Below are 57671 nucleotides of genomic sequence, written 5' to 3'. Positions count from 1 at the left end.
ATGTTTTTTTTTAAGATTATAAATTACGTAAGAATTTTAATGTTTAAAAAAGGGGTGAGGCATAACAGGAGTGCTAACAATGAAGCGAAGCCGCATCTGACAGTCAGAATACGGCTTCGTAAGCGCAGTTACTTACCAATACAGAAGCTGGAGAAAATCCGCCCAAGCAGGTCGTCTGAAGTAAATTCCCCGGTGATTTCGCTTAAGTTCTGCTGCGCCAGGCGCAACTCTTCCGCCAGCAGTTCGCCCGCCCATGCTCCCAACAGTTGCGCTTTGCCCTGTTGTAGATGTTCCGCCGCTTGTTCCAGCGCCTGTAAGTGGCGACGGCGCGCCAGGAAGCCGCCTTCCATATTGGTGTCAAAGCCCATGCTCTGTTTGAGATGGTTACGCAGCACGTCCACGCCTTCGCCAGTCCTTGCCGAGAGACGAATCAACGCATGGCCGTTCACTTCACTCATTCCCAGCGTTTCGCCGGTTATATCGGCTTTATTGCGTACCACGGTGATCGGCAGTTTGGCGGGCAGACGGGCGATAAATTCCGGCCAGATCTCTGCCGGATCAACGGCGTCTGTCGTGGTGCCATCGACCATAAACAGCACGCGGTCGGCCTGTTCAATTTCCTGCCACGCGCGCTCGATACCAATACGTTCCACTTCGTCACTGGCTTCACGTAGCCCGGCGGTATCGATGATATGCAGCGGCATTCCGTCAATGTGGATATGCTCACGCAGCACGTCACGCGTGGTTCCGGCGATATCGGTTACGATTGCCGCTTCACGGCCCGCCAGCGCGTTTAACAGGCTCGATTTACCGGCGTTAGGACGTCCGGCAATCACCACCTTCATCCCTTCGCGCAACAAACTACCCTGACGTGCTTCAGCACGCACTGCATCAAGATCGGCAATCACGTCATTGAGCTGGGCTTCAATTTTGCCGTCGGAGAGGAAATCGATCTCTTCATCAGGGAAATCAATTGCCGCTTCGACGTAAATGCGCAAGTGGGTGAGGGCTTCCACCAGATGGTTGACCCGTGCGGAGAATGCGCCTTGCAGCGAGTTAAGTGCCGAACGGGCCGCCTGTTCCGAACTGGCGTCGATAAGATCCGCAATCGCCTCGGCCTGGGCTAAGTCGAGTTTATCGTTAAGAAACGCGCGTTCGGAAAACTCACCAGGGCGGGCAATCCGCAGGTCGGGAATGGTCAGAATGCGTTTTAACAGCAGGTCGAGGATCACCGGACCGCCATGACCCTGCAGTTCAAGCACATCTTCGCCGGTGAACGAGTTCGGGCCAGGGAACCATAGCGCAATCCCCTGATCGAGCACGCTGCCGTCGGCGTCTTTAAACGGAAGATAATCGGCGTAGCGCGGCTTAGGCAGTTTACCCAGCACGGTTTCGGCAACTTCACGGGCTTTGAGGCCGGAGATGCGCAGGATGCCAACGCCGCCACGTCCCGGAGGCGTGGCCTGGGCTACGATAGTGTCATTATCGCTCATGATGTTCCTGTTGCTTTGTGTGGCGGATGCGCGGTGCTTATCCGCCCTACGAAAAGAAAAAAGGCGGTCAACTGACCGCCCTTATTTTAGCGAAAACTCACCGAATCAGGATTTTTTCTTCTCGCGGCTATGCAGGCCACGTTTTTCCAGACCACGGTAAATCAGCTGCTGCTGAATAATGGTTACCAGGTTGCTGACGATATAGTACAGCACCAGACCTGACGGGAACCACAGGAAGAACACGGTGAAGATGACCGGCATAAAGGTCATGATCTTCTGCTGCATCGGGTCGGTCACGGTGGTCGGCGACATCTTCTGAATGAAGAACATCGTTACGCCCATCAGGATCGGCAGGATGTAGTACGGGTCCTGTGCAGACAGGTCGTGGATCCACAGTGCAAACGGTGCCTGACGCAGTTCAACGGAACCCATCAGCATGTAGTACAACGCCAGGAAGATTGGCATCTGGATCAGCAGTGGGAAGCAGCCGCCCAGCGGGTTAACCTTCTCAGCTTTGTACAGCGCCATCATTTCCTGACTGATACGCTGTTTGTCATCGCCCAGACGCTCACGCATTGCCTGAATCTTCGGCTGCAGCATACGCATCTTCGCCATGGAGGTGTACTGCGCTTTGGTCAGCGGGTACATGATGCCACGAACGATAAAGGTGATGATGATAATGGAGAAGCCCCAGTTACCCACAAAGCTATGGATCCATTTCAGCAGTTTGAACAGCGGCTGAGAGATGAACCACAACCAACCGTAATCAACGGTCAGATCCAGGTGCGGAGCAACAGCTGCCATTTTGTCCTGGATTTCCGGGCCAACCCACAGGGTGCTGTTCATCGCGCCAGTCTGACCAGGCTGAACCAGTACCGGCTGAGACTTGTAGCCGATAGCGGCGATGCCGTTACCCAGATTAGCGGTATAGAAGTTATTGGTACCGTCGTTATGCGGGATCCACGCCGTCGCGAAATACTGTTGCAGCATTGCCACCCAACCACCTTTCGAAGAGATGTTCAGGTTTTCGTTATCGGCAATGGTATCGAACTTGTATTTCTCGTACTTCTCGTCAGGCGTGGAATACGCCGCGCCGCGGAAGGTGTGCAGTGCGAAGTTGCTGCTTCCGGTATCGAGATGCGGTGGCAGAGTGATGGATTGCTTCAACTGACCAAAGGTGGAGATCTCCAGCGGTTTCTCGCCAGCGTTCTGCACGTTGTAGTTGACGTTGACAGCGTAATCACCACGTTTCAGGACAAACGTTTTGGTAAACGTGTTGCCTGCCGCGTCGGTATACGTCATCGGCACCTGCAGTTCGTTTTGACCTTCAGCCAGCACATAAGCGTCCTTTTCAACGTTATACAGCGGACGCGGGCCGTTAGCCGGGTTATCCGGGCCATCACGACCGGTCAGACCGCTCTGTGCCTGATAAATAAACTGCGGTGAAGTTTCCAGCAGCTGGAACGGCTGGGTAGAGTTCAGCTCTTTCGGGTAAGCAGGCAGCAGAGCTTGCTCAACATCACCACCACGGGTGTTGATGGTCAGATCAAGCACGTCGGTCTTAACCGAGATCAGTTTCCCCTGGCCACTGGCCGGTACGCCCTGGTCGGCGGCGCTACCCGCTGCGGTGGTCGTTGTCTGCGTGGTCTGTTGGGCCTGAGGTTGCGGGTTTTTATCCTGCTCCCAGGCTTGCCAGATCATGAAAGACACGAACAGCAAAGCGATGACTAAAAGATTGCGTTGCGAATCCATCGTTAGTGTTCTCTGGTATCAAATGGTCCGGGCGGGACGGGATCGTCACCACCAGGGTGTAAAGGGTGGCATTTTAATACGCGTTTCACCGTCAACCAACTGCCTTTTATCACTCCAAACCTGCGCAATGCCTCAATTCCGTAGCTTGAACAGGTTGGAGTGAAACGACAATGCGGCCCGAGTAGCGGACTAATCAGGCGTTGATAGACCCGAATGAGGGCTATCAGGACCCGCGAGCCAGGCGACAGTGGCGGCGCCATAATTTTTCCAACGCTTCCGAGAGAGCACGGTTATCGAGGTCGGCAACCCCTTTTTTCGCCACCACCACGAAATCCATAGCCGGGAGTTCATGTTGGCGCAGACGGAAGCTTTCACGCGTCAGACGTTTAATCCGATTGCGTTCATGGGCGCGTCGAACGTTTTTCTTGGCGACTGTAAGACCGATACGGGGATGCCCCAGCGAATTCAGGCGGCCGAGAATGGTAATTTGCGGCGTGCCAGCCCGTTGTGGCTGCTGGAAGACGAATGTGAATTGACTGGGAGTTAACAAGCGTAACTCCCTGGGAAATGCGAGCTTAACCACTCAGGGGTTAGCTTTATTACTTAGAAACGGTCAGACGAGCGCGGCCTTTAGCACGACGACGTGCCAGAACCTGACGACCATTTTTAGTAGCCATACGAGCACGGAAGCCGTGAGAACGGTTGCGCTTCAGTACAGACGGTTGAAAAGTGCGTTTCATGGCGATTTCTACCTAAACTTGAATAAATTCAATGGCTTTATTGGATATCCGCCGAAAAATGAAACGATGGACACCGAAGCCATGGGTGATTAAAGAGGCCGGATTGTAATAATTGTACACTCCGGAGTCAATTCTCTTTCCTTATTTACCGCGCTTTTCCGCACCTTTTCGCAGGGAAAACGTACGGCCTCACACCAGTGAAAACCAGCATGGCGCGCCGGGTGGAGGATTATACGGGCTGACGGGTAAAGCGCAAGGATCGTCCTGGATCTTTATTAGATCGATTAAGCCAATTTTTGTCTATGGTCATTAAATTTTCCAATATGCGGCGTAAATCGTGCCCGCCCTGCGGCAGGATCGTTTACACTTAGCGAGTTCTGGAAAGTCCTGTGGATAAATCGGGAAAATCTGTGAGAAACAGAAGATCTCTTGCGCAGTTTAGGCTATGATCCGCGGTCCCGATCGTTTTGCAGGATCTTGATCGGGCATATAACCGCAGACAGCGGTTCGTGCGTCACCCTCATGCAGGGTCTTTTCGACGTACGTCAACAATCATGAATGTTTCAGCCTTAGTCATTATCGACTTTTGTTCGAGTGGAGTCCGCCGTGTCACTTTCGCTTTGGCAGCAGTGTCTTGCCCGATTGCAGGATGAGTTACCAGCCACAGAATTCAGTATGTGGATACGCCCATTGCAGGCGGAACTGAGCGATAACACGCTGGCCCTGTACGCGCCAAACCGTTTTGTCCTCGATTGGGTACGGGACAAGTACCTTAATAATATCAATGGACTGCTAACCAGTTTCTGCGGAGCGGATGCCCCACAGCTGCGTTTTGAAGTCGGCACCAAACCGGTGACGCAAACGCCACAAGCGGCAGTGACGAGCAACGTCGCGGCCCCTGCACAGGTGGCGCAAACGCAGCCGCAACGTGCTGCGCCTTCTACGCGCTCAGGTTGGGATAACGTCCCGGCCCCGGCAGAACCGACCTATCGTTCTAACGTAAACGTCAAACACACGTTTGATAACTTCGTTGAAGGTAAATCTAACCAACTGGCGCGCGCGGCGGCTCGCCAGGTGGCAGATAACCCTGGCGGTGCCTATAACCCGTTGTTCCTTTATGGCGGCACGGGTCTGGGTAAAACTCACCTGCTGCATGCGGTGGGTAACGGCATTATGGCGCGCAAGCCGAATGCCAAAGTGGTTTATATGCACTCCGAGCGCTTTGTTCAGGACATGGTTAAAGCCCTGCAAAACAACGCGATCGAAGAGTTTAAACGCTACTACCGTTCCGTAGATGCACTGCTGATCGACGATATTCAGTTTTTTGCTAATAAAGAACGATCTCAGGAAGAGTTTTTCCACACCTTCAACGCCCTGCTGGAAGGTAATCAACAGATCATTCTCACCTCGGATCGCTATCCGAAAGAGATCAACGGCGTTGAGGATCGTTTGAAATCCCGCTTCGGCTGGGGGCTGACTGTGGCGATCGAACCGCCAGAGCTGGAAACCCGCGTGGCGATCCTGATGAAAAAGGCCGACGAAAACGACATTCGTTTGCCGGGCGAAGTGGCGTTCTTTATCGCCAAGCGTCTACGATCTAACGTACGTGAGCTGGAAGGCGCGCTGAACCGCGTTATTGCTAACGCCAACTTTACCGGACGGGCGATCACCATCGACTTCGTGCGTGAGGCGCTGCGCGACTTGCTGGCATTGCAGGAAAAACTGGTCACCATCGACAATATTCAGAAGACGGTGGCGGAGTACTACAAGATCAAAGTCGCGGATCTCCTTTCCAAGCGTCGATCCCGCTCGGTGGCGCGTCCGCGCCAGATGGCGATGGCGCTGGCGAAAGAGCTGACTAACCACAGTCTGCCGGAGATTGGCGATGCGTTTGGTGGTCGTGACCACACGACGGTGCTTCATGCCTGCCGTAAGATCGAGCAGCTGCGTGAAGAGAGCCACGATATCAAAGAAGATTTTTCCAATTTAATCAGAACATTGTCATCGTAAACCTATGAAATTTACCGTAGAACGTGAGCATTTATTAAAACCGCTACAACAGGTGAGCGGTCCGTTAGGTGGTCGTCCTACGCTACCGATTCTCGGTAATCTGCTGTTACAGGTTGCTGACGGTACGTTGTCGCTGACCGGTACTGATCTCGAGATGGAAATGGTGGCACGCGTTGCGCTGGTTCAGCCGCACGAACCAGGGGCGACGACCGTTCCAGCGCGCAAATTCTTTGATATCTGCCGTGGTCTGCCTGAAGGCGCGGAAATTGCCGTGCAGCTGGAAGGTGAGCGGATGCTGGTGCGCTCCGGGCGTAGCCGTTTTTCGCTGTCTACCCTGCCAGCGGCGGATTTCCCGAATCTCGATGACTGGCAGAGCGAAGTCGAATTTACCCTGCCGCAGGCGACGATGAAGCGTCTGATTGAAGCGACCCAGTTTTCTATGGCGCATCAGGACGTTCGCTATTACTTAAACGGTATGCTGTTTGAAACCGAAGGTGAAGAACTGCGCACCGTGGCGACCGACGGCCACCGTCTGGCAGTCTGTTCAATGCCAATTGGTCAATCTTTGCCAAGCCATTCGGTGATCGTGCCGCGTAAAGGCGTGATTGAACTGATGCGTATGCTCGACGGCGGCGACAATCCGCTGCGCGTGCAGATTGGCAGCAACAACATTCGCGCCCACGTTGGCGACTTTATCTTCACCTCGAAACTGGTGGATGGTCGCTTCCCGGATTACCGTCGCGTTCTGCCGAAAAACCCGGACAAACATCTGGAAGCAGGTTGCGATCTCCTCAAGCAGGCGTTTGCTCGCGCGGCAATTCTCTCTAACGAGAAATTCCGCGGCGTACGTCTGTATGTCAGCGAAAACCAGCTGAAAATCACCGCCAACAACCCGGAACAGGAAGAAGCGGAAGAGATCCTCGACGTTACCTATAGCGGTGCGGAGATGGAAATCGGCTTCAACGTCAGCTATGTGCTGGATGTTCTGAACGCGCTGAAATGTGAAAACGTGCGCATGATGCTGACCGATTCGGTTTCCAGCGTGCAGATTGAAGATGCCGCATCACAGTCGGCTGCCTATGTTGTCATGCCAATGAGACTGTAATGTCCCTCACCCGCTTGTTGATCCGCGATTTCCGCAATATCGAAACCGCGGATCTCGCTTTATCTCCCGGCTTTAACTTTCTGGTAGGTGCCAACGGTAGTGGCAAAACCAGCGTGCTGGAAGCCATCTATACGCTCGGCCATGGTCGGGCGTTTCGCAGTTTGCAGATTGGTCGCGTCATTCGCCACGAGCAGGAGGCGTTTGTTCTCCACGGGCGATTACAGGGCGAAGAGCGCGAGACGGCGATTGGCTTAACCAAAGACAAACAGGGCGACAGCAAAGTCCGCATCGACGGTACTGACGGGCATAAAGTCGCGGAGCTGGCGCACCTGATGCCGATGCAACTGATAACGCCTGAAGGGTTTACTTTACTCAACGGCGGCCCCAAATACAGAAGAGCATTCCTCGACTGGGGATGCTTTCACAACGAACCCGGATTTTTCACCGCCTGGAGCAATCTCAAGCGATTGCTCAAGCAGCGCAATGCGGCGCTGCGCCAGGTGACACGTTACGAACAGCTACGCCCGTGGGATAAAGAACTGATCCCGCTGGCGGAGCAAATCAGTACCTGGCGCGCGGAGTATAGCGCCGGTATCGCGGCCGATATGGCTGATACCTGTAAGCAATTTCTCCCTGAGTTTTCTCTGACTTTCTCTTTCCAGCGCGGCTGGGAGAAAGAGACAGAATATGCTGAGGTGCTGGAACGTAATTTTGAACGCGATCGCCAGCTAACCTACACCGCGCATGGCCCGCATAAAGCGGACTTACGCATTCGCGCCGACGGTGCGCCGGTGGAAGATACCTTATCGCGTGGGCAGCTTAAGCTGTTGATGTGCGCCTTACGTCTGGCGCAAGGAGAGTTCCTCACCCGTGAAAGCGGGCGGCGGTGTCTCTACCTGATAGATGATTTTGCCTCTGAGCTTGATGATGAGCGTCGCGGGTTGCTTGCCAGCCGCTTAAAAGCGACGCAATCACAGGTCTTTGTCAGCGCGATCAGTGCTGAACACGTTATAGACATGTCGGACGAAAATTCGAAGATGTTTACCGTGGAAAAGGGTAAAATAACGGATTAACCCAAGTATAAATGAGCGAGAAACGTTGATGTCGAATTCTTATGACTCCTCCAGTATCAAAGTCCTGAAAGGGCTGGATGCGGTGCGTAAGCGCCCGGGTATGTATATCGGCGACACGGATGACGGCACCGGTCTGCACCACATGGTATTCGAGGTGGTAGATAACGCTATCGACGAAGCGCTCGCGGGTCACTGTAAAGAAATTATCGTCACCATTCACGCCGACAACTCTGTCTCTGTACAGGATGACGGGCGCGGCATTCCGACCGGTATTCACCCGGAAGAGGGCGTATCGGCGGCGGAAGTGATCATGACCGTTCTGCACGCAGGCGGTAAATTTGACGATAACTCCTATAAAGTGTCCGGCGGTCTGCACGGCGTTGGTGTTTCGGTAGTAAACGCCCTGTCGCAAAAACTGGAGCTGGTTATCCAGCGCGAGGGTAAAATTCACCGTCAGATCTACGAACACGGTGTACCGCAGGCTCCGCTGGCGGTTACCGGCGAGACTGAAAAAACCGGCACCATGGTGCGTTTCTGGCCAAGCCTCGAAACCTTCACCAATGTGACCGAGTTCGAATATGAAATTCTGGCGAAACGTCTGCGTGAGTTGTCGTTCCTCAACTCCGGCGTTTCCATTCGTCTGCGCGACAAGCGCGACGGTAAAGAAGACCACTTCCACTATGAAGGCGGCATCAAGGCGTTCGTTGAATATCTGAACAAGAACAAAACGCCGATCCACCCGAATATCTTCTACTTCTCCACCGAAAAAGATGGTATCGGCGTCGAAGTGGCGTTGCAGTGGAACGATGGCTTCCAGGAAAACATCTACTGCTTTACCAACAACATTCCACAGCGTGACGGCGGTACTCACCTGGCAGGCTTCCGTGCGGCAATGACCCGTACCCTGAACGCCTACATGGACAAAGAAGGCTACAGCAAAAAAGCCAAAGTCAGCGCCACCGGTGACGATGCGCGTGAAGGCCTGATTGCGGTCGTTTCCGTGAAAGTGCCGGACCCGAAATTCTCCTCCCAGACCAAAGACAAACTGGTTTCTTCTGAGGTGAAATCGGCGGTTGAACAGCAGATGAACGAACTGCTGGCGGAATACCTGCTGGAAAACCCAACTGACGCGAAAATCGTGGTTGGCAAAATTATCGATGCTGCCCGTGCCCGTGAAGCGGCGCGTCGCGCGCGTGAAATGACCCGCCGTAAAGGTGCGCTCGACTTAGCGGGCCTGCCGGGCAAATTGGCAGACTGCCAGGAACGCGATCCGGCGCTTTCCGAACTGTACCTTGTGGAAGGGGACTCCGCGGGCGGCTCTGCGAAGCAGGGGCGTAACCGCAAGAACCAGGCGATTCTGCCGCTGAAGGGTAAAATCCTCAACGTCGAGAAAGCGCGCTTCGATAAGATGCTCTCTTCCCAGGAAGTGGCGACGCTTATCACCGCGCTTGGCTGCGGTATCGGTCGTGACGAGTACAACCCGGACAAACTGCGTTATCACAGCATCATCATCATGACCGATGCGGACGTTGACGGCTCGCACATTCGTACGCTGCTGTTGACCTTCTTCTATCGTCAGATGCCGGAAATCGTTGAACGCGGTCACGTCTATATCGCTCAGCCGCCACTGTACAAAGTGAAGAAAGGCAAGCAGGAACAGTACATTAAAGACGACGAAGCGATGGATCAGTACCAGATCTCTATCGCGCTGGACGGCGCAACGCTGCACACCAACGCCAGCGCACCGGCATTGGCTGGCGAAGCGTTAGAGAAACTGGTGTCTGAGTACAACGCGACGCAGAAAATGATCAACCGCATGGAGCGTCGTTATCCGAAAGCTATGCTGAAAGAGCTTATCTATCAGCCGACGCTGACGGAAGCTGACCTCTCTGATGAACAGACCGTTACCCGCTGGGTGAACGCACTGGTCAGCGAACTGAACGACAAAGAACAGCACGGCAGCCAGTGGAAGTTTGATGTCCACACCAATGCCGAACAAAACCTGTTCGAACCGATTGTTCGCGTGCGTACCCACGGTGTGGATACTGACTATCCGCTGGATCACGAGTTTATCACCGGTGGCGAATATCGTCGTATCTGCACGCTGGGCGAGAAACTGCGCGGCTTGCTGGAAGACGATGCGTTTATCGAACGTGGCGAGCGTCGTCAGCCGGTAGCCAGCTTCGAGCAGGCGCTGGACTGGCTGGTGAAAGAGTCCCGTCGCGGCCTCTCCATCCAGCGTTATAAAGGTCTGGGCGAGATGAACCCGGAACAGCTGTGGGAAACCACTATGGACCCGGAAAGCCGCCGTATGTTGCGCGTTACCGTTAAAGATGCGATTGCTGCCGACCAGTTGTTCACCACGCTGATGGGCGACGCCGTTGAACCGCGCCGTGCGTTTATTGAAGAGAACGCTCTGAAAGCGGCGAATATCGATATTTAATGACGTTAACAATGCGAGCGTGCCTGATGCGCTACGCTTATCAGGCCTACGAGACTCCTGCAATATATTGAATTTGCATGATTTTGTAGGCCGGATCAGACGTTAACGCCGCATCCGGCAAGAAGCTATAAGAAAAGGGCGGAGATCATCTTCGCCCTTTTTATTTCTGCAATCCGCAATTATCATCCCGCAGATCTATACTTTTTGAGTCAACACGTAACGCTTTACAGGTGATTATCATGGGGCTTTTTGATGAAGTTGTCGGTGCCTTTCTGAAAGGCGATGCGGGGAAATATCAGGCTATTTTAAGTTGGGTTGAGGAGCAGGGCGGCATTCAGGTGCTGCTGGAAAAACTGCAAAGTGGCGGCTTAGGTGCCATTCTCTCAACCTGGTTGAGTAATCAACAGGGCAACCAACCAGTTAGCGGCGAGCAACTGGAATCAGCACTCGGCTCAAACGCGGTATCCGATCTTGGACAAAAACTTGGCGTGGATACCAGTACAGCTTCCAGTTTACTGGCAGAACAATTGCCGAAGATTATTGATGCACTCTCACCGCAAGGTGAAGTGTCACCACAAGCCAATAACGATCTGCTTTCCGCAGGTATGGAACTGCTGAAAGGGAAACTCTTCCGCTAAGCAAAAGGGGAGCACGCAACGCGCGTTGCATCCCCCTTTTCCTTCGGGTGTTGTACTGATTTTTGAGCGGAATCGCGTTAGCATGGGTCAGGAACCAATCTACCTGGGGAACTCATGGCTATCAAACTCATTGCTATCGATATGGATGGCACCCTTCTGCTGCCCGATCACACCATTTCACCCGCCGTTAAAAATGCGATTGCCGCAGCTCGCGCCCGTGGCGTGAATGTCGTGCTAACGACGGGTCGCCCTTATGCAGGCGTTCACAACTACCTGAAAGAGCTGCATATGGAACAGCCGGGCGACTACTGCATTACTTATAACGGCGCGCTGGTACAGAAGGCCGCCGATGGTAGCACTGTGGCGCAAACCGCTCTCAGCTATGACGACTACCGTTTCCTGGAAAAACTCTCCCGCGAAGTCGGTTCTCATTTCCACGCCCTGGACCGCACCACGCTGTACACCGCCAACCGAGATATCAGCTACTACACGGTGCATGAATCCTTCGTTGCCACCATTCCACTGGTGTTCTGCGAAGCGGAGAAAATGGACCCCAATACCCAGTTCCTGAAAGTGATGATGATTGATGAACCCGCCATCCTCGACCAGGCCATTGCGCGTATTCCGCAGGAAGTGAAAGAAAAATACACCGTGCTGAAAAGTGCGCCGTACTTCCTCGAAATCCTCGATAAACGCGTTAACAAAGGTACGGGTGTGAAATCACTGGCCGACGTGTTAGGTATTAAACCGGAAGAAATCATGGCGATTGGCGATCAGGAAAACGACATCGCAATGATTGAATATGCAGGCGTCGGTGTGGCGATGGATAACGCTATTCCTTCGGTGAAAGAAGTGGCGAACTTTGTCACCAAATCCAACCTTGAAGATGGCGTGGCATTTGCTATTGAGAAGTATGTGCTGAATTAATCAGTGAACGGGCAAACGGCATGAATGCGTTTGCCCGCAGCGATTAACAATTTCTGGTCGTGCATAAAATCAGGAACTGGAGTGGTGACGTTACTATATCCAGCGTAAGAGTGACTGGCAGCAGCGCATTAACGAGGCCGCGCGGGACGCCATCTGTTGCTTTGTATTCATAAAATCCCACCGTAAAGGGTTGATGGAAAACCATCACGTTTGAGTAATCCGCTTTTTTATTTTTCTGGTGGATTGAGCCTTTCAAACCGTCCAGCATCCATGTACAACGCCGGGTATCACAAATAAAACCATATTGTGTTGCCAGTGCCTTATCTTCTTCGTTGTTCCAGTCGTAATAGAGCGTAATAGCACCAGAGAATTTCTTATTACTGCTGCTTAAAATAAATTTCGCGTTATCAGAAACGGTGATTCTTTCACCATGAATTGCCGGATCGTTCAGCATTTTAACCACCTCACCGCCGCCGGTGGTCAACAGATAGTCCAACGATTCACCAACAAAAACATAGCCTTTCGTACCGTTACTGTCTTCAGCCAGCGATAAACCCTTAATCGTGTCTGACCGCCATTGCTCGGCATGTGGACGGCTTGCAGTATTGGAAACCAATCCCCAGGTGATACATCCGGTCAACGCAAATGCCAAAGAACACAAACCGGCAGCCTTAAAAAATCCCTTAAAATTCAACTTCATGATTAATCCTTTAAACGAGTAGCTAAGCCGTTGAAAGCATACTCTTCTTTCCCTCCTGTTTAGCGCCTGACATCCCTTTTCAGATTTCTGCCCGACGCATGTCATTTTTTTATGCATTGTTCTTTTTGTGATCTAAATTGTAGTACAACAATATAAGTTTGTACTACATTACACACACAGCAAACGCGAACGTCATCACGCTGGTACTACAAAGTTGCCGCGTTATGCATCGATCGGGGTAAAGTAGAGAAGAACATACAGAGCACAAGGACTCTCCATGACTCTCAATAAAACCGATCGCATCGTCATTACGCTGGGCAAACAGATCGTTCACGGCAAATACGTGCCAGGCTCGCCGCTTCCGGCTGAGGCGGAACTCTGTGAGGAGTTTGCAACCTCGCGCAACATCATCCGTGAGGTGTTCCGCTCGCTGATGGCGAAGCGGCTGATTGAAATGAAACGTTATCGCGGCGCGTTTGTGGCACCGCGTAACCAGTGGAATTACCTCGACACTGACGTACTGCAATGGGTGCTGGAAAACGACTACGACCCACGGCTTATCAGTGCCATGAGCGAAGTGCGAAATCTGGTGGAACCGGCGATTGCCCGTTGGGCGGCAGAACGCGCGACTTCCAGCGATCTGGCGCAGATTGAATCGGCGCTGAACGAGATGATTGCCAACAATCAGGACCGCGAAGCGTTTAACGAAGCGGATATTCGCTACCACGAGGCGGTGCTGCAGTCGGTGCATAACCCGGTGTTACAGCAACTTAGCATTGCGATCAGTTCGCTGCAGCGGGCGGTTTTTGAACGAACCTGGATGGGCGATGAGGCCAACATGCCGCAAACGCTCCAGGAACATAAGGCGCTGTTCGATGCAATACGGCATCAGGACGGCGATGCGGCAGAGCAGGCGGCGCTTACCATGATCGCCAGCTCGACACGAAGGTTAAAGGAAATCACATGACAGCTCGCTACATCGCAATTGACTGGGGATCGACCAATCTGCGCGCCTGGCTTTATCAGGGCGACCACTGCCTGGACAGCAGGCAATCAGAAGCAGGCGTCACGCGCCTGAACGGAAAATCTCCGGCTGCGGTGTTAGCAGAAGTGACGACCGACTGGCATGAAGAGAATACGCCAGTGGTGATGGCAGGAATGGTCGGCAGCAATGTCGGCTGGAAAGTTGCACCGTATTTATCCGTTCCTGCCCGTTTTTCGTCTATTGGCGAACAATTAACGTCTGTTGGCGACAATATCTGGATTATTCCCGGATTATGCGTCTCTCATGACGATAACCATAATGTGATGCGCGGCGAAGAAACACAATTGATCGGCGCGCGCACTTTGGCTCCTTCCTCTCTTTATGTTATGCCCGGAACCCATTGCAAATGGGTGCAGGCCGATAGCCAGCAAATCAACGATTTTCGCACCGTGATGACCGGTGAATTACATCATTTACTGTTAAATCACTCATTGATTGGCGCAGGTTTGCCGCCGCAGGAAAACTCTGCCGATGCCTTCGCGGCTGGCCTTGAGCGTGGCCTTAATGCTCCCGCCATATTGCCGCAGCTTTTTGAAGTTCGCGCCTCGCATGTGCTGGGAACACTTCCCCGCGAACAGGTCAGTGAATTTCTCTCTGGTTTGTTGATTGGCGCAGAGGTTGCCAGTATGCGCGACTATGTGACCCATCAACACGCCATCACCCTTGTCGCCGGAACATCGCTGACCGCGCGCTACCAGCAAGCCTTTCAGGCGATGGGTTGCGACGTGGCGACGGTGGCGGGCGACACGGCATTTCAGGCTGGTATAAGGAGCATCGCTCATGCAGTGGCAAACTAAACTCCCGCTGATCGCCATTTTGCGCGGCATTACGCCCGACGAGGCGCTGGCGCATGTTGGCGCGGTGATTGACGCCGGGTTCGACGCGGTTGAAATCCCGCTGAATTCCCCACAATGGGAGCAGAGCATTCCCGCCATCGTTGATGCGTATGGCGACAAGGCGTTGATTGGCGCAGGTACGGTACTGAAACCTGAACAGGTCGATGTGCTCGCCAGGATGGGCTGCCAGCTCATCGTTACGCCCAATATCCATAGTGAAGTGATCCGCCGTGCGGTGGGCTACGGCATGACCGTTTGCCCCGGCTGCGCGACGGCGACCGAAGCCTTTACCGCGCTCGACGCGGGCGCTCAGGCGCTGAAAATATTTCCGTCATCGGCTTTTGGTCCGCAATACATCAAAGCGTTAAAAGCGGTATTACCACCGGACATCGCAGTCTTTGCCGTTGGCGGCGTGACGCCAGAAAACCTGGCGCAGTGGATAGACGCAGGTTGTGCAGGGGCAGGCTTAGGCAGCGATCTCTATCGCGCCGGGCAGTCCATAGAACGCACCGCGCAGCAGGCAGCAGCATTTGTTAAGGCGTATCGAGAGGCAGTGCAATGAAAATCACCAAAATTACCACGTATCGTTTACCTCCCCGCTGGATGTTCCTGAAAATTGAAACCGATGAAGGCGTGGTCGGCTGGGGCGAGCCCGTGATTGAAGGCCGCGCCCGTACGGTGGAAGCGGCAGTTCACGAGCTGGGTGACTATTTGATTGGTCAGGATCCATCGCGCATCAATGACTTATGGCAAGTGATGTATCGCGCCGGATTTTATCGTGGCGGTCCAATCCTGATGAGCGCCATCGCCGGGATCGACCAGGCGTTATGGGATATCAAAGGCAAAGTGCTGAATGCGCCGGTGTGGCAACTGATGGGCGGCCTGGTTCGCGACAAAATTAAAGCCTACAGTTGGGTCGGCGGCGATCGTCCGGCGGATGTTATCGACGGCATAAAAACCCTGCGCGAAATCGGCTTCGATACCTTCAAACTGAACGGTTGTGAAGAGCTGGGGCTAATTGATAACTCCCGCGCGGTAGATGCGGCAGTCAACACCGTGGCACAAATTCGTGAAGCTTTTGGCAATCAGATTGAGTTTGGTCTTGATTTCCACGGTCGCGTCAGCGCGCCGATGGCGAAAGTGCTGATTAAAGAACTGGAGCCGTATCGCCCGCTGTTTATTGAAGAGCCGGTGCTGGCGGAACAAGCCGAATACTACCCGAAACTGGCGGCACAAACGCATATTCCACTGGCGGCGGGTGAGCGCATGTTCTCACGTTTCGATTTTAAACGTGTGCTGGAGGCGGGTGGTATTTCGATTCTGCAACCGGATCTCTCTCATGCAGGCGGTATTACCGAATGCTACAAAATTGCCGGAATGGCAGAAGCCTATGACGTGACACTTGCGCCGCACTGTCCGCTCGGACCGATTGCACTGGCGGCTTGTCTGCATATCGACTTTGTTTCCTATAACGCCGTACTTCAGGAACAAAGTATGGGCATTCATTACAACAAAGGCGCGGAGTTACTCGACTTTGTGAAAAACAAAGAAGACTTCAGCATGGTTGGCGGCTTCTTTAAACCGCTAACGAAACCGGGCTTAGGCGTGGAAATCGACGAAGCTAAAGTTATTGAGTTCAGTAAAAATGCCCCGGACTGGCGTAATCCGCTCTGGCGTCATGAAGATAACAGCGTAGCAGAGTGGTAATTCCTGCCACGTAAGCCCCTCATCGGGCACTAAAACAGTAATACAAAAATATAACCCTCTGTAAATTACAGGGCATGGTGAGCGGCTTCGCTATGCCCAAAATCTGGAGAAAGCTCGCTATGGATATTCCCGTTAATGCAGCAAAGCCGGGGCGTCGGCGTTATCTGACGCTGGTGATGATCTTTATTACGGTGGTCATTTGTTATGTTGACCGCGCTAACCTGGCCGTGGCTTCCGCTCATATTCAGGAAGAGTTCGGCATTACGAAAGCGGAAATGGGCTATGTATTTTCGGCCTTCGCATGGCTTTATACGTTATGCCAGATCCCCGGCGGTTGGTTCTTAGATCGCGTAGGTTCACGCGTGACTTATTTTATTGCGATATTTGGCTGGTCAGTGGCGACTTTATTCCAGGGCTTTGCCACGGGATTAATGTCATTAATTGGTCTGCGCGCGATAACCGGTATTTTCGAAGCGCCCGCTTTCCCGACCAATAACCGGATGGTGACCAGCTGGTTCCCGGAACATGAACGCGCTTCCGCCGTTGGTTTTTATACGTCTGGTCAGTTTGTCGGTCTGGCGTTTCTGACTCCGCTGCTGATCTGGATTCAGGAAATGTTGAGCTGGCACTGGGTGTTCATTGTCACCGGTGGTATCGGCATTATCTGGTCGCTGATTTGGTTTAAGGTTTATCAGCCGCCGCGCCTGACTAAAGGTATCAGCAAAGCTGAACTGGATTACATTCGTGATGGCGGCGGTCTGGTGGATGGTGATGCGCCGGTGAAAAAAGAGGCACGTCAGCCGTTAACAGCCAAAGACTGGAAGCTGGTGTTCCATCGTAAACTGATCGGCGTTTATCTTGGGCAATTTGCGGTGGCTTCTACACTGTGGTTTTTCTTAACCTGGTTCCCGAACTATTTAACCCAGGAAAAAGGAATCACGGCGCTGAAAGCAGGCTTTATGACCACTGTGCCATTCCTCGCGGCGTTTGTCGGCGTCCTGCTCTCTGGCTGGGTCGCGGATCTGCTGGTACGTAAGGGCTTTTCACTGGGCTTTGCGCGTAAAACGCCGATTATCTGCGGCTTGCTGATCTCCACCTGCATTATGGGCGCTAACTACACCAATGACCCGATGATGATTATGTGCCTGATGGCGCTGGCATTCTTCGGCAACGGTTTTGCTTCGATTACCTGGTCGCTGGTCTCTTCTCTGGCACCGATGCGCCTGATTGGTTTAACCGGCGGCGTGTTTAACTTTGCCGGTGGTCTGGGCGGCATCACCGTTCCGCTGGTGGTGGGGTACCTGGCGCAGGGTTACGGTTTCGCCCCGGCACTGGTTTATATCTCCGCCGTCGCGTTGATTGGCGCGCTCTCTTACATCCTGCTGGTGGGCGATGTGAAACGCGTTGGATAATCTTTCAACTGTGGAATATGCGCCACACCACTGCGCATAATCCACTTTCTTAAAGCCGGTGCGGTCAGGCATCGGCTTTTTACTATCTTACCGAAGAGTTTTAAACGCAGTTTGCGGGTGGCGCGCCAGTAGGCGGCGTTACTCTTCTCCGGCTGCTTCAGTAACACCGAACGCAGAATCTCTGCGCTATCCAGCGCATAGCTAATCCCCTCCAGCGAGCTGGCGCTGATAAATCCCGCCGCTTCACCAATCAGAAAGGCATTGTCCTTACCGCAGACAAAATCCTGCCAGCGTGAGGGAAACAACACGGTACATTTCTCACTTTTCACCGCTTCGCCAAACTGGAACTGAAAGGCGCTCATTTTCTCTTTCAGTGCTGTGAAACGCGTCTGACCGTCTTTCATGGGATAGGCACCGCCAAAGATAAAATAACCGTCTTTGCTGATACTCCATGAGTAACAGTCAGTTATCGCATTATCAAAGATGCAGGAGTAGAACGGCACCGGATGCTTCTCTGCGAACCACTGCTGGATAGCGACATATTTACGAATTTGATGGTTCGGGTAGAGATGTCGCCGCACCATCGAGTTGGCACCATCGGCACCGACCAGATAGCGGGCAGAAATATGCTGCTCCCAACCGTCTGCACGAAAAATGACATGCCATTTATCATCCTCACGCCAGATTTTTCGACACAGGCTGTCGTGATAAACCTCAACGCTGGCGGGGATCAGAGATTTCATCCACAAGTCGAAAGCATGGCGATTAATATTGATATAGCTTCGCTGGTAGTTACGCGTGAGCAATGCGGCGACGTCGACGGTTTTGACGCTGAAAATCTGCGGGTTGGCGATCACATCGACAGGAAGCGTCAGTCCATCGCGAATAAAAGATCGCTGCGCGTCCGGTGCCAGCAGACCGCCACAAGGTTTGCTGAAACCTTCAGTACCATGCTGGTGCTTTTTATCCAGCGCGATCACCTGCATTTTGCCGGCTAACTTTCGCGCCAATGCCGACCCTGCCGGGCCGAGGCCAATAATCGCCACGTCGAAATGTTCCATCTTTTCACTCACATTCATCACGATGGCGAAAGACTATTGTCTGAAAGTGAAGTCCTTGTGAAGTATGATGGCGGGACCCGTTTTGTATCAGGACCGCGCCATGAAACAGATAACCTTTGCTCCCCGTAATCACCTGCTCACCAATACCAATATCTGGACGCCCGACAGCCAGTGGCTGGTATTTGACGTGCGTCCTTCTGGCGCGTCGTTTACCGGCGAGACCATTGAGCGTGTGAATATCCATACCGGCGAGGTCGAGGTTATCTATCGCGCGTCACAGGGCGCACGCGTCGGCGTGGTGACCGTTCATCCGAAGTCAGAAAAATATGTCTTCATCCACGGACCTGAAAATCCTGATGAAACATGGCATTACGATTTCCATCATCGTCGCGGCGTGATTGCTGAAAGCGGCAAGGTGAGCAATCTCGATGCAATGGATATTACCGCACCGTACACTCCAGGAGCGCTGCGCGGCGGCAGTCATGTACATGTCTTTAGCCCGAACGGTGAAAGGGTGAGCTTTACCTATAACGACCATGTAATGCATGAACTCGATCCGGCGCTGGATTTGCGAAACGTCGGTATTGCTGCACCGTTTGGCCCGGTCAACATACAAAAGCAGCATCCGCGTGAATACAGCGGCAGCCACTGGTGCGTGCTGGTAAGTAAAACCACGCCCACGCCGCAGCCTGGCAGTAATGAAATCAATCGTGCTTATGAAGAAGGATGGGTAGGAAATCACGCGCTGGCGTTTATTGGCGATACACTTTCGCCAAAGGGCGAGAAAGTGCCGGAGCTGTTTATCGTTGAGTTACCGCAAGATGAAGCTGGCTGGAAAGTAGCAGGTGATGCGCCGTTAAGCGGAACGGAAACAACCCTGCCCGCGCCACCGCGTGGCGTTGTGCAGCGACGTTTAACCTTTACCCACCATCGGGCTTATCCGGGGTTAGTCAACGTCCCGCGCCACTGGGTGCGCTGTAATCCGCAGGGTACGCAAATCGCGTTTTTAATGCGTGATGATAACGGCATTGTGCAACTGTGGCTTATCTCGCCACAGGGCGGCGAGCCGCGCCAGTTAACCCATAACAAAACGGATATTCAGTCTGCATTTAACTGGCATCCGTCAGGAGAATGGTTGGGCTTTGTGCTGGATAATCGAATTGCTTGTGCCCATGCGCAAAGTGGCGAGGTTGAGTATTTAACCGAAAACCACGCCAATCCACCTTCTGCGGACGCCGTGGTCTTCTCGCCGGATGGTCAGTGGCTGGCGTGGATGGAAGGTGGCCAGCTGTGGATCACCGAAACTGAGCGCTAAATCAGTTATCAGGCATTCTGGCGGGTGGAATAACCGCATTGGTGGCTTGCGCGTTGGCTTCGCTTTTTTCAACGCGCGAGCGCACCGAGCTGTCTTTGCGGAACACATCCCACGGCAGTAAAAGCGTGTCCATCACAGCGGTAAACGGCATATCGAGAATCGCCAGCGACTTAGTGCCCCAGTTGGTTTCATCGTCGCCAATCATGGTGGCGCTGGCGCGGGTGCCGGGATACGTTCCTTCTTTCCCCCCGGTATGGGACATCACGCTGGAGCATCCTCCGAGTAATGTCATTCCGCTGCATATCATGAACGCTAACAACACATTTCTTATCATAATAAATTCATCTGTTGATCGTGGGTGTTGGCCTGATGAGTTATAGCGATCCCTTGCTGAAAATAACATCATCATAACGTCGCACTGTGGCGGCTATCGCACTTTAACGTTTCGTGCTGCCCCCTCAGTCTATGCAATAGACCATAAACTGCAAAAAAAAGTCCGCTGATAAGGCTTGAAAAGTTCATTTCCAGACCCATTTTTACATCGTAGCCGATGAGGACGCGCCTGATGGGTGTTCTGGCTACCTGACCTGTCCATTGTGGAAGGTCTTACATTCTCGCTGATTTCAGGAGCTATTGATTATGCGTAACTTTGATTTATCCCCGCTTTACCGTTCTGCTATTGGATTTGACCGTTTGTTTAACCACTTAGAAAACAACCAGAGCCAGAGTAATGGCGGCTACCCTCCGTATAACGTTGAACTGGTAGACGAAAACCATTACCGCATTGCTATCGCTGTGGCTGGTTTTGCTGAGAGCGAACTGGAAATTACCGCCCAGGATAATCTGCTGGTGGTGAAAGGTGCTCACGCCGACGAACAAAAAGAGCGCACCTATCTGTACCAGGGCATCGCTGAACGCAACTTTGAACGCAAATTCCAGTTAGCTGAGAACATTCATGTTCGTGGTGCTAACCTGGTGAATGGTCTGCTGTATATCGATCTCGAACGCGTGATTCCGGAAGCGAAAAAACCGCGCCGTATCGAAATCAACTAATTCCTTAAGGCCGCCTGGCGCGGCCTGACATCTCCATGCTCGCCGTCAGGGAGCATATGCGAATCTTCGGATTTGCAGGTACTTACTCGCTTCTTAGAAGGAGAAATGACTATGCGTAACTTCGATTTATCCCCACTGATGCGTCAATGGATCGGTTTTGACAAACTGGCCAACGCACTGCAAAACGCCGGTGAAAGCCAGAGCTTCCCGCCGTACAACATTGAGAAAAGCGACGATAACCACTACCGCATTACCCTTGCGCTGGCAGGTTTTCGTCAGGAAGATTTAGAGATTCAACTGGAAGGAACGCGCCTGAGCGTAAAAGGCACGCCGGAGCAGCCAAAAGAAGAGAAAAAATGGCTGCATCAAGGGCTTATGAATCAGCCATTTAGCCTGAGCTTTACGCTGGCTGAAAATATGGAAGTCTCTGGTGCAACCTTCGTAAACGGTTTACTGCATATTGATTTAATTCGTAATGAGCCTGAACCCATCGCAGCGCAGCGTATCGCTATCAGCGAACGTCCCGCGTTAAATAGCTAACTAGCTATTCTCTTTGCCCCGCCATTCTGGTGGGGCTTTTTTTGTCTTTCTTCTTCAACAATGCGTTAATTTTCGCCTGTTTAAGATATTTCGGCACGTTCTTTCCCGTGATAATGTGCGCTATAAGGCAAATCTGCTTCACCGATTCAGCCATAATCCGTAGCAATTAAAATGTTATCTCAAGAGAAATGGACGATGAGTGATATAGCATTAACGGTCAGTATTCTGGCTTTGGTGGCAGTCGTCGGTTTGTTTATCGGCAACGTCAAATTTCGCGGCATAGGATTAGGTATTGGCGGCGTGCTGTTTGGTGGGATCATCGTCGGCCATTTTGTTTCTCAGGCGGGGATGACATTAAGTAGCGATATGCTGCATGTTATTCAGGAATTTGGCCTGATCCTGTTCGTTTATACCATCGGGATTCAGGTGGGTCCGGGCTTCTTTGCCTCATTGCGCGTCTCCGGATTACGCCTCAACCTGTTTGCTGTTCTGATCGTCATCATCGGTGGTCTGGTTACCGCCATCCTGCATAAACTGTTTGATATTCCACTGCCGGTAGTGCTGGGGATTTTCTCCGGTGCGGTAACCAATACGCCAGCGCTGGGGGCAGGGCAGCAGATCTTGCGCGACCTGGGTACACCAATGGAAATGGTCGATCAGATGGGGATGAGTTACGCGATGGCGTATCCATTCGGCATTTGCGGGATTTTGTTCACCATGTGGATGTTGCGGGTTATTTTCCGCGTCAATGTCGAGACCGAAGCCCAGCAGCACGAGTCTTCACGCACCAATGGCGGCGCGCTGATCAGGACTATCAATATTCGCGTTGAGAACCCTAACCTGCATGATTTAGCCATTAAAGATGTACCGATTCTCAACGGCGACAAAATTATCTGCTCGCGTCTGAAACGCGAAGAAACCCTAAAAGTACCTTCGCCAGATACCATTATCCAACTGGGCGATTTGCTGCATCTGGTGGGGCAGCCAGCGGATTTACATAATGCGCAACTGGTGATTGGTCAGGAGGTCGATACCTCGCTGTCCACGAAAGGCACTGATTTACGCGTCGAGCGTGTGGTGGTCACCAATGAAAACGTGCTTGGTAAGCGTATTCGCGACCTGCACTTTAAAGAACGCTATGACGTTGTTATCTCGCGCCTGAACCGTGCCGGGGTCGAACTGGTTGCCAGTGGCGATATCAGCCTGCAGTTCGGCGATATTCTCAACCTGGTGGGGCGTCCGTCCGCAATTGATGCCGTTGCCAATGTGCTGGGGAATGCGCAGCAAAAACTGCAACAGGTTCAGATGTTGCCGGTGTTTATTGGTATCGGGCTTGGCGTATTGTTAGGCTCTATTCCCGTCTTTGTGCCGGGATTCCCGGCCGCGTTGAAACTGGGGCTGGCGGGCGGTCCGCTGATTATGGCGTTGATCCTCGGGCGTATCGGCAGTATCGGTAAGCTGTACTGGTTTATGCCGCCAAGCGCCAACCTCGCGCTGCGGGAGCTGGGGATCGTACTGTTCCTCTCGGTAGTGGGGCTGAAATCTGGTGGGGATTTTGTGAATACCCTGGTCAATGGCGAAGGGCTAAGCTGGATTGGTTATGGTGCGCTGATCACCGCCGTTCCGCTGATTACTGTTGGTATTCTGGCGCGGATGTTAGCCAAAATGAATTACCTGACCATGTGCGGGATGCTGGCTGGCTCCATGACCGATCCACCGGCGCTGGCGTTTGCTAATAATCTTCATCCAACGAGCGGTGCGGCGGCGCTCTCTTACGCCACTGTCTATCCGTTGGTGATGTTCCTGCGCATTATCACCCCCCAATTACTGGCGGTGCTCTTCTGGAGTATCGGTTAACTCTTCTCCGGGTGGAGTCGCCGTAAATGGTACTCCACCTGGTATTCGCTGGCATTTCTGAACATCACTGAATAATTCAAAAACTCCCCGCTCTCGCTATATGACAACGAGGTGATCCGCAGCAGTGGCGTGTGTTCCGCTACCTTCATTTGCCGCGCCAGCAGTCTATCGGCGAGCACCGGCGTCAGGCTTTCATAATTACCGCCAATCAGAATCCCGCACTCTTGTTCAATATATTCAAACTTCGACCCTTCCAGATGTTGCAGCGATAGGTTGCGGAACAGTTTTACCGGCATATAGCTGTCTTCCAGCATCAGCGGTTTCCCTTCCACAAAACGAACGCGACGGGAGAAGTAGATCTGCTCGTTGATTTGAATCCGTAACTGGCTGGCAATGGCCGGAGGCGCAGGCATGATTTCAAAAATCAGCACCTGGCTGGTGACCGTTTTTCCCTGGCGTTTTAACACCTCCACCAGCCCGGTCAGGCTGGCGGTTTGATGCAATACATCTTTACGCACCAGGTAAGTACCGCTGCCGTGGCGGCGGACCACCAGCCCCCACGCCACCAGAAGGTCAATGGCTTTACGGATGGTCATCCGCGATACCGCAAATTCTTCCGCCAGCTTTTTTTCACCGGGAAGAAGGCTGTTTAGCGTGAAATCTGCGGAATTAAGTCGAATTCTTAATCGCTCCGCAATGCTTTTGTAGATCATCTCTAGATCTCTTTTTTGCCTGCAAGCCCGGGTAATGCGCCCACAAGTTCTGCTTAATCGATTGAAAAAAAATCTTTTTTTTAAAGATGTGTTCGATGCTGTGTACCTGTGCTCACAGATGTCTACTTTTTTGCGAAAACGTAGATCTCTACCGCCCAACGAAAAGCATGAAAGCGATCACGAATCCCACTGGGTCGTCATGTTCTGCCGATCGCATCTTCCTATCCTCGCTCCAGGCCTGCCGCATAACCAATCAGGCTTCCTACTTACAGAATTGAGAAAAGAGGATGTGGAAATGCTCAGTCAAATTCAACGCTTTGGCGGCGCGATGTTCACGCCAGTGCTGCTGTTTCCCTTCGCCGGGATTGTGGTGGGTCTTGCCATCTTGCTGCAAAACCCGATGTTTGTCGGGGAATCACTGACCGATCCGAACAGTTTATTCGCGCAAATCGTACATATTATTGAAGAGGGCGGTTGGACGGTATTCCGTAATATGCCGCTGATTTTTGCTGTCGGTTTACCCATTGGCCTTGCGAAGCAAGCGCAGGGGCGTGCTTGTCTGGCGGTGATGGTGAGTTTCCTGACCTGGAACTATTTCATCAACGCGATGGGAATGACCTGGGGAAGCTACTTCGGCGTCGATTTCACTCAGGACGCGGTGGCAGGTAGCGGGCTGACAATGATGGCGGGAATTAAAACCCTCGATACCAGCATTATCGGCGCAATTATCATTTCCGGCATTGTGACGGCGTTGCATAACCGTCTGTTCGATAAAAAACTGCCGGTGTTTCTCGGCATTTTCCAGGGGACATCTTATGTGGTGATTATCGCCTTCCTGGTGATGATCCCCTGCGCCTGGCTGACGTTGCTCGGCTGGCCAAAAGTACAAATGGGGATTGAATCTCTGCAAGCGTTCCTGCGTTCGGCGGGTGCCCTTGGGGTGTGGGTTTACACCTTCCTCGAACGTATTCTGATCCCAACCGGTTTACACCACTTCATCTACGGACCGTTTATCTTTGGTCCGGCAGCTGTTGAAGGCGGCATTCAGATGTACTGGGCGCAGCATCTGCAAGAGTTCAGTTTGAGCGCCGAGCCGCTGAAATCGTTGTTCCCGGAAGGCGGTTTTGCCCTGCACGGTAACTCAAAAATCTTTGGTGCCGTGGGCATTTCTTTAGCGATGTACTTCACTGCCGCACCGGAAAATCGGGTAAAAGTGGCGGGCTTGCTGATCCCCGCAACCTTAACCGCCATGCTGGTGGGAATTACCGAACCGCTGGAATTTACCTTCCTGTTCATTTCACCGTTGCTGTTTGCGGTACACGCCGTGCTGGCGGCCTCAATGTCGACCGTAATGTATCTCTTTGGTGTGGTGGGCAACATGGGCGGTGGTTTGATTGACCAGGTTTTACCGCAAAACTGGATCCCGATGTTCAGCAACCACGCGGATATGATGCTGACCCAAATCGCCATTGGGTTGTGCTTTACCCTGCTGTACTTCGTGGTTTTCCGCACCCTGATTCTGCAATTCAACATGTGCACGCCGGGACGTGAAGATGCGGAAGTGAAACTCTACTCAAAAGCCGAATACAAAGCCTCGCGAGGCCAAACCACCGCGGCAGAGCCAAAAAAAGAGCTGGATCAGGCTGCCGGTATCCTGCAAGCCCTGGGCGGGGTCGGCAATATCTCCAGCATCAACAATTGCGCGACGCGTCTACGGATTGCACTGCATGACATGTCACAAACGCTGGATGACGAAGTCTTTAAAAAGCTGGGAGCGCACGGCGTCTTCCGTAGTGGCGATGCCATTCAGGTGATCATTGGTCTGCATGTATCCCAGCTGCGTGAACAGCTCGATAGCTTAATTAATTCTCATCAATCAGCAGAAAATGTTGCCATTACGGAGGCAGTATAATGACCAAATTCTCAGTGGTTGTCGCAGGCGGTGGAAGCACCTTTACGCCAGGCATCGTGTTGATGCTCCTGGCGAATCAGGACCGTTTCCCGCTTCGTGCACTGAAATTTTATGATAACGATGGCGCGCGGCAGGAAGTGATTGCCGAAGCCTGTAAAGTCATCCTAAAAGAAAAAGCGCCGGACATTGCGTTTAGTTACACCACCGATCCTGAAGTGGCATTCAGCGACGTTGATTTTGTCATGGCGCACATCCGCGTCGGCAAATACCCGATGCGCGAACTGGATGAAAAAATCCCGCTGCGCCACGGCGTTGTTGGTCAGGAAACTTGCGGACCCGGCGGAATAGCGTACGGCATGCGTTCCATTGGCGGCGTCCTGGAACTGGTGGATTATATGGAAAAATATTCACCAAATGCCTGGATGCTCAACTACTCCAACCCGGCAGCTATTGTCGCAGAAGCCACGCGTCGTCTGCGCCCGAATGCGAAAATCCTCAACATCTGTGACATGCCAATCGGTATTGAAAGCCGGATGGCGCAAATTGTTGGGCTGCAAGATCGCAAACAGATGCGCGTGCGCTACTACGGCCTGAACCACTTTGGCTGGTGGACATCAATTGAAGATTTGCAGGGCAACGACCTGATGCCCCAGCTGCGGCAATATGTCTCTAAGCACGGTTATGTTCCACCGCAGCAAGATACACATACTGAAGCGAGCTGGAACGACACCTATGCAAAAGCGCGGGATGTCCAGGCACTGGACCCGGATACATTACCAAACACCTATCTGAAATATTATCTCTTCCCGGATTATGTCGTTCAGCATTCCAACCCTGAACATACCCGCGCGAATGAGGTGATGGAACATCGCGAGAAACAGGTTTTCGATGCTTGCCGCGCCATTACGGCGGCAGAAAATTCAGCGGCGGGCAAGCTGGAAATTGACGAACATGCGTCATATATCGTCGATCTGGCGGCGGCAATTGCCTTCAACACTCAGGAGCGGATGTTGCTGATTGTGCCTAACAACGGGGCAATCCATAACTTTGATGATGAAGCGATGGTCGAGATCCCGTGTCTGGTCGGGCACAACGGACCAGAACCACTGGTGGTCGGCGATATCCCGCAGTTTCAGAAAGGGTTAATGAGTCAGCAAGTGGCGGTGGAAAAACTGGTCGTGGACGCCTGGGAGCAGCGTTCATATCAGCACCTGTGGCAGGCGATTACGTTGTCGAAAACGGTACCGAGCGCCGCGGTCGCCAAAGCTATTCTGGATGAGTTGCTGGAGGCCAACAAAGCGTACTGGCCAGAGTTACGTTAATTGTGTGGACTGGCATCCGTTGGGTGCTGGTCCGTATTCTTCAGCACAGCTGACGGCGCATAACCAAATTTATGTTTAAAGGCTTTGCTGAAATGAAAGGAGTCGAAGAAGTTGAGCGTATCAGCGACTTCGCCAACCGAGTTCCCTTGTTGCTTTAATAGCGATAGCGCCAGATCCAGACGTGCATTGAGGTAATATTCTTTCGGCGTCTTGCCGGTATAGCGTAAAAACAGACGACGCAACCAGGCTTCGCTACAGGGGATCGTGGCAGCCATATCAGCTACGCTCCAGCGTTGTTGCAGACTGGCATGTAAAGTGGCAATTAGTTTTTCAATTTGCCGCCGTTGTGGATCTTTTTTACCGTCTGAGTACATAAGACAAATCCACTGATAAATAATTTTCGTCAGAAAAGCGACTGCCAGATTATTTTTTATTGCTTCTGGTGAAGTAATTAATTCAGCAACTTCGGTGAGTTCCTGATTATAAACTTCGCCATTATAAATAACGCTTTGCTGACCAACGGGAATATCCATCATACTGGTGGGGGTAAATTCCATCCAGTACTGTTCCCAGACTAAACCTTCACAGTGATAAGAGTGAATATCCATTGGCTTTAAAAATATAATACAGTTGCCATGCAGTGTTATTTGTTCACCATTCTTTAAAATAATTTTCCCACATCCTTGTACGGTATACACCGCAACCCATGAGTTGGCGATAAGCGGTTTCTTCTTGTCCCGCGGCCAGATCACCCGGTAATGCTCGTCGGCGTAGGTATGCCAGAGCGAGATCAGAGAAATTCCGCTGGAGATCACATTTTCGTTAATCAATAAGGGAATATTGTACGGAGTTTCGTTTTTTACATCCGAACTTTGCAATTTTCCATTCATTTTAATATCCCTTCGGCGAATTATGCTCACAACCTGAACTTAACAGAAAACAATCCGTTCAGGGATAAGATGTTTGTATTTTAAGAATCTGACTGCCTGACCCGACGCATTTTACCTCTCCCTATATTCATGCGTCCGGGACATAAACATAAATAAGGGCTATGAGATGAATTCGTTACAAATCTTGAGTTTTGTCGGTTTTACGCTGCTGGTGGCGGTGATCACCTGGTGGAAGGTCCGCAAAACAGATACCGGATCGCAACAAGGCTATTTTCTTGCCGGACGTTCACTAAAAGCGCCGGTTATTGCCGCTTCGTTAATGCTAACCAACCTTTCCACGGAACAACTGGTCGGCCTTTCCGGGCAGGCCTACAAAAGCGGCATGTCGGTGATGGGCTGGGAAGTGACTTCAGCGGTGACGCTGATCTTCCTCGCGCTAATCTTTTTACCGCGCTATCTGAAGCGCGGCATTGCCACCATCCCCGATTTTCTGGAGGAACGTTATGATAAAACGACGCGTATTATCATCGACTTCTGCTTCCTCATTGCCACCGGCGTCTGCTTTCTGCCGATTGTTCTCTACTCCGGCGCGTTGGCGCTCAACAGCCTGTTTCACGTCGGGGAATCGCTACAGATTTCTCACGGTGCGGCTATCTGGCTACTGGTAATTTTGCTTGGTCTGGCGGGAATTTTGTATGCGGTGATCGGCGGACTGCGCGCAATGGCAGTGGCGGACTCCATCAACGGTATTGGGCTGGTTATCGGCGGGTTGATGGTGCCGGTATTTGGCCTGATCGCGATGGGCAAGGGCAGCTTTATGCAGGGCATTGAGCAACTCACCACCGTTCACGCCGAGAAATTAAACTCAATCGGTGGCCCGACCGATCCCTTGCCGATTGGCGCGGCATTTACCGGTTTGATTCTGGTGAACACCTTTTACTGGTGTACAAATCAGGGCATCGTGCAACGCACGCTGGCGTCAAAAAGCCTGGCGGAAGGGCAAAAGGGGGCGCTGTTAACGGCGGTGCTGAAAATGCTCGACCCGCTGGTACTGGTGCTGCCAGGGTTGATTGCGTTTCATCTGTATCAGGATTTACCGAAAGCCGACATGGCCTACCCGACGCTGGTCAATAACGTTCTGCCAGTGCCAATGGTGGGTTTCTTCGGCGCGGTGTTATTTGGTGCGGTGATCAGTACCTTCAACGGCTTTCTGAATAGCGCCAGTACGTTATTCAGTATGGGTATTTACCGTCGCATCATTAACCAGAATGCCGAGCCGCAGCAGCTGGTCACCGTCGGGCGCAAATTTGGTTTCTTTATCGCTATCGTTTCGGTGCTGGTCGCGCCGTGGATCGCCAACGCGCCGCAGGGGCTGTATAGCTGGATGAAACAGCTCAACGGCATTCACAACGTGCCGCTGGTTACCATCATCATTATGGGCTTTTTCTTCCCGCGCATCCCGGCGCTGGCGGCAAAAGTGGCGATGGGGATTGGCATAATCAGCTACATCACCATCAACTATCTGGTGAAGTTCGACTTCCATTTCCTCTATGTGCTGGCCTGTACGTTCTGCATCAACGTGGTCGTGATGCTGGTGATCGGTTTTATCAAACCGCGCGCCACGCCGTTCACCTTCAAAGATGCGTTTGCGGTGGACATGAAACCGTGGAGAAACGTCAAGATCGCGTCAATTGGCATCCTGTTCGCGATGATTGGCGTCTATGCCGGGCTGGCTGAATTCGGCGGCTACGGTACGCGCTGGTTAGCGATGATCAGTTATTTCATTGCCGCCGTAGTGATTGTCTACCTGATTTTTGACAGCTGGCGGCATCGTCACGACCCAGCCGTAACCTTTACTCCCGACGCGAAGGATAGCCTATGAAACGCCCCAATTTTCTGTTCATCATGACCGATACCCAGGCCACCAATATGGTCGGTTGCTATAGCGGTAAACCGCTGAATACGCAAAATATTGATAGTCTGGCGGCGGAAGGTATTCGCTTTAATTCCGCCTACACCTGTTCACCGGTTTGTACGCCTGCACGCGCCGGACTATTTACCGGTATCTACGCTAACCAGTCCGGCCCGTGGACCAACAACGTCGCGCCAGGCAAAAACATCTCCACTATGGGGCGCTACTTTAAGGATGCCGGCTATCACACCTGTTACATCGGCAAATGGCATCTCGACGGTCATGACTATTTCGGCACTGGCGAGTGTCCGCCGGAGTGGGACGCTGATTACTGGTTCGATGGGGCGAACTACCTTAGCGAACTGACGGAAAAAGAGATCAGCCTGTGGCGCAATGGCCTAAACAGCGTTGAGGATTTACAGGCGAACCATATCGACGGAACCTTCACCTGGGCGCACCGCATCAGCAATCGGGCGGTAGATTTTCTGCAACAGCCCGCGCGCGCCGAGGAACCCTTCCTGATGGTGGTTTCGTATGATGAGCCGCATCACCCGTTCACCTGTCCGGTGGAGTATTTAGAGAAATACGCTGATTTTTACTACGAGCTGGGCGAGAAAGCACAGGATGACCTGGCTAACAAACCGGAACATCACCGCTTATGGGCGCAGGCGATGCCATCGCCAGTCGGTGATGGCGGGCTTTATCACCATCCGCTCTATTTTGCCTGCAATGACTTTGTTGATGACCAAATCGGACGGGTCATCAATGCCTTAACGCCAGAGCAACGTGAAAATACGTGGGTTATTTATACATCCGATCACGGCGAAATGATGGGCGCACATAAGCTGATCAGTAAAGGAGCGGCGATGTATGACGACATCACCCGCATTCCGCTGATCATCCGTTCGCCGCAAGGGGAGCGGCGACAGGTCGATACGCCAGTCAGTCATATCGATTTACTGCCGACAATGATGGCGCTGGCAGATATTGAAAAACCAGAGATTCTGCCGGGGGAAAATATCCTTGCCGTGAAAGAGCCACGCGGCGTGATGGTGGAATTTAACCGCTACGAGATTGAGCATGACAGCTTTGGCGGTTTTATTCCGGTGCGTTGCTGGGTGACGGATGACTTTAAACTGGTACTCAACCTCTTCACCAGTGATGAACTTTACGATCGCCGTAATGACCCAAATGAAATGCATAACCTGATCGATGATATCCGTTTTGCAGACGTTCGCAGCAAAATGCATGACGCCTTATTGGATTACATGGACAAAATTCGCGATCCGTTCCGCAGTTACCAATGGAGTCTGCGTCCGTGGCGTAAAGATGCACGGCCGCGCTGGATGGGGGCGTTTCGTCCACGTCCACAAGATGGCTATTCGCCAGTTGTACGCGACTATGACACCGGCCTACCGACACAAGGGGTGAAGGTGGAGGAGAAAAAACAGAAGTTCTGACGATAATGCCCGCTGATGATCACCCGGCGGGCATTATTCAGGCTGCTTAAACCAGTGAACCGCCGGTCAGGAAGGAAAAGATAAGGAATATCAGCAAAATGCTGCACACGATGCCGATACCAAAAAGCAAGGTATGGAAAGCCAGCGTCCCGCCGCCAAAAACCAGCGCGCCGCGAATGCCCCAGCGATTTTCCTTACGCATACCGCCAATAAATGCGCAAAGTAGCGCAGCAATGGCCAGTGCGATACCGCTTTGATTGAGGATTTTATCGACATCTACGTCCTCTTTTTTCTCCACGGTGGTAATTTTTTCGCCTTTTATTCCGGCGAGAAGACCTCTTTTAATTTCAGCCGTTTTGTCCGCCACGATGCTTTCAAACGTTGGCGGTGGTGCGGAGAAAGGGCCGAATGAAAAGTGGATAATCCCCATCATTAAAGCGATGGCACCGAACAGCATGCCCAATGAACTGATTTTATTTTGCGCTATGATACCCATCTGACCTCCTTGTAGCGGATGGCAAAAGCATATCAGGAAACGGGCGGACGAAATTCTTAAAAAAACCGCTAAAGGTAGAGCGTTAGTGAAATTGCAAAGGAGCAACAATGAAAATTTCCCGCCTCGGAGAAGCGCCTGATTACCGCTTCTCGCTGGCTAATGAGCGTACTTTTCTGGCGTGGATCCGTACTGCACTAGGATTTCTGGCGGCGGGGGTTGGGCTTGATCAACTTGCGCCAGATTTCGCCACGCCCGTCATTCGCGAACTGCTGGCGTTGTTGTTGTGTCTGTTTTCCGGCGGGTTAGCGATGTATGGCTACTTGCGCTGGTTACGCAATGAAAAAGCGATGCGTCTGAAAGAGGACCTGCCCTACACCAACAGCTTATTAATCATTAGCTTAATATTGATGGTCGTGGCGGTGATCGTTATGGGACTGGTGTTGTATGCCGGATAGCCGCAAAGCCAGACGCATTGCCGACCCAGGACTGCAGCCGGAGCGCACATCACTGGCGTGGTTTCGTACCATGCTGGGCTACGGCGCGTTGATGGCGTTGGCTATCAAACACAACTGGCACCAGGCGGGCATGTTATTCTGGATTTCGATTGGCATTCTCGCCATCGTGGCGCTGATCCTCTGGCACTACACCCGTAATCGCAATTTAATGGATGTCACGAATAGCGATTTTTCCCAATTTCACGTAGTCCGTGACAAATTTTTGATCTCCCTCGCGGTGTTATCTCTCGCAATACTGTTTGCTGTAACGCATATACATCAACTTATCGTATTTATTGAGAGAGTCGCATGACAGGAAGTCAGGTCATTGATGCTGAAGAGGACAGGCATAAACTGGTTGTAGAGTACAAGGATGCTCTGCAACCTGCCGATTTTTATCACAATTTCAAACAACGGGGTATCCGCTCCGTACAGCTCATTCCCCATCTTGAATTTGATGACCGGGGCGATCTGACGGCCGCTTCGGTGACAGCAGAGCTGTGGGGGAAATTTTTAATTGCCCTGTTTGAGTGTTGGGTGCGGGCAGATATCAGTCGTATCTCGATTGAGCTTTTTGACGCCACATTACAAAAATGGTGTGGCAGCGAAAACCCGCAACCGCGCCGTGGCTGCCAGGCGTGCGACTGGCATCGGCTGTGCCCGCACGCTCGGGAGGAGACGCCAGACAGCGTGCTATGTGCGGGCTATCAGGCGTTTTATTCTTACTCCGCACCGCATATGCGGGTGATGCGTGATCTGATAAAGCAGCATCGTTCTCCCATGGAGCTGATGACGATGCTGCGGTGACGTGAGCTTAAACGGGCTGCCCCTGATGCGACATCCGCGTCGCCAGCGGTAGCCAGCACAGCACGATCAACAATCCCATTAAGGTCATCAACAACCCCAGGCTGCCCTGACCGGTTTGCGGCAACATCGCAGAGAGCGACGCCAGCACGCCGGAACCAATGTTTTGCAGACCGCCGACCAGCGCGCCAGCCGTGCCCGCCAGGAAGGGGAACGGTTCCATCGCGCCGCTGGTCGCCAGCGGAAACAGCATCCCGGCACCGAAAAAGAACAGCGCGGCGGGAACGAGCAGCGTCCAGACATTCATCACGCCAAACCAGTCGGGGATCCACATCAGCAAGCCAGCCAGCAGGCAGCAGATAACCGACTGCCACATTAACGTTGAGAAGCGTTTATTAGGACGTCCGGCAAACCATGCCCCAAAAAATGCCGCCGGAATCGGCAGAATAAACAAAATACTGACCGTCATACTGCTCAGCCCTAACACCGCGCCCATCAGCACGCCGGAGCAGGCTTCAAAGGCGGCAATCCCGGCCAGACCGCCAATCAGCATCAGCAAATAACAGTTAAAACCGCTGTTACCGAAAAGCGTTTTATAACTGGTAAGCAGGCGTGTGCGCGGTGCGTCGACCGGACGCGTTTCTGGCATCCAGCGGGCCATACTGAAGGTCACACCGGCACAAAGTACCAACAAAAAGAGATAACAGGCGCGCCAGTTCCACATCGTATCCAGCAGACCGCCGATTAGCGGTGCGAGCAACGGACTGACAAGAATTCCCATGTTTAACAGGCTATTAGCATGGCGCAACTGTGTCCGTTCATATAAATCACGCGGCAAAGTACGCGCCATTACGCCGCCAACGCCGGTGCCCATCCCCTGCATCGCGCTGGCGGCAATCAATACTGTCAAACTGGAGGTCGTGACCGCGACCAGCGTTGCCAGCATAAAAATGGACATTCCGACGAGGATCACCGGTCGGCGACCCACACGGTCGGAAATTGGGCCATAAAACAGCTGTGAGACACCGTAAGTCAGCAGATAAGCGCCCATTACGCTCTGCACCGCCCCTTCACGGACGTTGAGATCGCGCGCCATATCGGCAATAGCTGGAATATAAATGGTTTGCGCCATCTGACCGACGGCCACGAGTAATACCAACATCAATAACAAATTGACGTTTCTATGCCTTTTCATTATCACGGATGCTTTTATAAAAATAATTAGAATAAGTCACTACGCATTCCCATAAATGCGGGAGAGGAATCTATCACATTGATAAATGTTAGCCAGATATACGCCAGGAATGGGGAATTGTTTAGCGGCAGAATATGTAAACAAAAGCGGCAATAAATGTTGCCGGGAGGGATGGTAGGGCGGATAAGATGCATCAGCATCGCATCCGACACCAACCCGCACGCTAAATATAAAAGGGGAGCGGTTACCCGCTCCCCTTTAGTGCGACTTGAATCTGAATTACTTCAGGTATTTCAGAACAGCATCAAGCAGTTGCAGTGCTGCAACAATGAGTTTGAGGATAAGAATGGCGATATCCACCAGGCTCATACGCGTCTCCTGTGGTTCAGGAGCACTGCCAGCTGACGTACCTTTCCGCTGCCTGTTGCCAGCTGTTGTGCACGCGGTATCTCAAGGAGAAACGTTGTGCTCGTTGACATAACACAGTGTGCTCACGCGGGGTTAAGGCGCTGACGGCACCACCCGTTTCAGCCAGGACTTAGTGCGCCGGGTAACGATGCGGCCCCCACATAACACATTGCGTACAGTGATATTATAGAAGTTTACTGTATAAATAAACAGTAATATTTGGACAAAACGCAAACTGTGATCGATACTCAACTATGCACTAAATACGTCAAAATTCGTGCCGAAATTGCGCGTTCTGCGCGGAACACGTATACTTTCAGTGTTGACATAATACAGTGTGCTTTGCGGTTACCAGCCGCAGGCGACTGACGAAACCTCGCTCCGGCGGGGTTTTTTGTTACCTGCAATTCAGTACAAAACGTGATCAACCCCTCAATTTTCCCTTGCTGAAAAATTTTCCATTGTCTCCCCTGTAAAGCTGTGCTTGTATAAATATTGTTAAACACAAAACCAACAAGGTCCCCAATGACTACTTCCATGTTCAACGCAAAACTACTACCAACTGCGCCATCCGCCGCAGTGGTCGTCGTGCGTGTGGTGGTGGTCGTCGGCAATGCGCCGTAGGGACTGGAACAACACACGATTCCAAAACCCCGCCGGCGCAAACCGGGCGGGGTTTTTCGTTTAAGCACCTCCCGGAAAGTCGGCCCAGAAGAAAAGGACTGGAGCATGGCAAGTTCGGGCACAACATCGACGCGTAAGCGCTTTACCGGCGCAGAATTTATCGTTCATTTCCTGGAACAGCAGGGCATTAAGATTGTGACGGGCATTCCGGGCGGTTCTATCCTGCCTGTTTACGATGCCTTAAGCCAAAGCACGCAAATCCGCCATATTCTGGCTCGCCATGAACAGGGCGCGGGGTTTATCGCTCAGGGAATGGCGCGCACCGACGGTAAACCGGCGGTCTGTATGGCCTGTAGCGGACCGGGTGCGACTAACCTGGTGACCGCCATTGCCGATGCGCGGCTGGATTCCATCCCGCTGATTTGCATCACCGGTCAGGTTCCTGCCTCGATGATTGGCACCGACGCCTTCCAGGAAGTGGACACCTACGGCATCTCTATCCCCATCACCAAACACAACTATCTGGTCAGACATATCGAAGAACTCCCGCAGGTCATGAGCGATGCCTTCCGCATTGCGCAATCAGGCCGCCCTGGCCCGGTGTGGATAGACATTCCTAAGGATGTGCAAACGGCAGTTTTTGAGATTGAAGCACAGCCCGCGGTGGCAGAAAAAGCCGTCGCGCCCGCCTTTAGCGAAGAAAGCATTCGTGACGCAGCGGCAATGATTAATGCTGCCAAACGCCCGGTGCTTTATCTGGGCGGTGGTGTGATCAATGCGCCTGCGCGAGTGCGTGAACTGGCGGAGAAAGCGCAGCTGCCTACCACCATGACTTTAATGGCGCTGGGCATGTTGCCAAAAGCGCATCCGTTGTCGCTGGGTATGCTGGGAATGCACGGCGTGCGCAGCACCAACTATATCTTGCAGGAGGCGGATCTGCTGATTGTTCTCGGCGCGCGTTTTGATGACCGGGCGATTGGCAAAACCGAGCAGTTCTGCCCGAATGCCAAAATTATTCATGTCGATATCGACCGCGCAGAGCTGGGTAAAATCAAGCAGCCACATGTGGCGATCCAGGCGGATGTTGATGACGTGCTGGCGCAGTTGATCCCGCTGGTGGAAGCGCAACCGCGTGCAGAGTGGCACCAGTTGGTAGCGGATTTGCAGCGCGAATTCCCGTGTCCAATCCCGAAAGCGTGCGATCCGTTAAGCCATTACGGCCTGATCAACGCCGTTGCCGCCTGTGTCGATGACAGCGCGATTATCACCACCGACGTGGGTCAGCATCAGATGTGGACCGCGCAAGCTTATCCGCTCAATCGCCCACGCCAGTGGCTGACCTCCGGTGGGCTGGGCACGATGGGTTTTGGCCTGCCTACGGCGATTGGCGCGGCGCTGGCGAACCCGGATCGCAAAGTGTTGTGCTTCTCCGGCGACGGCAGCCTGATGATGAATATTCAGGAGATGGCGACTGCCAGCGAAAACCAGCTGGATGTCAAAATCATTCTGATGAACAACGAAGCGCTGGGGCTGGTGCATCAGCAACAGAGTCTGTTCTACAAGCAGGGCGTTTTTGCTGCCACCTATCCGGGCAAAATCAACTTTATGCAAATTGCCGCCGGATTCGGCCTCGAAACCTGTGATTTGAATAACGAAGCCGATCCGCAGGCTGCATTGCAGGAAATCATCAATCGCCCTGGTCCGGCACTGATCCATGTGCGCATTGATGCCGAAGAAAAAGTGTACCCGATGGTGCCGCCAGGTGCGGCGAATACTGAAATGGTGGGGGAATAAGCCATGCAAAACACAACTCATGACAACGTGATTCTCGAACTCACCGTTCGCAACCATCCGGGCGTAATGACCCACGTTTGTGGCCTTTTTGCCCGTCGCGCTTTTAACGTCGAAGGCATTCTCTGCCTGCCGATTCAGGACAGCGACAAAAGCCATATCTGGCTACTGGTCAATGACGACCAGCGTCTGGAGCAGATGATAAGCCAAATCGATAAGCTGGAAGATGTGGTGAAAGTGCAGCGTAATCAGTCCGATCCGACAATGTTTAACAAGATTGCGGTGTTTTTTCAGTAAGGAGCAATATTAAACCGCTCGGGGGGGTTACTGATGAGCGATTTTTGATAGATCCGTTCAGATATATAGGGTGAAATTGTGCCAGAGACCATCTCAGGCACAATTTATTAGCCCAGGACGTTAATTTAAGTCGCTGCACCGATAACCAGGGGGTTGACAGTTAGGGCTAAAAATTTCCAGCGATGGTGTTAAATTCTGATTGCTGTCTATACCAGTGGTCATGACCAGCATTCTATTAATTAATGGTTCATCGTGAGGTATATTATGGCAAGCCCTATAAACAGCGGAACAATTATGTCAAATCCCTGCCCCTCCACCTTTTTGGATAAAAATAGAATTATTGCTGCTGAGCTTAATATCACAAATAACGAGAAAAAATATTCACCTGGCAGTAATTTCGCAAAATGGATGTTACAGGAAATAAAACGCTTAATAGCAAATATTATGTCCGGTTCTCGCAGTGTTAATACCGAAATCCTTAACTATTTTCACCCTATGCCAGGCACTGAAAATAATGGTAATCGTACCTGGATGGCGGCAACTGGAGAGAACGAATATACCGTAATCGAACAAACAGGTGGCAAATCCTTTAAAGTTATACAGTTTGATGCAGGTGAAAAAAATACAAAAAAAATAGTAAAAGAAACATCATATTCTGGAGTGGCTGTGGCGACTATTATCAAATCGCTGTCTGAAAAAACTGCTGCGTTAGAAACACATTCTGCTGACACGGTTTTGAGGAAAAAATTAGTTAATAGTATTGTTATGATGAATACGGATTGTAGTTACGAAATGCCTGCAGACATTGTGAGTAATACATATGATTTATTAAACCTGCGAATTCAAAAAGATGAGGGCCATTTACCTGTTCAGGAAAAAATTGATATTACTGAGGATTATTTACACTCTATGACTATGGATGCTCATAGATGTATAAAAGAACAAACTAAACCAAGTGGTGCTGCAAAAATAACTTGCTGTGGTGTTGAGTTAAGTAAAGATATTCTTAAAAAGTTTGCAAACAAAATTGAAAAAATTGAACAATATCCAAAATATATTCAAAACACACTTGAAGAAATGGTTAAACAGCTTTGCTTTGATGTTAATGATTGTGCTGAGGTAAGAGAATTATTAAAACAATCAAACGGTAATATTACGGATGATAAGATTGATGAAATAATCGCTTGCTTAGCCAGTCCTCAGGGGATTACATGTTTTTATTATTCTTCCGCACAAGGCTATCAGACTCGCTTACAACATACATCTCAAGATGTTCGCGAGTTACTCTCAAAGAGTTTGGATGGTGCCACTTCATTAACATTGCATTTAAAAAAATCAGGAAATGCTTTTTTTGGGTCTGGAAAGTATCTTAATGAAATGGATTTTACTATAAATGGGTTTAGTCAGAAGATGTATTCGATGGCGGTTAATAATGTTGGAAATGAAGTTAAGCTTCAGTGTTCTCGTTATTTTACTACCGGTAGGGTCGACGAACAAAACTCCAAAATCGATAAAGTCACTTTTACATTTTTCGGTGCCGCAACAACTGCTGATTTATGATTTTTGCCTGATAAATCGCGTTTATCATTAAGGTGAACGCGTATTGTTAACCGTCTGTGTATAAACAGTCTTTTTGAAAAAATGAGCGATTTTTGATAGTGAATAAGTAGAATTAGTGATGCAATTGCATTGGGAAAATCGTTAAAAATTAACGACACATGGTCTTATTATTGAAATAAATGAAATATAGCGGTTAGCATTGACATATTTATCATGCTAACCATTGATGCTTCTAAAATGTCAAAATATGCAAGGTGTCATATTGCGAGGTTACTATGGTTAGTGTGACGAGTTATACATATCCAACGGAAACAGAGAATGATAATAGCCAGTTTCAGAGTCAAACTCAGAGTCAGGGCCTGAGCCAGAGTCTAAGAGATAGTATCGAGGGTAATATTGCTGCATTTGATGCGATGGAACAAAGCGGCCTGCTCGATAATTGTAGAACATTATCTAAAGATGCCACTTTTCGTGAAGTTTTCCGAAATATATTATTATACATTTTAGATTCTTTTCATATCTATCGGCATGATATCAGTGGTAAATTGGTTTCTTATTTTCATGTTACGCCTGAATCAGCGAATGCGAATTATAAAACATGGATCGCTACCACTGGCATGGATAGCTATATAAAAATTGAACAGACCGGCAGTGATAAATTTAAAGTCACTGATGTGTATCGTGAGTTAAATGGCAAGAGTTTGGAAAAAAAGAGTAGGGACAGGGATTTTAGTGGTCGAAATGTGAAAGAGTTTATAGGGTTATTATCAGAGCACGATGTATTGGAAAAGTATCAACTCTCAAAAGTAACAGTTGCTGCAAATGCTCTTAAGTTAGAAGTTGTTAATAATAATTTTAAAAATGAACTCAGCAGTGGAGTTACTGATGCTGAGCACCAATTAAAAAAAGCGTTATATGAACAAACTCAATCAACTCCAGATAAATCAATCCAATATGAATTGATTCCAGATAAATTAATTCCAGATGATTGTAGTTATAAATCAGACATAAAAAAACTAGATGTTCGGGAGGGAGAGTTTAGTGCACTTCTTGCTGATGCATCAAGACATGTTGGAGAGGCTAGCTCATTTATTGCATGTTGTGGAGTTAAAATAAATAGCACTATCCATGAATTACTGAGGAGTAAAACCATGGCTTTGTCTGGTCATGGAGGTGTTAGAAAATATAAAGATTTCGAAAAACTTTTTAGTGAAATTGTATTTACGCCAGATGAATGTAATATTGTGAGAAACTCTCTACAGAAAGATGGTGTTGAGAAAAAAACCAGAGAAAATATTATTTCTTGCCTCTCCAGTATTTCAGGAATAGGTAACCTGTATTATGCTTGTTCACAGGCATTTCCTGTCGCGCTTGATAGGGGGGATATTAATGCAATACAGGCAAGCAATTCTATTTCTGCCGGGTTTAATAGTAACCCAGGGTTTTGTGCTTTGATGGGAAAAACAAATTTTCTTTTTGCTGACTTTTCACAGCATACATTCACACAAACTCATTATATTGTAAAAGCCGAAATAAATGAAGCTGGTAACGATTTTAATATTGCTAATTTCATTTATCGAACATACGGTGAGGATTATATTCATAACGACTCAGTGGATGACTCTCTTAATGAGCGTTCCGCTGAAGATTATAGGTTTCTGGATGACTCTTTGTTACCTGAAAACGATTTCCGCAACAGGAGGAGAAATTTCTCAGGCAATATTGCAATCGCAACCTACAAATAATTCGCTTTTTCGCAATAACACGTACCAAACGCTTACCTTTCAGGTAAGCGTTTTGACGATAAGACCAACATCATTAAGCCAATACATACCCCATATCCAACTTGAACAACATCGCGCTTATCGTTAAGGTATGCGCGTTTTTTATCCGCCAGGACCCAATCATGATCACCGTTGCCCTTATAGACGATCACCTTATCGTCCGCTCCGGCTTTGCGCAGTTGCTGGGGCTGGAACCTGATTTGCAAGTAGTTGCCGAGTTTGGTTCGGGGCGCGAGGCGCTGGCGGGGCTGCCGGGGCGCGGTGTGCAGGTGTGTATTTGCGATATCTCCATGCCCGATATCTCCGGTCTGGAGCTGCTAAGCCAGCTGCCGAAAGGTATGGCGACGATTATGCTCTCCGTTCATGACAGTCCGGCGCTGGTTGAGCAGGCGCTTAACGCGGGGGCGCGCGGCTTTCTCTCCAAACGCTGTAGCCCGGATGAACTGATTTCTGCGGTGCATACGGTTGCCACGGGCGGCTGTTATCTGACGCCGGATATTGCCATTAAACTGGCATCCGGTCGCCAGGACCCGCTAACCAAACGTGAACGCCAGGTGGCGGAAAAACTGGCGCAAGGAATGGCGGTGAAAGAGATTGCCGCCGAACTAGGTTTGTCGCCAAAAACTGTGCATGTACATCGTGCCAACCTGATGGAAAAACTGGGTGTCAGTAACGACGTTGAACTGGCGCGCCGCATGTTTGATGGCTGGTGATGAAGACGTTGTTCTCCCGCTTAATTACCGTTATTGCCTGCTTTTTTATCTTCTCTGCCGCATGGTTTTGCTTGTGGAGTATCAGCCTGCACCTGGTTGAGCGCCCTGATATGGCGGTGCTGTTATTTCCGTTTGGTCTGCGTCTGGGGCTAATGCTGCAATGCCCGCGCGGATACTGGCCGGTGCTGCTGGGCGCGGAGTGGCTGCTGATTTACTGGCTAACGCAGGCGGTCGGTTTAACCCATTTTTCCTTATTGATGATCGGTAGTTTACTGACGTTACTACCCGTTGCGCTGATCTCGCGCTATCGCCATCAACGTGACTGGCGCACCTTGCTGTTACAGGGGGCGGCCCTGACGGCGGCGGCGTTGTTGCAGTCGCTGCCCTGGCTTTGGCACGGCAAAGAGTCGTGGAATGCGCTACTACTGACTTTAACTGGCGGCCTGACGCTGGCCCCTATATGTCTGGTGTTCTGGCACTATCTCGCCAATAACACCTGGCTGCCGCTCGGCCCGTCGTTAGTTTCTCAACCGATCAACTGGCGCGGGCGACATCTGGTCTGGTACTTGCTGCTGTTTGTTATCAGTCTCTGGCTCCAGTTGGGATTGCCGGCCGAACTGTCGCGCTTTACGCCATTCTGTCTGGCGCTGCCGATTATCGCGCTGGCCTGGCACTATGGTTGGCAAGGGGCGCTGATTGCGACGTTGATGAACGCCATCGCGCTGATCGCCAGTCAAACCTGGCGCGATCATCCGGTGGACTTATTGCTCTCGCTGCTGGTGCAAAGTCTGACAGGGTTGTTGCTTGGCGCTGGCATCCAGCGGTTGCGTGAACTTAACCAGTCGCTGCAAAAAGAACTGGCGCGCAATCAGCATCTGGCTGAACGTTTGTTAGAAACCGAAGAGAGCGTGCGCCGTGATGTGGCGCGTGAGCTGCACGATGATATAGGTCAGACCATCACTGCCATTCGTACTCAGGCGGGCATTGTCCAGCGACTGGCGGCAGATAACGCCAGCGTGAAGCAGAGCGGGCAGCTCATCGAACAACTGTCGCTGGGTGTTTACGATGCGGTGCGCCGTTTGTTAGGGCGGTTACGTCCGCGCCAGCTGGATGATCTCACCCTGGAGCAGGCCATCCGCTCACTGATGCGGGAAATGGAGCTGGAAGGGCGCGGCATTGTCAGCCATCTCGAATGGCGTATCGATGAGTCAGCGTTAAGCGAAAACCAGCGCGTGACGCTGTTTCGCGTCTGCCAGGAAGGGCTGAACAACATTGTGAAACATGCCGATGCCAGCGCGGTTACGCTGCAAGGCTGGCAGCAGGATGAACGGTTGATGCTGGTGATTGAAGACGATGGCAGCGGTTTGCCGCCGGGTTCCGGGCAACAAGGTTTTGGCCTCACCGGAATGCGCGAGCGCGTAACGGCGCTGGGCGGCACATTACACATTTCCTGTCTGCACGGCACGCGTGTCAGCGTTTCTCTACCTCAACGTTATGTCTAAGGTTCGATGATGTTGCCGTTTCTGAAAGCGCCTGCCGATGCGCCATTAATGACTGACAAACATGAAATTGATGCACGCTATCGCTACTGGCGTCGGCATATTCTGCTGACCATCTGGCTGGGTTACGCGCTGTTTTACTTCACGCGGAAAAGTTTTAACGCCGCCGTACCAGAAATCCTTGCTAACGGCGTGCTCAGCCGTAGCGATATCGGCCTGTTAGCGACCCTGTTTTACATTACTTACGGCGTGTCGAAGTTTGTCTCCGGCATTGTCAGCGATCGCTCAAATGCCCGTTATTTTATGGGGATAGGGCTTATCGCCACGGGCATTATCAACATTCTGTTTGGCTTCTCGACGTCGCTATGGGCGTTTGCCGTACTCTGGGTGCTGAACGCCTTTTTCCAGGGCTGGGGTTCACCGGTGTGTGCGCGTCTATTAACCGCCTGGTATTCTCGTACCGAGCGCGGCGGTTGGTGGGCATTATGGAACACGGCGCATAACGTCGGCGGCGCACTCATTCCCATTGTGATGGCAGCGGCTGCACTACATTACGGCTGGCGTGCCGGGATGATGATTGCTGGTTGTATGGCGATCGTCGTGGGGATTTTTCTCTGCTGGCGGCTGCGCGATCGCCCGCAGGCGTTAGGTTTACCGGCGGTCGGTGAATGGCGGCACGACGCGCTGGAGATTGCTCAACAACAAGAAGGGGCAGGGCTGACGCGTAAAGAGATCCTCACCAAGTATGTGTTACTGAATCCGTATATCTGGCTGCTTTCGTTTTGCTATGTGCTGGTCTATGTGGTCCGGGCGGCAATCAACGACTGGGGCAATTTGTATATGTCCGAGACGCTGGACGTCGATCTGGTCACGGCGAATACGGCAGTGACGATGTTTGAACTGGGCGGATTTATCGGTGCGCTGGTAGCCGGTTGGGGCTCGGACAAATTGTTTAACGGCAACCGTGGGCCGATGAATTTGATTTTCGCCGCCGGAATTTTGCTTTCAGTCGGCTCGCTGTGGCTGATGCCATTTGCCAGCTACGTGATGCAGGCAACCTGCTTCTTCACTATTGGTTTTTTTGTCTTTGGCCCGCAGATGTTAATCGGCATGGCGGCGGCAGAGTGTTCCCACAAAGAGGCGGCAGGGGCGGCGACGGGGTTTGTCGGCTTGTTTGCTTATCTGGGGGCGTCGCTTGCTGGTTGGCCACTGGCGAAAGTACTCGATACCTGGCACTGGAGCGGATTTTTTGTGGTTATCTCTATCGCCGCCGGGATTTCCGCACTGCTGTTACTGCCCTTTTTGAACGCCCAGGCACCGCGCGAAGCGTGATGCATCTCACCTTTTCACTTCATATCCGGCAAAACTAAGAAATTTTCCAGGTTTTGCCTGGACGCTATCTCAGGCCTGATTTGCTGCTGATTTTTACAATGCATGCCTCACGCAGGTATTCATTTCAGGAGTAACCCATGCTGGCTTTCTTAAACCAGGTCCGCAAGCCGACCCTGGACCTTCCGCTCGAAGTGCGGCGCAAAATGTGGTTCAAACCGTTCATGCAATCCTACCTGGTGGTCTTTATCGGCTACCTGACGATGTACCTGATTCGCAAGAACTTTAACATCGCGCAGAACGATATGATTTCGACCTACGGGTTGAGCATGACGCAGCTGGGGATGATCGGCCTGGGCTTCTCCATCACTTATGGCGTGGGTAAAACGCTGGTTTCCTACTACGCCGACGGCAAAAACACCAAACAATTCCTGCCGTTCATGCTGATCCTGTCTGCCATTTGTATGCTGGGCTTCAGCGCCAGTATGGGCAGCGGCTCGGTTAGCCTGTTCCTGATGATTGCCTTCTACGCCTTAAGCGGCTTTTTCCAGAGCACCGGCGGTTCGTGCAGTTACTCCACCATCACCAAATGGACGCCGCGTCGTAAGCGCGGGACCTTCCTCGGTTTCTGGAACATTTCTCACAACCTTGGCGGTGCAGGCGCGGCAGGTGTAGCGCTGTTCGGCGCAAATTACCTGTTCGATGGCCATGTCATCGGCATGTTTATCTTCCCGTCGATTATCGCGCTGATTGTCGGTTTTATCGGCCTGCGTTACGGCAGCGACTCCCCGGAATCTTATGGCCTCGGCAAAGCTGAAGAACTGTTCGGCGAGGAGATCAGCGAAGAGGACAAAGAGACAGAATCTACCGATATGACCAAGTGGCAGATCTTTGTTGAGTATGTGCTGAAAAACAAAGTGATCTGGCTGCTGTGCTTCGCCAACATTTTCCTCTATGTGGTACGTATTGGTATCGACCAGTGGTCAACTGTGTACGCGTTCCAGGAACTGAAACTCTCTAAAGCGGTGGCGATTCAGGGCTTTACGCTGTTTGAAGCTGGCGCGCTGGTCGGTACGCTGCTGTGGGGCTGGCTCTCTGACCTGGCGAACGGTCGCCGTGGCCTGGTGGCCTGTATCGCGCTGGCGCTGATTATCGCCACGCTCGGTGTGTATCAACACGCCAGCAACGAATATATCTACCTGGCTTCTCTCTTTGCGTTGGGTTTCCTGGTCTTTGGCCCGCAATTGTTGATTGGTGTGGCTGCTGTTGGCTTTGTACCTAAAAAAGCGATTGGCGCTGCCGATGGTATTAAAGGCACCTTTGCTTACCTGATTGGCGACAGCTTTGCCAAGTTAGGTCTGGGAATGATTGCCGATGGGACGCCAGTATTCGGCCTTACCGGCTGGGCAGGCACCTTCGCTGCGCTGGATATCGCCGCGATTGGTTGTATCTGCCTGATGGCGATAGTGGCGGTGATGGAAGAACGCAAAATCCGCCGCGAGAAAAAAATTCAGCAGTTGACAGTGGCATAAACGTAACTGGTGACTTTTGCCCGGCATGACGCCGGGCTTTTTTTGTGCACAGAAAACCCCCAGCTAGGCTGGGGGTTCCGGAAAGCTTTCAGCTTTAAGCCAGTTATTAAAACCCCTTTTGATTTGTTAAAACACCTTGCGGTCTGGCAACTGCAAGTGTCAAACAAGAAATCAAAAGGGGGTCCCAATGGGGAACGAAAAGAGCTTAGCGCACACCCGATGGAACTGTAAATATCACATAGTATTTGCGCCAAAATACCGAAGACAGGTGTTCTACAGAGAGAAGCGTAGAGCAATAGGCAGTATTTTGAGAAAGCTGTGTGAGTGGAAAAGTGTACGGATTCTGGAAGCTGAATGCTGTGCAGATCATATCCATATGCTTGTGGAGATCCCGCCCAAAATGAGCGTATCCGGCTTTATGGGATATCTGAAAGGGAAAAGCAGTCTGATGCTTTACGAGCAGTTTGGTGATTTGAAATTCAAATACAGGAACAGGGAGTTCTGGTGCAGAGGGTACTACGTCGATACGGTGGGTAAGAACACGGCGAAGATACAGGATTACATAAAGCACCAGCTTGAAGAGGATAAAATGGGAGAGCAGTTATCGATTCCCTATCCGGGCAGCCCGTTTACGGGCCGTAAGTAACGAAGTTGGATGCAAATGTCAGATCGTGTGCGCCTGTTAGGGCGCGGCTGGTAAGAGAGCCTTATAGGCGCATTTGAAAAACCTCCGGCTATGCCGGAGGATATTTATTTATTATTCAGTGACTTCCAGCGTGGTGAAGGCAAACTTCTCGCCATCAAACAGCCCCTGACTGGTTAGTTTCAGCGCGGGGATCACTGGCAGGGAAAGAAACGCCATCTGAATAAACGGCTCATCCGGTAACGGACCGCATTCACGGGCGGCGGCTTTCAAGGCGTCAATTTGCTCCGCCAGTGACTGCGCCGTGTCGGTGCTCATCAGGCCGGCAATGGGTAACGGTAGATGACTTTGGACCTGTCCGTTACGTACCACGCACAGCCCGCCGCCATCCTGAATCACCTGATTGACCGCCAGCGCCATCTCTTCGGCACTGCGACCGATCACCACAATATTATGGCTGTCATGGCTGACCGTCGCAGCCAGCGCGCCTTCATTCAGACCAAAGCCGCCGAGCAAACCACAAGCCGGAGCCAGACGTTGCCCGTAACGCTCAAGTACGGCAATAAAGCACACATCATCGCGATCAAAACCATTTTCGCTGTAGACGCTGGAGCGGGAGTGCGTAATCAATTCGTTATGGATGACGTCAATGACCCGATAGCGTTTTCCGGGCGTAAATTGCAGGGCAAAGTCGCTGGCGGAAACTGGCTGGCGGGCAATGGTGTTGCCATATGGCGGAGCGGATTGTGCCAGTCTCGCCGACTCTTCCGCCTGTAAGGTTTGCGCGTCAATCGGTTCGCCTTTCACCAGTACCTGCTGCACCGTGACCTTACGCGCATCGCTCAACAGGACGATATCAGCCTGCTTACCGGGTGCCAGTAAGCCGAGGTGATTCAGACCAAAGTGGCGCGCCGTCGACCAGCTGGCGACGCGATATGCCACATGCAGCGGCACATTGTGTTGTTCGATCAGGCGGCGAATTAAGGCATCGATGTGTCCTTCATGGGCGATCTCCCACGGGTTACGGTCATCAGTACAGAGCATGCATTGCGGGCTGTTAAATTCGTTGATCAACGGTGCCAGTGCGTTGAGATTGCGGGCAGCGGACCCTTCGCGGATCATCAACGACATGCCGAGTTGTAATTTCCGGCGTCCTTCTTCCAGCTGATAACTTTCGTGGCAGTTTTCAATACCCGCAGCAATATAGGCGTTAAGTTCTTTACCACCCAAACCCGGGCAGTGACCGTCCAGCGTCAGGTGGCGAAATGCATCCAGTTTATCGAGCAGCGCATTCTGCCCGCTAATTACGCCAGGGTAGTCCATCATTTCTGCAAGGCCGGTAACCTGCGGATGGTCCCGCCAGGCGAGCATCTGTTCAAGGGTAAAACTGGCACCGTTAACATCGCAGCCTTCCAGGGCGGGTACGCAAGAGCTGACCTGCAAGTATTGGTTTTGCCTTGCCTGTTCGGCACAGCGGGCAAACCAGGCGAAACCGGCTTCGCCCATCACGTTGACGATTTCATGAGGGTCGCAAATAACGGTCGTCAGGCCGCGCGGCAGGGTAGCGGTTTCAAAGGTGACCGGCGTCATCATGCTGGATTCAATATGCAGGTGAGCATCAATAAACCCTGGCACCGCCGTTGCGCCGCGGGCATCAATCCGCTGCAAAGCCGGAGCATCAGTGTATTCTGCGCCAACACCAGCAATGTAACGTCCTTTAATCACAATTGGGCCGGAAATTTCTCCGCCATTGATCAGGTCGAGAATAGAGACATTATCAATAATATAATCGGCAACAGCGTCGCCACGGGAAACGGCTAACAATTCCTGGTATTCCGCCCGGCTAATGTGATGAAATTTATGGTTAATAGAATTATTCATATTTTTCTCATTTTGATTTTATCAATTTGATTATTATTTATCATAAAGAAACGTCGCGAGATTATTAAAGAATATCCATTAATGTGCAATTGAAATGTGATAATTATCACTGAACCGTTGTTGTCATTTGTTTTACAAAAGCAAGGGATTAAATCTCCTCCAATGGACAAAAAAATGAATAATGACAATACCGATTACGTGAGTAATGAATCAGGGACGCTTTCGCGATTATTTAAACTACCTCAGCATGGGACCACCGTCCGCACAGAATTGATTGCGGGGATGACCACTTTTTTAACCATGGTGTACATCGTTTTTGTGAACCCGCAAATCCTCGGCGCGGCACAAATGGACCCGAAAGTGGTGTTTGTTACCACCTGTTTGATTGCCGGTATCGGCAGTATTGCGATGGGGATATTTGCTAACTTACCCGTGGCGCTGGCTCCGGCAATGGGGCTGAACGCCTTCTTTGCGTTCGTGGTCGTGGGGGCGATGGGTATCTCTTGGCAGACCGGGATGGGCGCGATATTCTGGGGCGCAATTGGGCTATTTTTGCTCACGCTGTTTCGTATCCGTTACTGGATGATCTCCAACATTCCATTAAGTTTACGTATTGGCATCACCAGCGGAATCGGATTATTTATTGCCTTAATGGGATTAAAAAACACTGGCGTTATTGTCGCCAATAAAGACACCCTGGTGATGATTGGCGATTTAAGTTCTCACGGCGTGTTGTTAGGTATTTTAGGGTTTTTTATTATAACCGTGTTGTCATCACGTCATTTTCATGCCGCGGTGCTGGTTTCTATTGTGGTGACGTCTTGCTGTGGATTATTTTTCGGTGATGTTCATTTTAGCGGCATCTATTCCATTCCGCCTGATATTAGCGGCGTCATTGGTGAAGTAGATTTGAGCGGCGCGTTAACACTTGAACTCGCCGGTATCATTTTCTCCTTTATGCTGATCAACCTATTTGATTCATCAGGAACATTAATTGGTGTAACTGATAAAGCTGGCTTAATAGATAGTAACGGTAAATTCCCCAATATGAATAAGGCGCTATATGTTGATAGCGTCAGTTCGGTGGCGGGCGCGTTTATCGGCACCTCGTCTGTTACCGCCTATATTGAAAGTACTTCTGGTGTGGCAGTCGGTGGTCGCACGGGGCTGACTGCGGTTGTGGTCGGCGTTATGTTCCTGTTGGTTATGTTCTTCTCACCGCTGGTGGCGATGGTTCCTCCTTACGCAACCGCCGGAGCGTTAATCTTTGTTGGCGTGCTGATGACTTCGAGCCTGGCGCGCGTTAACTGGGATGATTTTACCGAATCGGTGCCCGCATTTATTACCACGGTGATGATGCCCTTTACTTTCTCGATTACCGAAGGGATTGCACTTGGCTTTATGTCGTACTGCATCATGAAAGTGTGCACCGGGCGCTGGCGCGATCTGAACCTGTGTGTGGTGGTGGTCGCAGCTCTGTTTGCACTGAAGATTATTCTGGTGGATTAGTAACTGGCGAGGGTTTCCAGATATCATGAGTTCTGATTACGCAGGAGAACTCATGATCTGGATAATGCTCGCCACGCTGGCGGTAGTGTTTGTGGTTGGTTTTCGGGTGCTGACATCCGGGGCCAGAAAAGCGATTCGCCGTCTCAGCGATCGGCTGAATATCGATGTCGTACCCGTGGAGTCGATGGTCGATCAAATGGGAAAGTCAGCCGGTGACGAATTTTTACGTTATTTGCATCGTCCGGATGAGTCGCACCTGCAAAACGCCGCGCAGGTGTTGCTCATCTGGCAAATTGTCATTGTCGATGGTAGCGAACAGAATCTGCTGCAATGGCATCGGATTTTACAAAAAGCCCGCCTTGCCGCGCCGATTACTGATGCTCAGGTCAGGCTGGCGCTGGGTTTTCTGCGCGAAACCGAACCTGAAATGCAGGATATTAATGCTTTTCAGATGCGCTATAACGCGTTCTTTCAGCCTGCCGAGGGCGTTCACTGGCTGCATTAAAACCGCTTCGTCTTATCAGCCTACAGACCGCGCCTGACCTGTAGGGTGGATAAGGCGTTCACGCCGCATCCGGTATTGGAACTGACAGTAGGTGAATGCATTATCTACGTTCTATTTACAGCAGCACCTCCAGCCCGTGTTTTTGCACAATGCTGAGCAGTTTTAATGAAATGCCATTGGGGCGTTTAGCGCCACTTTCCCATTTTTGTACAGTTGAAACGCTGGTATTGAGATAGTGAGCGAAGACGGGCTGACTCACTTTTAATTTTTCCCGCAGTGCTTTTATCTCAACAGGTTGTAAGTCTTGCACGCTGGTCAGGCAGGCTTTGTCAAAAGTACGCATCGTTTCGGCAGAAATAGCATCGACGCTGGACAATCCAGCCGCTGCGCTGTGAATAGCCTCAAATGCAGGACTTTTAAATTTAGTTTTTGCAGTCATAGCAGATCTCTGTCAGTTCTTTAGTGTTAATCATTGCTGTTAGTTGGGCTTTCGTCAGGAAGGCATAATGCTTTGCAATTTCACGAAACCCAGCCAGTTCCTGACTATTGATGTTCGACATATCCTGTTTTGCATATAAAAACGTGTAAAACCAATTGCTTCCTCCTTTCGCCAGAATAATTGCACGCTCACGATTTTGGTGAAGGCGCTTTTTAAAAACGCCACCGCCAAGTGCATCAGCTTTACCTTGTTCCGTTTCTAAAATGGCCCGGCACAACTCTTCATCTGTTATTGCATGAGACCTGGCTTCCCTTGCAAACCATTTGGTTTTAAACACGCGCATATCGTTGAGGTCCTGTTATTAAAGTATATCACCAAGTGCAATACTTTATCCCTTGTTCCCAACACAATCGCGAAAATACATATCACCTTGCCCTATGATTTTTATTTCTTCGAGCAGCCTCGAACTTTCCCACAACACCGTAAAAGTTGCAAAAACGTTAAATGCGTCACACATTTCAATGTTAAAGTGGTCGGCTTTTCCCCTGAAACATGCCACGGGTAACACCATGAGTGAATTTATTGCCGAAAACCGCGGCGCGGATGCCATCACCCGACCGAACTGGTCAGCCGTTTTCTCGGTGGCGTTTTGCGTCGCCTGTCTGATTATCGTTGAGTTTTTGCCTGTCAGTTTGTTGACGCCAATGGCCCAGGATTTAGGCATTTCGGAAGGGGTTGCCGGGCAATCGGTGACCGTGACCGCCTTTGTGGCAATGTTTGCCAGTTTGTTTATTACCCAGACAATTCAGGCCACTGACCGCCGCTACGTTGTTATTTTGTTTGCCGTTTTGCTGACGCTCTCCTGCTTGCTGGTTTCCTTTGCTAACTCATTCAGTTTGCTTTTAATCGGTCGTGCCTGTCTGGGGCTGGCGCTGGGCGGGTTCTGGGCGATGTCGGCGTCGCTGACCATGCGTCTGGTACCGCCGCGTACGGTGCCGAAGGCGCTGTCGGTGATCTTCGGCGCGGTTTCTATTGCGCTGGTGATTGCTGCGCCGTTGGGCAGTTTTTTAGGCGAGCTTATCGGTTGGCGCAATGTCTTTAATGCGGCGGCGGCGATGGGCGTGTTGTGTATTTTCTGGATTATCAAATCATTGCCTTCGCTGCCAGGCGAACCCTCGCATCAGAAACAAAATACTTTCCGCTTATTACAACGTCCGGGTGTGATGGCAGGGATGCTCGCCATCTTCATGTCTTTCGCCGGGCAGTTTGCTTTCTTCACGTATATTCGCCCGGTGTATATGAACCTGGCGGGATTCGGCGTGGATGGCTTAACGCTGGTGCTGTTGAGTTTTGGTATCGCCAGCTTTATTGGTACGTCGCTTTCGTCGTTCATTCTTAAACGTTCGGTAAAACTGGCCTTAGCAGGCGCGCCGTTAATACTGGCTGTGAGTGCGTTGGTGCTGACGTTGTGGGGAAGCGATAAAATCGTTGCTACCGGCGTGGCGATTATCTGGGGGCTAACTTTTGCATTGGTTCCTGTCGGCTGGTCAACGTGGATCACCCGCTCACTGGCCGATCAGGCAGAAAAAGCCGGGTCTATTCAGGTGGCGGTTATTCAGCTTGCTAATACCTGTGGCGCGGCAATCGGCGGTTATGCGCTGGATAATATTGGTCTGACTTCGCCGTTGATGTTGTCCGGCACATTGATGTTGCTGACGGCGTTATTGGTCACCGCAAAGGTGAAAATGAAGTAACGTATTTACAGGAGGGGTTACTGCTCTGGCGGGAAAGCTCTCCTGTTCTTCCCCTGATAACCATTGATCAGGCATTGTTCTTATCTTGTTGTTATTTCCATTATTCCGCCTGTATTCATCATTTGCTAATCATGAATCATCATTTTCTCTCATGTTAAAGAAAGGTCATTTAATCTGAACGCATAGCGACAGGGATGACAAATGGCAGGGAAAGCGCATGGGAATGGCGATCGTCGGGGCGATAACACCATATGTGGATTGGGGGATCGTTTACGTCGTCTGACCGCCGGTATTTGCCTGATAACACAAACTATTTTCCCTGTTATGGCTGCTGCCCCTACGCATATTAATCCTGCGCACTCGGATACTGCCGCGTCACTGATCCTGCCGAACGTTAAAACTATTCCATATACCCTGGGTGCGTTGGAATCGCCACCAACGGTCGCGGCACGCTTTGGTATCACCGTTGATGAATTACGTCGCCTGAATCAGTTCCGTACCTTTGCGCGGGGCTTTGACAATGTGCGTCAGGGCGATGAAATAGATGTGCCCCTCATTAACAGTAACAGCCCTGAAGCGCGCAACCTGAAAGCAATGCAGATGGAGCGCGACGGCAAAGATCCGCAAATGCAGGTCGCGGAAATGGCGCAGCAAAGCGGAACACTTTTAGCTCGCGATATGGACAGCGAACAGGCGGCGAGTATGGCGCGTGGCTGGGTGGCTTCTTCTGCATCTGCGCAGGCAACGGACTGGCTCAGCCGTTGGGGAACTGCCCGGGTATCTCTTGGTGTGGATGAAGATTTCAGCCTTAAAAGCTCGTCATTTGAATTTCTCCATCCCTGGTACGAAACGCCGGATAACCTGGTCTTCAGCCAGCACACACTTCACCGTACGGATAATCGCACTCAAACCAACCACGGTATCGGCTGGCGTTATTTCACATCGAGCTGGATGTCTGGCGTCAATATGTTTATCGATCATGACCTGACCCGCTATCACACCCGAACCGGGATGGGCGTTGAATACTGGCGCGATTACCTGAAACTGAGCGGCAACGGTTATCTGCGCCTCAGTAACTGGCGTAGTGCACCGGAACTCGACAATGACTATGAAGCACGTCCGGCGAACGGTTGGGATCTTCGCGCCGAAGGCTGGTTACCGGCCTGGCCGCAGCTGGGCGGCAAGGTGGTCTATGAACAATATTATGGCGATGAAGTGGCGCTGTTTGGTAAAGACGAGCGTCAAAATGATCCTCACGCGATTACCGCAGGTTTGAGTTATACCCCTGTTCCTCTGATCTCCTTTAGTGCCGAGCAACGGCAGGGCAAACAGGGAGAAAACGACACCCGAATTGGTATGGAGTTGACGTTGCAACCCGGCCATTCACTGCAAAAACAGCTCGATCCGGCTGAAGTTGCAGCACGACGTAGCCTTGTGGGCAGTCGCTATGACCTGGTCGATCGTAATAACAATATTGTCCTCGAATATCGCAAGAAAGAGCTGGTGCGGCTGACGCTGACCGATCCGTTGAAAGGCAAGCCGGGTGAGGTTAAATCGCTGGTTTCTTCCTTACAAACCAAATATGCGCTGAAAGGTTATGACATTGAAGCCGCCTCCCTGCAATCAGCGGGCGGAAAAGTAGCTGTTTCCGGCAAGGATATTCAGGTCACTATTCCTCCCTACCGATTCACGGCAATGCCTGAAACCGACAACACTTACCCGATAGCGGTTACAGCGGAAGATTCGAAAGGAAATTTCTCCCGGCGTGAAGAAAGTATGGTGGTCGTGGAAAAACCCACATTAAGCCTCGCCGGTTCAACGCTTTCTGTCGATCTGCAAATCCTGCTTGCTGATGGAAAATCAACCTCAACGCTGACCTATACCGCGCGAGATTCCAGCGGCAAGCCAATCCCAGGTATGACGTTAAAAACACAGGTGAAAGGTTTGCAGGATTTCGCCTTAAGCGAATGGAAAGACAACGGTAACGGAACCTATACCCAAATAGTTACCGCCGGGAAGACGTCTGGCGCGTTATCGCTGATGCCGCAATTTAACGGCGATGATATCGCTAAGACGCCAGCGCTGATTGCTATCGTGGCGAATACAGCATCCCGCGCTGACTCCACGATTGAGACAGACCAGGATAATTACGTCGCGGGTAAGCCGATAGTCGTTAAAGTGACCCTGAGAGATGATAACGGCAACGGGGTTACCGGACGAAAAGAACTTCTCAAACAAACCGTTAAAGTTGACAACACGAAGGCTGATGCCGTTAGTGCCTGGACGGAAGAAAGTGAGGGAATTTACAAAGCAAGCTATACGGCCCATCTCATTGGCGACAAATTAACGGCCCAGCTGACGATGCCCGGCTGGCAAACCAAACATTCGGATGCGTTCAGTATTGCGGGTGATAAAGATACCGCCAAAATCGCTGCGATGCAGATCACCGCGAATAACGCAGTTGCCAGACGCGATCACAATACCGTCGCTGTGACGGTCAGGGATGTGCATCAAAATTTACTGCAGGGACAAAATGTTACCTTCACGGTCGTGAATGGTGCGGCGGTTTTTGCCGATCCAAATGGCGGTATTGTGACGACAGATAAAGACGGGATTGCCAGCGTTAACCTTGCCAGTGACCAGGCGGTAAACAGTCTTATCAAGGCCGAGACCAATGGCAGTAGTCAGTCTGTGGAAGTGAGCTTTATTACTGGCGATATCTCGCAGCTGACCTCCACCATCAAGACAGACGATGTGTCATACACCGCGGGTGGCAAGATAAAAGTGTCAGTTACCCTTATGGATGAGCAGAAAAACCTGGTGAAAGGGATGGCTTCGCTGCTGGCGGGTAGCAGTGTGGTCGAGGTGAGCGGTACAGATAAAAATGAAACGGGTAACTGGAGCGAAGAGTCTGATGGCGTTTACACCAGCACCCGAACCGCGAAGATTGCTGGCGATCGCCATTACGCCACGCTGAAACTATCGACATGGAGTAGCGCGCAGCAATCTGATGCGTATGCCATACGCGAAAGCGGAGCTGTGTTGGCTTATTCCTCCATCGTTACCGACAAAACGGCCTACACCGCAGGCGGTGCGATAAAAGTTACGGTAACACTCAAGGATAGCTATGAAAACCTGGTCGGGGGGCAACGAGACGCTATCAACCAGGCTATCCAGCTGCCAAATACAAAAGCGGAAAGCATCGCCTGGAATGAAGATCAAAAAGGAATTTATACCGCAACGTATACCGCCTTACTCCCTGGCACCGGTTTAAAAGCACAGCTACAGATGTCCGGCTGGGCGAGCGCTCTGACTTCAAATGATTACAGTATTAGTGGCGATGCCGCCAGCGCACAAATTGTCGCGATGCAAGTGACAACGGGTAACCCGGATGTGCTGGCGAATGGCAGCGATCGACATACGGTGAATGTCCGGGTGGAAGATCAGTTTGGCAATGTGCTGCCGGAGCAGACCGTCACCTTTACGGTGACGAAGGGGGCGGCTGTATTTGCCAATGCAGGGCAGAGCGCAGATATCAGGACGGATGCGCATGGCATGGCAGAGGTTGATCTGAGCAGTACCGTAGCGGATGCCAGCACTGTTGAGGCTAAGATCAATCAAAGCAGCGATAGTAAAACGGTGAACTTTATTGCTGATGTTAGCACGGCGCAGGTCGCTGAGCTGGTGGTGACGCAGGACGGCTCAGTGGCTGATGGTTCGACGGCGAACATGCTGCGGGTGAGGGTGACCGATGTGTTCGGGAATGTACTTGCCGGCCAGACGGTCAGCGTGTTGGCGGACAACGGCGCAACGGTCGCTCCGACGGTGATTACAGAGCCGGACGGCACGGTGGAGATCTCAGTCACCAGCCAGACCGCCGGAACCAGTGCGGTCACCGCCAGCATCAACAACAGCAGCCAGAGCCGGAACGTGACGTTTATTGCGGATGTCAGCACGGCGCAGATCGCGGATCTGGTGGTCACCCGGGATAACTCGGTGGCTGACGGTGCAATGGCGAACACGCTGCGGGTGAGGGTGACCGATGCGTTCGGGAATGCGCTGAATGGGCAGACGGTCAGCGTGTTGGCGGATAACGGTGCAACGGTCACTCCGACGGTCACTACAGAGCCGGACGGCACGGTGGAGATCAGTATCACCAGCCAGACGGCGGGAGTCAGTGCAGTCACTGCAACCATCAACAGCAGTACTCAGAGTCAGAACGTGACATTTATCGCCGATGTCAGGACGGCGAAGATCGCGGATCTGGTGGTCATTAAGGACGACTCAGTGGCAGACGGTGCAATGGCGAACACGCTGCGGGCGAGGGTGACCGATGCATTCGGTAATACGTTGGGCGGGCAGACGGTCAGCGTGTTGGCGGATAACGGCGCAACGGTTGCCCCGACAGTCACTACGCAGCCGGACGGCACGGTGGAAATCAGTGTCACCAGTCAGACCGCCGGAACCAGTACAGTCACTGCCAGCATCAACAACAGCA

53 protein-coding genes, 1 pseudogene and 1 other annotated feature are annotated in these 57671 nt (G+C 51.5%); of the genes and pseudogenes, 37 read left to right on the top strand and 17 right to left on the bottom strand.

All coding sequences use genetic code 11. The features are described from left to right. Positions 1 to 128: 128 nt before the first annotated feature. The 6 genes from mnmE to G434_RS29905 form a co-directional block, all read right to left on the bottom strand. Positions 129 to 1493: a tRNA uridine-5-carboxymethylaminomethyl(34) synthesis GTPase MnmE gene (gene mnmE / locus G434_RS09685; protein WP_001282357.1), complete on the bottom strand. Its 1365-nt coding sequence runs from the start codon at positions 1491 to 1493 to the stop codon at positions 129 to 131. A gap of 105 nt (positions 1494 to 1598) precedes the next feature. Further along, positions 1599 to 3245 (bottom strand): membrane protein insertase YidC, encoded by a 1647-nt coding sequence (gene yidC, locus G434_RS09690; protein WP_000378258.1) that lies wholly within the window; start codon positions 3243 to 3245, stop codon positions 1599 to 1601. A gap of 2 nt (positions 3246 to 3247) precedes the next feature. Continuing rightward, positions 3248 to 3505: a membrane protein insertion efficiency factor YidD gene (gene yidD / locus G434_RS0125610; protein ID WP_001307474.1), complete on the bottom strand. Its 258-nt coding sequence runs from the start codon at positions 3503 to 3505 to the stop codon at positions 3248 to 3250. Beyond that, on the bottom strand, positions 3469 to 3828 hold the full coding sequence (gene rnpA / locus G434_RS09695) for a ribonuclease P protein component (RefSeq protein ID WP_000239730.1): 360 nt from the start codon (positions 3826 to 3828) through the stop codon (positions 3469 to 3471). Before rnpA ends, yidD begins: the two co-directional genes overlap by 37 nt. 16 nt (positions 3829 to 3844) lie before the next feature. Then, positions 3845 to 3985 carry a 50S ribosomal protein L34 gene (gene rpmH / locus G434_RS09700; protein WP_000831330.1) on the bottom strand — a complete coding sequence of 47 codons (141 nt, stop codon included), beginning with the start codon at positions 3983 to 3985 and terminating at the stop codon, positions 3845 to 3847. A 229-nt stretch (positions 3986 to 4214) separates the two neighbouring features. Next, positions 4215 to 4295 (bottom strand): hypothetical protein, encoded by an 81-nt coding sequence (locus tag G434_RS29905; RefSeq protein ID WP_122134670.1) that lies wholly within the window; start codon positions 4293 to 4295, stop codon positions 4215 to 4217. 296 nt (positions 4296 to 4591) lie between these two features. Here G434_RS29905 and dnaA point away from each other — a divergent pair, with 296 nt between their 5' ends. The 6 genes from dnaA to yidA all read left to right on the top strand — a co-directional run bounded on the left by dnaA (position 4592) and on the right by yidA (position 12181). Next, a complete protein-coding gene (gene dnaA, locus G434_RS09705) occupies positions 4592 to 5995 on the top strand; it encodes a chromosomal replication initiator protein DnaA (RefSeq protein WP_000059111.1) in 1404 nt (467 codons plus the stop codon). A gap of 4 nt (positions 5996 to 5999) precedes the next feature. Further along, positions 6000 to 7100, top strand: a complete 1101-nt coding sequence (dnaN, locus tag G434_RS09710; protein ID WP_000673464.1) for a DNA polymerase III subunit beta — start codon at positions 6000 to 6002, stop codon at positions 7098 to 7100. Continuing rightward, positions 7100 to 8173, top strand: coding sequence for a DNA replication/repair protein RecF (recF, locus tag G434_RS09715; RefSeq protein ID WP_000060112.1), 1074 nt, complete (start codon positions 7100 to 7102; stop codon positions 8171 to 8173). Before dnaN ends, recF begins: the two co-directional genes overlap by 1 nt. Before the next feature lie 28 nt (positions 8174 to 8201). Next, the gene (gene gyrB / locus G434_RS09720) at positions 8202 to 10616 is read left to right on the top strand and encodes a DNA topoisomerase (ATP-hydrolyzing) subunit B (protein ID WP_000072065.1); all 2415 of its coding nucleotides are present in this window, start codon (positions 8202 to 8204) and stop codon (positions 10614 to 10616) included. Between the two features lie 239 nt (positions 10617 to 10855). Further along, positions 10856 to 11254, top strand: coding sequence for a YidB family protein (locus G434_RS09725; RefSeq protein ID WP_000522196.1), 399 nt, complete (start codon positions 10856 to 10858; stop codon positions 11252 to 11254). A 114-nt stretch (positions 11255 to 11368) separates the two neighbouring features. After that, the gene (gene yidA, locus G434_RS09730; RefSeq protein WP_000985549.1) at positions 11369 to 12181 is read left to right on the top strand and encodes a sugar-phosphatase; all 813 of its coding nucleotides are present in this window, start codon (positions 11369 to 11371) and stop codon (positions 12179 to 12181) included. A 43-nt stretch (positions 12182 to 12224) separates the two neighbouring features. On the opposite strand, the gene G434_RS09735 is transcribed toward yidA, so the two are convergent. Next, the gene (locus G434_RS09735; protein ID WP_000772928.1) at positions 12225 to 12881 is read right to left on the bottom strand and encodes a YidX family protein; all 657 of its coding nucleotides are present in this window, start codon (positions 12879 to 12881) and stop codon (positions 12225 to 12227) included. Positions 12882 to 13158: 277 nt separating this feature from the next. On the opposite strand from G434_RS09735, the gene dgoR reads away from it, so the two are divergent. From dgoR to G434_RS09760, 5 genes are all read left to right on the top strand, one after another. Beyond that, the gene (dgoR, locus tag G434_RS09740; protein WP_000174305.1) at positions 13159 to 13848 is read left to right on the top strand and encodes a D-galactonate utilization transcriptional regulator DgoR; all 690 of its coding nucleotides are present in this window, start codon (positions 13159 to 13161) and stop codon (positions 13846 to 13848) included. Then, positions 13845 to 14723: a 2-dehydro-3-deoxygalactonokinase gene (gene dgoK / locus G434_RS09745; RefSeq protein ID WP_000127048.1), complete on the top strand. Its 879-nt coding sequence runs from the start codon at positions 13845 to 13847 to the stop codon at positions 14721 to 14723. The genes dgoR and dgoK overlap by 4 nt, the downstream gene beginning before the upstream one ends. Then, positions 14707 to 15324 (top strand): 2-dehydro-3-deoxy-6-phosphogalactonate aldolase, encoded by a 618-nt coding sequence (gene dgoA / locus G434_RS09750; protein ID WP_001198726.1) that lies wholly within the window; start codon positions 14707 to 14709, stop codon positions 15322 to 15324. The genes dgoK and dgoA overlap by 17 nt, the downstream gene beginning before the upstream one ends. Beyond that, positions 15321 to 16469 carry a galactonate dehydratase gene (gene dgoD / locus G434_RS09755; RefSeq protein WP_000705001.1) on the top strand — a complete coding sequence of 383 codons (1149 nt, stop codon included), beginning with the start codon at positions 15321 to 15323 and terminating at the stop codon, positions 16467 to 16469. The genes dgoA and dgoD overlap by 4 nt, the downstream gene beginning before the upstream one ends. A gap of 74 nt (positions 16470 to 16543) precedes the next feature. After that, positions 16544 to 17881 (top strand): MFS transporter, encoded by a 1338-nt coding sequence (locus tag G434_RS09760; RefSeq protein WP_000253455.1) that lies wholly within the window; start codon positions 16544 to 16546, stop codon positions 17879 to 17881. On the opposite strand, the gene cbrA is transcribed toward G434_RS09760, so the two are convergent. Next, positions 17842 to 18942: a colicin M resistance lipid reductase CbrA gene (cbrA, locus tag G434_RS09765; RefSeq protein WP_001377132.1), complete on the bottom strand. Its 1101-nt coding sequence runs from the start codon at positions 18940 to 18942 to the stop codon at positions 17842 to 17844. The genes G434_RS09760 and cbrA overlap by 40 nt on opposite strands. A 100-nt stretch (positions 18943 to 19042) precedes the next feature. Here cbrA and G434_RS09770 point away from each other — a divergent pair, with 100 nt between their 5' ends. Further along, on the top strand, positions 19043 to 20257 hold the full coding sequence (locus G434_RS09770; RefSeq protein WP_001377131.1) for a YidR family protein: 1215 nt from the start codon (positions 19043 to 19045) through the stop codon (positions 20255 to 20257). A gap of 1 nt (position 20258) precedes the next feature. Here G434_RS09770 and G434_RS09775 read toward each other — a convergent pair whose 3' ends face one another. Beyond that, a complete protein-coding gene (locus G434_RS09775) occupies positions 20259 to 20591 on the bottom strand; it encodes a YceK/YidQ family lipoprotein (RefSeq protein ID WP_000620888.1) in 333 nt (110 codons plus the stop codon). A gap of 239 nt (positions 20592 to 20830) precedes the next feature. After that, positions 20831 to 20903 (top strand) — a sequence feature (ROSE (Repression Of Heat Shock gene Expression) occurs in the 5'-region of heat shock genes and acts as an RNA thermometer to modulate expression.). Between G434_RS09775 and ibpA the strand changes: the two genes are divergently transcribed. The 3 genes from ibpA (at position 20897) to G434_RS09790 (ending at position 23707) form a co-directional block, all read left to right on the top strand. Next, positions 20897 to 21310: a small heat shock chaperone IbpA gene (gene ibpA, locus G434_RS09780; protein WP_001243437.1), complete on the top strand. Its 414-nt coding sequence runs from the start codon at positions 20897 to 20899 to the stop codon at positions 21308 to 21310. Its footprint overlaps the feature before it by 7 nt. A gap of 111 nt (positions 21311 to 21421) precedes the next feature. Next, complete coding sequence (gene ibpB, locus G434_RS09785; RefSeq protein ID WP_001243431.1) at positions 21422 to 21850, top strand: small heat shock chaperone IbpB; 429 nt, start codon at positions 21422 to 21424, stop codon at positions 21848 to 21850. Between the two features lie 195 nt (positions 21851 to 22045). After that, a complete protein-coding gene (locus G434_RS09790) occupies positions 22046 to 23707 on the top strand; it encodes a putative transporter (RefSeq protein WP_001279763.1) in 1662 nt (553 codons plus the stop codon). Here G434_RS09790 and G434_RS09795 read toward each other — a convergent pair. Beyond that, positions 23704 to 24420, bottom strand: coding sequence for a GntR family transcriptional regulator (locus tag G434_RS09795; protein ID WP_001300779.1), 717 nt, complete (start codon positions 24418 to 24420; stop codon positions 23704 to 23706). The two genes, G434_RS09790 and G434_RS09795, sit on opposite strands and share 4 nt — an antisense overlap. Positions 24421 to 24715: 295 nt before the next feature. Here G434_RS09795 and G434_RS09800 point away from each other — a divergent pair, with 295 nt between their 5' ends. After that, positions 24716 to 26332 carry a PTS sugar transporter subunit IIB gene (locus G434_RS09800; protein ID WP_000952127.1) on the top strand — a complete coding sequence of 539 codons (1617 nt, stop codon included), beginning with the start codon at positions 24716 to 24718 and terminating at the stop codon, positions 26330 to 26332. Then, positions 26332 to 27654 carry a 6-phospho-alpha-glucosidase gene (locus G434_RS09805; RefSeq protein ID WP_000160106.1) on the top strand — a complete coding sequence of 441 codons (1323 nt, stop codon included), beginning with the start codon at positions 26332 to 26334 and terminating at the stop codon, positions 27652 to 27654. Before G434_RS09800 ends, G434_RS09805 begins: the two co-directional genes overlap by 1 nt. On the opposite strand, the gene G434_RS09810 is transcribed toward G434_RS09805, so the two are convergent. Beyond that, a complete protein-coding gene (locus G434_RS09810) occupies positions 27651 to 28544 on the bottom strand; it encodes a helix-turn-helix transcriptional regulator (RefSeq protein ID WP_001322447.1) in 894 nt (297 codons plus the stop codon). The genes G434_RS09805 and G434_RS09810 overlap by 4 nt on opposite strands. A 166-nt stretch (positions 28545 to 28710) precedes the next feature. On the opposite strand from G434_RS09810, the gene G434_RS09815 reads away from it, so the two are divergent. Continuing rightward, positions 28711 to 30426, top strand: a complete 1716-nt coding sequence (locus G434_RS09815; protein ID WP_001087144.1) for a solute:sodium symporter family transporter — start codon at positions 28711 to 28713, stop codon at positions 30424 to 30426. Beyond that, positions 30423 to 31916 carry a sulfatase family protein gene (locus tag G434_RS09820; protein ID WP_000828500.1) on the top strand — a complete coding sequence of 498 codons (1494 nt, stop codon included), beginning with the start codon at positions 30423 to 30425 and terminating at the stop codon, positions 31914 to 31916. Before G434_RS09815 ends, G434_RS09820 begins: the two co-directional genes overlap by 4 nt. Positions 31917 to 31962: 46 nt before the next feature. Here G434_RS09820 and yidI read toward each other — a convergent pair whose 3' ends face one another. Continuing rightward, entirely contained in the window at positions 31963 to 32412 is a 450-nt protein-coding gene (gene yidI / locus G434_RS09825) for a protein YidI (protein ID WP_000511289.1), read from the bottom strand. A gap of 107 nt (positions 32413 to 32519) precedes the next feature. Here yidI and G434_RS09830 point away from each other — a divergent pair, with 107 nt between their 5' ends. The 3 genes from G434_RS09830 to G434_RS09840 are packed head-to-tail and all read left to right on the top strand — an operon-like array spanning position 32520 to position 33713. Next, entirely contained in the window at positions 32520 to 32867 is a 348-nt protein-coding gene (locus G434_RS09830) for a YidH family protein (RefSeq protein ID WP_000703959.1), read from the top strand. Then, on the top strand, positions 32857 to 33219 hold the full coding sequence (locus G434_RS09835; RefSeq protein WP_001113432.1) for a DUF202 domain-containing protein: 363 nt from the start codon (positions 32857 to 32859) through the stop codon (positions 33217 to 33219). The genes G434_RS09830 and G434_RS09835 overlap by 11 nt, the downstream gene beginning before the upstream one ends. After that, positions 33216 to 33713: a radical SAM protein gene (locus tag G434_RS09840; RefSeq protein WP_000148046.1), complete on the top strand. Its 498-nt coding sequence runs from the start codon at positions 33216 to 33218 to the stop codon at positions 33711 to 33713. The genes G434_RS09835 and G434_RS09840 overlap by 4 nt, the downstream gene beginning before the upstream one ends. A 7-nt stretch (positions 33714 to 33720) precedes the next feature. Here the strand turns inward: G434_RS09840 and emrD are convergent, their stop codons facing one another. Then, positions 33721 to 34905 carry a multidrug efflux MFS transporter EmrD gene (gene emrD / locus G434_RS09845; protein ID WP_001306726.1) on the bottom strand — a complete coding sequence of 395 codons (1185 nt, stop codon included), beginning with the start codon at positions 34903 to 34905 and terminating at the stop codon, positions 33721 to 33723. Between the two features lie 81 nt (positions 34906 to 34986). Between emrD and ysdE the strand changes: the two genes are divergently transcribed. After that, the gene (ysdE, locus tag G434_RS30510; RefSeq protein WP_211180519.1) at positions 34987 to 35061 is read left to right on the top strand and encodes a protein YsdE; all 75 of its coding nucleotides are present in this window, start codon (positions 34987 to 34989) and stop codon (positions 35059 to 35061) included. Positions 35062 to 35184: 123 nt separating this feature from the next. Here the strand turns inward: ysdE and tisB are convergent, their stop codons facing one another. After that, on the bottom strand, positions 35185 to 35274 hold the full coding sequence (tisB, locus tag G434_RS09850) for a type I toxin-antitoxin system toxin TisB (RefSeq protein WP_000060506.1): 90 nt from the start codon (positions 35272 to 35274) through the stop codon (positions 35185 to 35187). 564 nt (positions 35275 to 35838) lie between these two features. Here tisB and ivbL point away from each other — a divergent pair. The 10 genes from ivbL to tnpA all read left to right on the top strand — a co-directional run bounded on the left by ivbL (position 35839) and on the right by tnpA (position 47088). Continuing rightward, positions 35839 to 35937, top strand: coding sequence for an ilvB operon leader peptide IvbL (gene ivbL, locus G434_RS27855; protein WP_001312198.1), 99 nt, complete (start codon positions 35839 to 35841; stop codon positions 35935 to 35937). 105 nt (positions 35938 to 36042) lie between these two features. Beyond that, a complete protein-coding gene (ilvB, locus tag G434_RS09855; protein WP_000168467.1) occupies positions 36043 to 37731 on the top strand; it encodes an acetolactate synthase large subunit in 1689 nt (562 codons plus the stop codon). A 3-nt stretch (positions 37732 to 37734) separates the two neighbouring features. Further along, positions 37735 to 38025: an acetolactate synthase small subunit gene (ilvN, locus tag G434_RS09860; RefSeq protein ID WP_001181706.1), complete on the top strand. Its 291-nt coding sequence runs from the start codon at positions 37735 to 37737 to the stop codon at positions 38023 to 38025. Positions 38026 to 39102: 1077 nt separating this feature from the next. Then, a complete protein-coding gene (locus G434_RS29900; RefSeq protein WP_038428612.1) occupies positions 39103 to 39585 on the top strand; it encodes a hypothetical protein in 483 nt (160 codons plus the stop codon). 275 nt (positions 39586 to 39860) lie between these two features. Next, positions 39861 to 41330, top strand: coding sequence for a hypothetical protein (locus tag G434_RS09870; RefSeq protein WP_001309856.1), 1470 nt, complete (start codon positions 39861 to 39863; stop codon positions 41328 to 41330). Positions 41331 to 41491: 161 nt separating this feature from the next. Then, positions 41492 to 42082 (top strand): response regulator transcription factor UhpA, encoded by a 591-nt coding sequence (gene uhpA / locus G434_RS09875; protein ID WP_000633675.1) that lies wholly within the window; start codon positions 41492 to 41494, stop codon positions 42080 to 42082. Next, positions 42082 to 43584, top strand: coding sequence for a signal transduction histidine-protein kinase/phosphatase UhpB (gene uhpB, locus G434_RS09880; protein ID WP_001322651.1), 1503 nt, complete (start codon positions 42082 to 42084; stop codon positions 43582 to 43584). The genes uhpA and uhpB overlap by 1 nt, the downstream gene beginning before the upstream one ends. Positions 43585 to 43593: 9 nt before the next feature. Beyond that, complete coding sequence (gene uhpC, locus G434_RS09885; protein ID WP_001309854.1) at positions 43594 to 44913, top strand: MFS transporter family glucose-6-phosphate receptor UhpC; 1320 nt, start codon at positions 43594 to 43596, stop codon at positions 44911 to 44913. A gap of 137 nt (positions 44914 to 45050) precedes the next feature. Further along, positions 45051 to 46442, top strand: coding sequence for a hexose-6-phosphate:phosphate antiporter (uhpT, locus tag G434_RS09890; RefSeq protein ID WP_000879194.1), 1392 nt, complete (start codon positions 45051 to 45053; stop codon positions 46440 to 46442). A 187-nt stretch (positions 46443 to 46629) separates the two neighbouring features. Then, complete coding sequence (gene tnpA, locus G434_RS09895) at positions 46630 to 47088, top strand: IS200/IS605-like element IS200C family transposase (protein ID WP_000526135.1); 459 nt, start codon at positions 46630 to 46632, stop codon at positions 47086 to 47088. 111 nt (positions 47089 to 47199) lie between these two features. Here the strand turns inward: tnpA and adeD are convergent, their stop codons facing one another. Beyond that, a complete protein-coding gene (gene adeD, locus G434_RS09900) occupies positions 47200 to 48966 on the bottom strand; it encodes an adenine deaminase (protein WP_001065715.1) in 1767 nt (588 codons plus the stop codon). A gap of 174 nt (positions 48967 to 49140) precedes the next feature. On the opposite strand from adeD, the gene adeQ reads away from it, so the two are divergent. Then, on the top strand, positions 49141 to 50475 hold the full coding sequence (gene adeQ / locus G434_RS09905) for an adenine permease AdeQ (RefSeq protein ID WP_001513042.1): 1335 nt from the start codon (positions 49141 to 49143) through the stop codon (positions 50473 to 50475). A gap of 52 nt (positions 50476 to 50527) precedes the next feature. After that, positions 50528 to 50980, top strand: a complete 453-nt coding sequence (locus tag G434_RS09910; RefSeq protein ID WP_001295241.1) for a DUF1198 domain-containing protein — start codon at positions 50528 to 50530, stop codon at positions 50978 to 50980. 115 nt (positions 50981 to 51095) lie between these two features. Here G434_RS09910 and G434_RS09915 read toward each other — a convergent pair whose 3' ends face one another. Both G434_RS09915 and G434_RS09920 read right to left on the bottom strand, forming a co-directional pair. Further along, the gene (locus tag G434_RS09915; protein ID WP_000125643.1) at positions 51096 to 51419 is read right to left on the bottom strand and encodes a helix-turn-helix domain-containing protein; all 324 of its coding nucleotides are present in this window, start codon (positions 51417 to 51419) and stop codon (positions 51096 to 51098) included. Beyond that, positions 51403 to 51756 carry a type II toxin-antitoxin system RelE/ParE family toxin gene (locus G434_RS09920; protein WP_122134680.1) on the bottom strand — a complete coding sequence of 118 codons (354 nt, stop codon included), beginning with the start codon at positions 51754 to 51756 and terminating at the stop codon, positions 51403 to 51405. Before G434_RS09920 ends, G434_RS09915 begins: the two co-directional genes overlap by 17 nt. 232 nt (positions 51757 to 51988) lie before the next feature. Here G434_RS09920 and nepI point away from each other — a divergent pair, with 232 nt between their 5' ends. Further along, positions 51989 to 53173, top strand: coding sequence for a purine ribonucleoside efflux pump NepI (nepI, locus tag G434_RS09925; RefSeq protein WP_001288546.1), 1185 nt, complete (start codon positions 51989 to 51991; stop codon positions 53171 to 53173). Positions 53174 to 53374: 201 nt separating this feature from the next. Continuing rightward, positions 53375 to 57671 (top strand): annotated as a pseudogene (gene air, locus G434_RS30355) (inverse autotransporter adhesin EaeX/Air); the annotation flags it as partial.

Origin of the sequence: Escherichia sp. KTE172 (assembly GCF_000408845.1) — a bacterium.
In the GTDB taxonomy this organism is placed as follows: domain Bacteria; phylum Pseudomonadota; class Gammaproteobacteria; order Enterobacterales; family Enterobacteriaceae; genus Escherichia; species Escherichia coli.
The sequence above is the reverse complement of the archived record's forward strand: the minus strand, read 5'-3'. Positions and strand labels throughout refer to the sequence as shown.

Coding starts and splice junctions, on each gene's coding strand:
- mnmE (WP_001282357.1), bottom strand. CDS start 1,493: ATGAGCGATAATGACACTATCGTAGCCCAGGCCACGCCTCCGGGACGT.
- yidC (WP_000378258.1), bottom strand. CDS start 3,245: ATGGATTCGCAACGCAATCTTTTAGTCATCGCTTTGCTGTTCGTGTCT.
- yidD (WP_001307474.1), bottom strand. CDS start 3,505: ATGGCGCCGCCACTGTCGCCTGGCTCGCGGGTCCTGATAGCCCTCATT.
- rpmH (WP_000831330.1), bottom strand. CDS start 3,985: ATGAAACGCACTTTTCAACCGTCTGTACTGAAGCGCAACCGTTCTCAC.
- G434_RS29905 (WP_122134670.1), bottom strand. CDS start 4,295: ATGACCATAGACAAAAATTGGCTTAATCGATCTAATAAAGATCCAGGA.
- dnaN (WP_000673464.1), top strand. CDS start 6,000: ATGAAATTTACCGTAGAACGTGAGCATTTATTAAAACCGCTACAACAG.
- recF (WP_000060112.1), top strand. CDS start 7,100: ATGTCCCTCACCCGCTTGTTGATCCGCGATTTCCGCAATATCGAAACC.
- gyrB (WP_000072065.1), top strand. CDS start 8,202: ATGTCGAATTCTTATGACTCCTCCAGTATCAAAGTCCTGAAAGGGCTG.
- G434_RS09725 (WP_000522196.1), top strand. CDS start 10,856: ATGGGGCTTTTTGATGAAGTTGTCGGTGCCTTTCTGAAAGGCGATGCG.
- yidA (WP_000985549.1), top strand. CDS start 11,369: ATGGCTATCAAACTCATTGCTATCGATATGGATGGCACCCTTCTGCTG.
- G434_RS09735 (WP_000772928.1), bottom strand. CDS start 12,881: ATGAAGTTGAATTTTAAGGGATTTTTTAAGGCTGCCGGTTTGTGTTCT.
- dgoR (WP_000174305.1), top strand. CDS start 13,159: ATGACTCTCAATAAAACCGATCGCATCGTCATTACGCTGGGCAAACAG.
- dgoK (WP_000127048.1), top strand. CDS start 13,845: ATGACAGCTCGCTACATCGCAATTGACTGGGGATCGACCAATCTGCGC.
- dgoA (WP_001198726.1), top strand. CDS start 14,707: ATGCAGTGGCAAACTAAACTCCCGCTGATCGCCATTTTGCGCGGCATT.
- dgoD (WP_000705001.1), top strand. CDS start 15,321: ATGAAAATCACCAAAATTACCACGTATCGTTTACCTCCCCGCTGGATG.
- G434_RS09760 (WP_000253455.1), top strand. CDS start 16,544: ATGGTGAGCGGCTTCGCTATGCCCAAAATCTGGAGAAAGCTCGCTATG.
- cbrA (WP_001377132.1), bottom strand. CDS start 18,942: ATGGAACATTTCGACGTGGCGATTATTGGCCTCGGCCCGGCAGGGTCG.
- G434_RS09770 (WP_001377131.1), top strand. CDS start 19,043: ATGAAACAGATAACCTTTGCTCCCCGTAATCACCTGCTCACCAATACC.
- G434_RS09775 (WP_000620888.1), bottom strand. CDS start 20,591: ATGATAAGAAATGTGTTGTTAGCGTTCATGATATGCAGCGGAATGACA.
- ibpA (WP_001243437.1), top strand. CDS start 20,897: ATGCGTAACTTTGATTTATCCCCGCTTTACCGTTCTGCTATTGGATTT.
- ibpB (WP_001243431.1), top strand. CDS start 21,422: ATGCGTAACTTCGATTTATCCCCACTGATGCGTCAATGGATCGGTTTT.
- G434_RS09790 (WP_001279763.1), top strand. CDS start 22,046: ATGAGTGATATAGCATTAACGGTCAGTATTCTGGCTTTGGTGGCAGTC.
- G434_RS09795 (WP_001300779.1), bottom strand. CDS start 24,420: ATGATCTACAAAAGCATTGCGGAGCGATTAAGAATTCGACTTAATTCC.
- G434_RS09800 (WP_000952127.1), top strand. CDS start 24,716: ATGCTCAGTCAAATTCAACGCTTTGGCGGCGCGATGTTCACGCCAGTG.
- G434_RS09805 (WP_000160106.1), top strand. CDS start 26,332: ATGACCAAATTCTCAGTGGTTGTCGCAGGCGGTGGAAGCACCTTTACG.
- G434_RS09810 (WP_001322447.1), bottom strand. CDS start 28,544: ATGAATGGAAAATTGCAAAGTTCGGATGTAAAAAACGAAACTCCGTAC.
- G434_RS09815 (WP_001087144.1), top strand. CDS start 28,711: ATGAATTCGTTACAAATCTTGAGTTTTGTCGGTTTTACGCTGCTGGTG.
- G434_RS09820 (WP_000828500.1), top strand. CDS start 30,423: ATGAAACGCCCCAATTTTCTGTTCATCATGACCGATACCCAGGCCACC.
- yidI (WP_000511289.1), bottom strand. CDS start 32,412: ATGGGTATCATAGCGCAAAATAAAATCAGTTCATTGGGCATGCTGTTC.
- G434_RS09830 (WP_000703959.1), top strand. CDS start 32,520: ATGAAAATTTCCCGCCTCGGAGAAGCGCCTGATTACCGCTTCTCGCTG.
- G434_RS09835 (WP_001113432.1), top strand. CDS start 32,857: ATGCCGGATAGCCGCAAAGCCAGACGCATTGCCGACCCAGGACTGCAG.
- G434_RS09840 (WP_000148046.1), top strand. CDS start 33,216: ATGACAGGAAGTCAGGTCATTGATGCTGAAGAGGACAGGCATAAACTG.
- emrD (WP_001306726.1), bottom strand. CDS start 34,905: ATGAAAAGGCATAGAAACGTCAATTTGTTATTGATGTTGGTATTACTC.
- tisB (WP_000060506.1), bottom strand. CDS start 35,274: ATGAGCCTGGTGGATATCGCCATTCTTATCCTCAAACTCATTGTTGCA.
- ivbL (WP_001312198.1), top strand. CDS start 35,839: ATGACTACTTCCATGTTCAACGCAAAACTACTACCAACTGCGCCATCC.
- ilvB (WP_000168467.1), top strand. CDS start 36,043: ATGGCAAGTTCGGGCACAACATCGACGCGTAAGCGCTTTACCGGCGCA.
- ilvN (WP_001181706.1), top strand. CDS start 37,735: ATGCAAAACACAACTCATGACAACGTGATTCTCGAACTCACCGTTCGC.
- G434_RS29900 (WP_038428612.1), top strand. CDS start 39,103: ATGGTTAAACAGCTTTGCTTTGATGTTAATGATTGTGCTGAGGTAAGA.
- G434_RS09870 (WP_001309856.1), top strand. CDS start 39,861: ATGGTTAGTGTGACGAGTTATACATATCCAACGGAAACAGAGAATGAT.
- uhpA (WP_000633675.1), top strand. CDS start 41,492: ATGATCACCGTTGCCCTTATAGACGATCACCTTATCGTCCGCTCCGGC.
- uhpB (WP_001322651.1), top strand. CDS start 42,082: ATGAAGACGTTGTTCTCCCGCTTAATTACCGTTATTGCCTGCTTTTTT.
- uhpC (WP_001309854.1), top strand. CDS start 43,594: ATGTTGCCGTTTCTGAAAGCGCCTGCCGATGCGCCATTAATGACTGAC.
- uhpT (WP_000879194.1), top strand. CDS start 45,051: ATGCTGGCTTTCTTAAACCAGGTCCGCAAGCCGACCCTGGACCTTCCG.
- tnpA (WP_000526135.1), top strand. CDS start 46,630: ATGGGGAACGAAAAGAGCTTAGCGCACACCCGATGGAACTGTAAATAT.
- adeD (WP_001065715.1), bottom strand. CDS start 48,966: ATGAATAATTCTATTAACCATAAATTTCATCACATTAGCCGGGCGGAA.
- adeQ (WP_001513042.1), top strand. CDS start 49,141: ATGAATAATGACAATACCGATTACGTGAGTAATGAATCAGGGACGCTT.
- G434_RS09910 (WP_001295241.1), top strand. CDS start 50,528: ATGATCTGGATAATGCTCGCCACGCTGGCGGTAGTGTTTGTGGTTGGT.
- G434_RS09915 (WP_000125643.1), bottom strand. CDS start 51,419: ATGACTGCAAAAACTAAATTTAAAAGTCCTGCATTTGAGGCTATTCAC.
- nepI (WP_001288546.1), top strand. CDS start 51,989: ATGAGTGAATTTATTGCCGAAAACCGCGGCGCGGATGCCATCACCCGA.